Source organism: Streptomyces cyaneus, from assembly GCF_004028635.1.
GTDB lineage: Bacteria > Actinomycetota > Actinomycetes > Streptomycetales > Streptomycetaceae > Streptomyces > Streptomyces cyaneus.
In genome coordinates this window covers 229,595-285,568 of the sequence record NZ_RQJW01000005.1, presented here as the reverse complement: position 1 = coordinate 285,568, position 55,974 = coordinate 229,595, and the positions used below count along the sequence as shown (strand labels likewise).

Here is a 55,974-nt window from a genome sequence, read left to right as displayed (position 1 = left end):
GAGACGGAGCCAGTGGCGTATGAAGTCGAGGCACCAAAGTACGTGCGTCTCGCCCAGACGATTCAACAGGCACGCGACAACTGATCACTGAGCACAGCAGGGAGGGCCCGGGTCTCTGACCTGGGCCTTAGCCTTGGAGCGGGTGACGAGACTCGAACTCGCCCTGTCAGCTTGGGAAGCTCAGGTGTTCTGTGGCCGGTTGGTCTCCTGACCTGCCGCGGAGCGAGGGCGGCGCCTGCTGGGCTGTCGAGCGTGTCCCCGGTGTTCCCCGTGGCTCCCTGCACGATCTGGCATGGGTCTGGCACGGACCTGTCTAGCTTGAGCGACTGGCGGGTCAACCGACTGGAGTGTGTTGTCCTCCAGCCCGCCATACCTGACGTACCACACGAGCGACACCCACAACAAAAGTCTGAAGAAGCTCCTGTCCGACCATCCGCGTGCCTGGTGGTACGCGCACCGCACCTGACAGGCTGCTGATCCCCCTCACAGGAACCACCTAGGAGTGCGCTGTGGAGCGTCGACATCTTCTGGCCGTGCCGGCCGCTCTGGCCGCTCTGGCCTTCGCAGTCGGCTGCTCGTCCGCTGACGACGAGGCCAAGTCCTCAAGTCCCTCGCCCCCCTCGGCCTCGGCAACCTCCGACGGGGCCCACGAGGCTGTCGTGGCATACGTGAACGCCCTCAACTCGCGCAGCACCGCCGGTCTGATCGAAGTCGGGGGCGTGAAGGACGAGAAGGGGTCCAGGCACGAGGCCGAGCAGATCCTCGCGGACAGGGGTGGACGGGGATGGAAAATCAAGGACGTGCAAGTCGAGCACGACATGGGTCCGGACACCGGCTCGGCCCGCCTCATGGCCGAGGACAAGGCAGGCAAACACCTGCGGGACACCTTCACCGTGACGCGGGAGAAGGGCACCTGGCACGTTGTGGTCTTCACACAGCAACCCGCCGAGTCCGGCAAGGAATCCGCCGTGACTGACAAGCCGAGTTCCTGACCGGTCTGTTGGGACGGCCTGCACCTGGCACTCGGATTGCGGGCCGTCCCAGCCGTTCGGCTTCGCCGGTGACGACACCGAAGCGAATCCAGATGTCCTTCGACGGTCAGGGGCACGGCCTCATGGTGGACGGTCAGGATGTGACCGGAAGCGTCGTTGCAGCGCGTAGTGGCCGTTGCTGTCGAAGTGCACGCTGAGCCTTCAGGGGCTGGTGTGGGGCTTGAAGTCGTATGCGCAGGCTGGGAGTTCGGTGCCATTGCGGCGGGCGAGCGGCACGAAGAGCACTGGCCGGATCGCCCATGTGACGCGGATGCGGTCCTGAGTGATCGACATCAGTGACCGACCCCGTTGATGTCAGAAGTAGATGTCAAAGGCCCCGGACCATGATCGGTCCGGGGCCTTTTGGCTGGTGCCCCCGGCGGGATTCGAACCTGCGACACTCGCTTTAGGAGTTTTACCCGGGCGAGGCTGTGACCTGCGGAAACAATGGCGACAGGGCTCCTCGTCCGAGAAACACCCCTCCGTGGTTCTCACGTGTTCGCGGAGTTTCCCGGCCTCATGTGTGCTGAATCCGTTCCGCGGGAGCGCCTGTCCACCGACGCGCGGCGAACGAGGTCGCCGCGCCGTCTGGTGTGTTGTCGCTGCCCTCTCCCTTGCCGTTCGGGTTTGGCGGTCAGTACCTGGTCACGATGACCTCCGCCGGGGAGGGCAAGTTCATCATGCCGCTCCCGGTTTCACTGCTGCAGTCGGAGCCACGGCGCGGCCGGTTTGCGGGGAGATCATGCCGGCGCACAGGCCCCGGGCGGCCAACCCCTGGGCGATGCGCGGGATCGCCGCGAGGGAGTTGGCGGACCAGTCGTGCATGAGGATGACCTGGCCATGGGTGAGCCGGCCGGCCGCCGCCACGATCGCTTCGGTACTCGCGCCGTTCCAGTCCTGCGAGTCGACGTTCCAGATGATCTCGGTGAGGCCGTACTTGGCTGCGATGGCCCTCACTGTCGAATTGGTCTCGCCGTACGGTGGCCGGAACAGCTTCGGCGTGCCGCCGCCCGCGGCCGCGACGGCCTGCTGGGTCCGGGAGATTTCCGAGTCGATCGTCGCCTGGCTCTGCTGGGTCAGATGTGGGTGGGTGTAGCTGTGGTTGCCGACCCACATGCCGGCATTGACCTGCGCTTTGACCCTGGCCGGGTAGGCGGCGGCGTGCTGGCCCTGGTTGAACATGGTGGCCCGCAGCCCGTTCTGCGTGAGCGCGTTGAGCAGGGCCGGGGTGCTGTTGGACGGTCCGTCGTCGAAGGTGAGCCCGACGTACCCGTTGCAGGTGGCGGCCTGCGCCGGGGCGGCGGCGTCGACGGTGAGGGCGCCTGCTGCGAGTGTGACGACGGCGAGTAACGAGAGACTCGGTGTGGCCTTCATGACGAGCGGTCCTCCGGCCTGGGGGTTTGGGGGGATCGAGGGGATTGGGTGGGGGAGGGGGACCCCCACCGGGGGGACGGCACGTTCATCGGCGCAGTCGCCGCGCGACCGTACCCCGCAGCCGCCGCCCCCTCTCCGAACTGGTCTATCTCACCGTGATGTTGGAGCTCCCGCTGCTCTGGTATCCCTCGGTGGCGAGGATCATGTAGTACTTGAAGCTCCCGAGGGGCATTCCGGCGCGGGCCCAGGCGTCGAAGTGGTTGCCGGTGGTGATGGTGCCACCGGTGCGCTTCGACTGCCGGACGCTCCAGTACTGGTTGAACGTGCGGGTGCCTTCGACGGACGGGGCGTTGTAGCGAGTGGTCTGGTAGATGTCGTACGTGCCGCCGTCGCTGGTGACAGTGCCCTTGTACGTCCCGGTGGGCCGGTAGGTGCCCCAGTTGTCGACGACGTAGTACTCGACGAGCGGGTTCGACGTCCACCCGTAGAGCGTCAGGTAGCCGTTGCCGGACGGGTTGAAGCTGCCGGAGTAGGTCACGGTCCGGCGTGAGCCGTTGCTCCAGCCCTTGCCGGCGACGAAGTTCCCGGTGTTTCTCCACGAAGTGCTGTAGTTCCCGCCGGAGTTCAGGGTCATGGAGACCGTGCCCTGGCTGTCCGTCCAGAACGAGTAGTAGTACCCGTTGTCGGTTCCGGTCTGGTTCGTGCTGATGACCGTGGCCGCCTCGGCGGTGCCGGGCAGGGCCAACGTGGCCCCGGTGGCCAGCAGCAGGGTGCAGACGCTGCGGCGCGTCGGGTTTGCGGGTCCGTCGTTCATGAGCGTGCTTCCTCCTCGTCCTCGTAAGGCCGACGGGGGGCTGGCAACTTGTGCCGACGGGTGGTTCGTGCCAGCCCGCGTCGACAGCGGTCGAGCTCTGCCAACGGCGAACAGTTTTGGTATGGCCCTGCCAACTGTCAATAGTTTCGGCATTTATTTCGAAACATTCGCATGGCTCAATTACTCCTGCGGGTGGCATTTCCCCTGCTCATGGCCCCATTCGGTGAAGTGAAACAGAACTGATCGTCAAAGCCCGCAATAGCCAGATCAATTTGCAGGGTCGTCCCTTCGAATGTTTCGAAGGAATTCCGATCACGTGCGTCAGGTGCGCGTGGCCTTCATTCCGCCGAGACCATGGGTGTCAGCCAGTGACGGCCAAGGGCCGAGGCGGCCCGGACGGGTTGTGACACGAACACGAGGTCATGCCGGCGACCTGTGCCGCTGTGCCGGCGAGCCCGTGGAGTTGCGCTCGGTATGCGAACAAGTGACGCCCGCTTCAGGCGTGGGATCGAATCCTTGCCGGGTGGTACCTGGCTGTGCCGTGTGGAGCTGTTCTTCCTGATCAGCGCCACGCGGTACACGGGGAGGAACCAGCATGTGACGGCTCGTCCCGCACCGTCCGCTCACGCACCGCGCACGCGCGTGGGGCGTTCTCACCTGCGGCGGAGTGGGCGTCTCCGGGCGGGCCGTGGGGAGGGGGACCGGACGACAGGGGCCTGGCAGGGGCTGTCGGACCGGACGTCTGCGGAGCGCAATGGGCCCGGCGAGCTCGGTGAAGATCGGCTCCAATTCGGGGCGGGAACCTTCCGCTACGGCTGCGCTATACACCGATGACGGGCGTGAGTCGCGTCGTCGTGGTCACGCCTCCTTCAACGCCGTCTGGGCCGTCCGGGGATGAGGCGTCGGTGAGTGGGTGACAAGGTCCGATTCACCGGCCGCCGCCGACGCTCACCCTTGAGGGGGAGGAACCGGGAAAAGCAGGCAGCTACTGGTGGCGTGGGCGAGGAGACGGTCTTTCGTGTCGACCAACTGCGCCTGTGCGAGGGCGGTTTGGCGGCCCTTGTTGACAACCGTGCCGACGGCGCGCACGGTGCCCGTCTCCACTGTGATCCGCCGGAGGAACTTCACCGTCAGGTCGAGTGAGGTGTACGCCATGCCTTGCGGGAGGGTGGTCTGGACGGCGCATCCCGCCGCCGAGTCGAGGAGGGTGGCGAAGATGCCGCCGTGCACGCTGCCGATCGGGTTGTAGTGCTCCTCGCCCGGCGTCAGGGAGAAGACCGCCCTGCCGGGCTCCACCTCGTCCAGGCTGAAGTCGATGGCGTGGTTGATGGGCGGCCTCGGCAGTTGCCCCGCCTGCAACTCGCGCAGGAAGTCGATGCCGGCCATGCGTCCGGCGGCCTCCGCCAGGATCGCGGGATCTTCCCATTGATACGTACGTGTCCGTCCCACGACCGAGCGCCTTCCCGTCTGACTTTTGCAAGTGAAGCTAGCTTCCGTCTCACCTGACTGTCAATGACGAAGCCAGGCCCCTACGATGGCTGGATGGAGTGGCTTGAGGCGAGCACGGAGAACTGCCCCGTCCAGCGCACGCTCGACGTGGTCGGAGAGAAATGGACGTTGCTGATCTTGCGGGACGCCGTCAACGGAGTCCGCCGCTTCGACGACTTCCACCGTCACATCGGCTTGTCCGAGGCCGTCCTCAGCGACCGCCTCCGGAAGCTGATCGCGGCCGGCATCCTCAAGACCGTCCCCTACCAGGAGCCGGGCAGCCGCTCCCGCAACGAGTACCGCCTGACCCGCAAGGGCTGGGACCTGTGGCCCGTCCTGATGGCGCTGAGGCAGTGGGGTGAGGCGTACGCCCTCGGCCCCGAGGGGCCTGTACTGGACGTTCGCCACACCGACTGCGACGCTCCGGTCCGCGTCGTCGTCGAGTGCTCCGAGGGGCACTCCACCCTCACCCCTGGGCAAGTCACCGCCCGGCTGGGACCCGGTGCCCGGCTTGAGTCGTGAGCCATCGGCGTAGACCGCAGCCGGGGCTCGACGTCACCCTTGAACCTACCCTCCGATTCCGCGAGCCCTGCTCAAGGGCATGCCGGCGAGTACTCCCGCTCGTACAGCGTCCCTGGCGCCATTCGGCCTGGTGTCCGACTTGTCCGATGGAGCTGCTGCAGTCGCCGGGTAGCCGCTCGCCGAGTCAGGAGGTCCACCGCTCTTCGGTGGCCGTGGGTGCTTACGCCTGTCATCGCCGGGGCGCCCGCGACATGACACGCGCAAAGTGCCCATCCCTTGGTCGGCGGGCCGTGCCCCATGGAGCCCGGTGGGCGGGGTGACCCATCGCCAGCCGCTCCGGGAGCCGGCCCCGTTCACGGGGTGTGGTCGGCGCGGCGGAGGACCGGGCGCAGGGCCTCGATGACGCCGGGGTCGTCCACCGTGGAGGGGATGGGCTCGTCGTGGCCGTCGGCGATGCCGCGCATCGTCTTGCGCAGGATCTTCCCCGAGCGGGTCTTGGGCAGGGCGGCCACGACCGCGACGTCCTTGAGGGAGGCCACCGCGCCGATGCGTTCGCGTACGAGCCGGACGAGCTCGGCCTCGACCTCGCTCGGTTCGCGGTCGGTCCCCGCTTTCAGGACGACGAAGCCGCGCGGTACTTGTCCCTTCAGAGGGTCGGCGACGCCGATGACGGCGCACTCGGCGACGTCGGGATGGGCGGCCAGGGCCTCTTCCATGCTGCCGGTGGACAGTCGGTGGCCGGCGACGTTGATGACATCGTCGGTGCGGCCCATGACGAAGACGTAGCCGTCGTCGTCGATGTGGCCGCTGTCGCCGGTGAGGTAGTAGCCGTCGTAGGCGGAGAGGTAGGAGGCGACGTAGCGGTCGTCGTCGTTCCAGAGAGTGGGGAGTGCGCCGGGCGGCAGGGGCAGCTTCACGACGATCGCACCGTCGACGCCCGCGGGCACCGGATCGCCCGAAGGGTCGAGGACGCGGACCTCCCAGCCGGGCAGCGGGCGGGTGGGGGACCCGGGCTTAACGGGAGCGGCCTCGATGCCCACGGGGTTGGCGACGATGGGCCAGCCGGTCTCGGTCTGCCACCAGTGGTCGATCACCGGGATGCCCAGAAGATCACTCGCCCAGTGATAGGTCTCGGGGTCGAGGCGCTCGCCGGCGAGGAAGAGGTGGCGCAGGCCGGTCAGGTCGTAGTTGGAGGTGAGCGTTCCGAGCGGGTCCTCCTTGCGGATGGCCCGGAACGCGGTGGGCGCGGTGAACATGGTCTTGACCCGGTGCTCGGCGGCAACGCGCCAGAACTGGCCCGCGTCCGGTGTGCCCACCGGCTTGCCCTCGTACAGGACCGTCGTGGCGCCGACCAGCAGGGGTGCGTAGACGATGTACGAGTGCCCGACGACCCAGCCGACGTCCGAGCCGGTGAACATCGTCTCGCCCGGGCCCACGTCGTAGACGGCGCCCATCGACCAGTGGAGGGCGACCGCGTAGCCGCCGCAGTCACGCACGACTCCCTTGGGTTTTCCGGTCGTTCCGGACGTGTAGAGGATGTAGAGGGGGTCCGTGGCAGGGACGGGAACGCAGTCGGCCGGCGGCGCGGTGGCAACCAGGTCGCCCCAGTCGAGATCGTCGGGCCCCAACTCGGCGGGCTCCTGTGGGCGTTGCAGGATCACGCTCTTCTGCGGCTTGTGGGTCGCGAGTTCGATGGCCTGGTCGAGCAAGGGCTTGTACGCGATGACACGCTTGCCCTCGATGCCGCAGGAGGCGGAGACGACCACCTTGGGGGCCGCGTCATCGATACGGAGGGCGAGTTCGCGCGGGGCGAACCCGCCGAAGACGACCGAGTGGATCGCGCCGATACGCGCGCAGGCCAGCATCGCGATCACGGCCTCCGGGACCATCGGCATGTAGATGACCACACGGTCGCCGTGCCCCACGCCGAGCTGCGCGAGTGCTCCGGCGAAGGCCGCCACCTCGTCCCTCAGCTGTGTGTAGGTGTAGGTGCGCCGGGTGTCGGTCACGGGTGAGTCGTAGATGAGCGCCGGCTGTTGGCCGTGTCCGGCGTCGACGTGCCGGTCCAGCGCGTTGAAGCAGATGTTGAGCCGCCCGTCGGGAAACCAGCGGTAGAAGGGTGCGCCCGAGGAGTCCAGGGCGCGATGCGGGGTGACATCCCAGTCGATGGCCTCCGCCGCCTTCAGCCAGAAGCTTTCCGGGTCTTCGGTACTGGCGCGGAAGACATCCTCGTACGTTCCCATCGCGCACTCCTTCGTAGCATCGAGGGACAGACGTGTGGTGGCGGGCAGGACGGTGCCGGACACAAGTACCGCATGCCGGCCGACATGGTCGAGCAGCATGCCGGTGGCCCGGTCACCGGCATCGCTCGGCCTCGATCCTGTCTCGGCCTTCGATGCGGCCTTGATCACCGGTGGACTGCCTCTGATCTGTGCGGAATGGACGCACGGCGCCGGGATGTGGGAGTTCCTGCGGGCGGCGCTCAGCGATCCCGTGTCGGCCTTGCTGGTGTCGGCGGAGCGCTCGCTCGGCGCAGAGTTTCCCCAGCAGGTCCAGGCCCGCACCGTCCTCTCGGCGATCGGCAGCGGTGAGCGGACGTTCTCCAGTATCGCCCGAGCCGCCGGTGGGATTGGGGCGACCCCGCTCCAGCGGTCGTTGGCACCGCGCCGCGCTCACGCCTGATCCCGTGCCCGTGATCGCCATCTCGTGCAGCGGGACCGACTGCGCGGGGCTCGACGCTGCGTACGGCCCGGCGGAACTCCTCGCGGCGTGGTCCTCCTGAGCACGCCGGGACACGAGTGGGTGCCAGGTGTCTATGGCCTGTCGTCCCGCCGAGCCTCCGGCCCACCGCTACGGTGACGTCCTCCCGCTCACGCAAACCGGCCCCGGACGAGGAGTCCGAGGCCGAGTAGGAGCCCTCCCTGGGTGAGAAACCCCAGATCAGAGCGGTAACGCGTTGTGCCCCCGGCAGGATTCGAACCTGCGACACCCGCTTTAGGAGATTTTTCTGGTCAGGGCTGTGATCTGCGGAAACGTCGGTTGCAGGGTGTCTCGTCTGGGAAAACACCCCTCTGTGGTTCTCACGTGTTCACGCGGTTTCCCGGCCTCATGTGTGCTGAATCCGTTCTGCCCGCCACCGTCTGACGGGGCACCGGCCGCTGGTCAACCGCTGATATGGGGCACCGGCCTCTTGCCTCAAGGCAGCGGTCAGGGGAGCCGTCAGGGTTCCCCGGCATGTGCCTCGTCGGCAAGAAGGCCCAGCAGGATGATGTCGAGCGCCCCGGCGAGGCGCTCGTGCAGGTCGAAGGGGGCCGGTTCCTCGCGGATCCAGCGCAGGATCGTCGAGAAGTAGCAGGCGGCCAGCAGTTGGCCGGCCTGGTCGCAGTCGACGCCCGCCCTGATCTCCCCGCGTTGCCGCCCCTGCTCGACGATCCTGGCGAGTTCGATTTCCAGGGACGGGTCCTGCAGGAGGTGCCCGTACCGCGCTGAGGCGTCCATCAGGACGGTGGTCTCCGCGCGGGAGGCGACGTTGAGGTCGCCCATCTCCTTCAGGTAGCGGCGCAGCCGGTTGCCGACCGGCAGGTCCTCGGCGTGCTCCGCGCCGAGGATCTCGGCGACGCGGGCGCGGCGGCGGACTCCCCATTCCTCGAGGAAGCCGACCTTCTGCGCGAAGTGGTTGAAGACGGTGGCCCGGGCGACATCGGCGGCCTCGGCGATCTGCTCCATGGTGGTCGCCTCGTATCCCTGGGCGACGAAGAGACCGACCGCCGTCTCGTACAGCTGGTCGTGCAGCTTCCGGCGCCTGCGCTCCTGGCGCCCGACGGCCGCGCCGCCCTCGGAGGCGGATGCCGCGTCCCGGATCTTCATGGCCCCCAGTACAACACAGGGCCGCACGGCTCTTGACCCCTCCCCGGCATCTATCTAGATTCCTCTCCATTGTTGGACTCCAGTCCAGCAATGGAGGAAAGTCTCGCGATGTAGATCGCGGGACGCTGACAAGGAGGCAACGTGGCTTCCGTGACAACCCCGACGGGCTGTGTCGAGCTCGGACACGGCTGTTACGCCTGGATCGCGGGCGATGCCGGATGGGGCATGAGCAACGCCGGGCTGATCACCGGCCGGGGCGCGTCGCTGCTCGTCGACACCCTCTACGACCTGCGGCTGACCAAGACCATGCTCGACGCGCTGACGCCCCTGACCGCCCCGGCGCCGATCTCCACCGTGGTCAACACCCACGGCAACGGCGACCACTGGTTCGGCAACCAGCTCGTGTCCCACGCCGAGATCATCGCGGCCCGTGGGTCCGTGGCGGACATGCGGCAGGTGGGCCCTGCCGAGATGCGGGCGTTGACCGGCATGGACAGCCCGGCCGGACACTTCGCCCGCCGGATCTTCGGCCGCTTCGACCACACCGGCATCGAACCCGTTCTCCCGAACCGGGTCTTCGACGGCGAGACCGTCCTCGACATCGGCGGGACGGAGGTCCGCCTCATCGACGTGGGGCCCGCGCACAGCGCCGGCGACACGATCGTCCATGTGCCGCAGGCCCGCACCGTCTACACCGGCGACATCGTCTTCGCCGGAGCGGCGCCGGTCGTCTGGCACGGTCCCTTCGCCCGCTGGCTCGCCGCCTGCGACCTGCTGCTGGGCCTCGACGCCGACATCGTCGTACCCGGCCACGGCCCCGTCACCACCAAGCAGGCCATCCGCGAGATCCGCGAGTACCTGGAATACGTCCACGAGCAGGCCACCGCCCGCTTCACCGCCGGCATGCCCGCCATGGACGCGGCACGCGACATCCGCCTGGGCCGCTTCGCCGACCTGGACGAGAGCGAACGCCTCGCCGTCAACGTGCACACCGTGTACCGGGAGCTCGACCCCTCACTGCCCCCGCTCGACGGCCCCGGGCTCTTCGGCTGCATGGCCGAGCTCTGCCCCAGCCTCTGAAGTCTCTGACGCCGCTCCCCGCACCAACGGCTCTCCCCACCGTCCCCTCGGGCCGCACGACCCGCCAACCCCCTCCCCAAGGAGGAGACATGGTCTCCACCCCTGCCTACGACCCACCCGCCACCTCGTCCGAGACCGCACCGGCCGCCACCGCCCGGCACACCGGCACGATCATCGCCGGCTGTCTGGCCGTCTGCCTCGCCCAGATCGGCCTGGTGCTGCCCGCCGCGATCAACGGCGAGATGCAGCGCACACTCCAGACGTCCGGCGCGGAACTCACCTGGATCAGTGACGCCTTCCTGGTACCCGCCGCTGTCCTCGCCCTGACCTTCGGCGTCGTCGGCGACCGCTACGGCCGTAAGAAACTCGTCGTCGGCGCGGCGCTGCTGGCCGCCGTCGGCTACCTGGTGTCCGCCACCTCCGACACCCCGGCCCAGCTGATCACCGGCCAGGCGATCTCCGGCATCGGGGCCGCCGCGCTCTTCCCCGCCTCCCTGACGATGATCACCGCGATCACGACCAGCCCGGCCGCACGCGCCAGGGGCCTGGCCTCCTGGACCACAGCGCTGTCGCTCGGCGCCTTCATCGCCCCACTCATGTCCGGCGGCATCGTCGAACACGCGCCCTTCCAGTGGGCGTTCGGCGTGACCGGCGTGCTCGCCGTGATCACCGCCGTGGCGGCCTGGCTCCTGGCCGCCGAGTCCAGCGCCCCGGAGGGCCGCTCGCTGGACTGGCCGGGGCAGATCACCATCGCCGTGGCCATGCTCGCCCTGCTCTACGGCATCATCCAGGGTCCCTCGGACGGCTGGGGCTCGGCCCCCATCGTCGCGTCCTTCGTCACCTTCGCCGTCTTCATCGCCGCGTTCATCGTGGTGGAGAACCGCAGCACGGCCCCGATGCTGCGACTGAGCCTCTTCCGTATCCCGGCGTTCGCCGCGTCGGCCGCGATGGCCGTGATCGGCATGCTGGGCTTCCTCGGCGGCGCGTACGACCTGAGCATCCGCCTCGGTGTCATCCAGCACCAGGGCCCCTTCGAGGCCGCGATACCGGTCATGATCATCCAGGCGTGCACGCCGTTCATCTGGCCCCTGCTGGTCCGTCTGCTACACCGCATCGGACCTGGCCCCATGCTCGTCACCGGCTTCCTGGCGATGGCCGCGGGCCAGCTGTGGCTGCGGGCGCTGCCGATCCACGAGACCGCTCTGCTGCCCATGCTGGGTCCGCTGATCCTGAACGGCGTCGGCTTCGGCCTGGTCGTCGCCGCGATCACCGCCGCCGCCGTCAACGTCGTACCGCAGAACCTGACCGGCATGGCAGCGGCCACCACCAGCCTGGTCCGCGACCTCGGCCAGACCCTCGGCCCGGCCGTCGTCGGCGCCGTCGCCCTCGGCATGGCCGCCGGCCAGCTGACCGGGAGCCTCGCGGATGCCGGACTGACCCCCAAGGAGCACGGCACCGCCTCCGCCGTGCTGCACGAGGGCGGCCCGCTGGCCCTGCACACCGTCGACCTCGGGCCACTCAGCGCCAAGCTCGCTCCCTACACCACGGACGCCTTGGCCCACGGCTACAACAACGGACTGATCCTCACCGCCGCCGCCTGCGTGACCGCCGCCGTGATCGCCGCCGTCTTCGTCGGCTTCCGACGCGGCGGCACCGCGCCGGCCGAGGCGGAGGGGAGCGCGTCGTGAAGTTCGCAAGCTTCGTCCACGACGGGAAACGGCAGTCTGGAGTCGTCGCCGACGACCAGCTCCACCCCTTCGAACGCCCCGTCGACCTGCTGGACCTGATCGTGGAGGGCGAGGAGGCCCTGCGCGGGGCGGGAGAACGCGCCCTGACCGCCTCCCTGCCCGTGCCCCTGACCGACGCGCGCCTGCTGCCTCCGCTACAGCCGCCCACCGTTCGCGACTACATGACCTTCGAGAGCCATGTCGAGGGAGTCGCACGGGGATACGGCGACACCGTCCCCGAGGAGTGGTACGCCGCACCGGCGTTCTACTTCACCAACCCGTACGCGATGATCGGCGCCCACGACGACGTGCCGGTACCGCCGGCCTGCGAGCGCTTCGACTTCGAACTCGAAGTCGCCGCCGTCATCGGCAAGGCGGGCCGGGATCTGACGCCCGAGCAGGCACGCGACCACATCCTCGGCTACACGATCCTCAACGACTGGTCCGCCCGCGACCTCCAGGGCCGTGAAATGAGGGTCAAACTCGGCCCGGCCAAGGGCAAGGACACCTCCACCACCCTCGGCCCCTGGCTCGTAACCGCCGACGAATTGGAACCCCACCGCAACGCCGACGGCTTCCTCGACCTCGCCCTCACCGTCGCCGTCAACGGCGAGACGGTCGGGCGGGACCGACTGGCGAACATGGCCTGGACGTTCGAGGAGATGGCGGCGTACGCCTCCCGCGGCACCTGGATCCGCCCCGGCGACGTCCTGGGCTCCGGAACCTGCGGCAACGGCGGCTGCCTGGCCGAACTCTGGGGCCGGGGCGGCGTCCTCGAACCCCCGCCCCTCGTGCCTGGTGACACCGTCACCATGACGGTCGAGGGCATCGGCACCATCACCAACACCGTCGTCGAGGGCGTCGCTCCCGTGCCGCTGTCCTCGGCCCGCCGCAGGAGCTGACCACCGTGCGATGAGCGCCGTCCGCCAGCCGCCTGAGAGGCGACTGCCGTCAAACACCGCCGTCAAAACGGCCCGGACCATGATCGGTCCGGGCCGTTTGTGCTGGTGCCCCCGGCAGGATTCGAACCTGCGACACCCGCTTTAGGAGAGCGGTGCTCTATCCCCTGAGCTACGAAGGCAGAAGGTGCCCTGACAGCGTAGCGGATCCATCCCTCGGCGCTCGCCCCGGTTGTCGGTGATCGGCGACGCGCGTCGTCGATCTTCTTCGATCTGTTCCGGGGCGCGCTTGACCTCAAGTTAACTTGAGATTTTACGTTGCTTGCGCGGGCCCACCCGGGGCCGCATCGCGGACTCTCCCGACCACCCGGAATCGAGGCACTTCCATGTCCCAGTCCCCGCGCACCCTCACTCCCCACCCCCCACTCAAGATCGGCGTCCTCATCGGCAGCGTCCGCCCCGGCCGTTTCGCTGACAAGGTCTCCCAGTGGTTCGTCTCCGAGGTCGGTCGGCGTGACGACATGGAGACGCACGTCATCGATCTGTCCGAACCGGCTCTCGCCGACGAACTCAAGCTCACCCTGGAGCGGTCCGCCGCCCCGGACGACGCCCCGACGCTGGCGCAGCGCATCGGCGGGCTCGATGGGTTCGTCGTCGTCACGCCCGAGTACAACCATGGGTACCCCGCCGCGCTGAAGCTGGCCATCGACTACGTCTACCGGGAGTGGCGGGCCAAGCCGGTGGGGTTCGTCTCGTACGGCGGTATGGCCGGAGGGCAGCGGGCGGTGGAGCAGCTGCGGCAGGTCTTCGCCGAATTGCACGCCGTGACCCTGCGCGACACCGTCAGCTTCCACATGGCCTGGGAGAAGTTCGACGACGAGGGCCGCCCGCACGACCAGGACGGCACCGCCAAGGCCGCCGCCGTGCTGCTGGACCAGCTCGCTTGGTGGGGGCTGACTCTGCGCGAGGGTCGTGCCGTCAGGCCGTACGACGGCTGAACCCCTCAACGGGCTCAGGACACCGCGACCCGAGCGAACCGCCCCGCCACCCGCAGATCCCCCTCCACCCGCCCGGCCGTCTCCAGCAGCTCCGGCAGCACCTCCCGTACGCACTCCTCCACCGACCGCCGTGCCGCATGCATCGCCACGTTCACCGCGGCGACCACCCGGCCCGTCCGGTCGCGTACCGGCACCGCCACCGATCGCAGGCCCACCTCCAACTCCTCGTCGACCAGGGCGTATCCGCGTGTCCGGACCTCCTCCAGCACCGTCGCGAGAGCCGAGGGGTCCGTGATCGTGTGAGGGGTCAGCGGGAGCAGCTCGCCCAGCGAGGCGGCCAACTGTCCTGCCCCCGCCGGGGCATCCGCCAGCAGCACCCTGCCCAGCGACGTCGCATACGCCGGCAGCCGCGTGCCGATCGTGATGTTGACGCTCATCACGCGGCTGGTGGCGGCCCGGGCCGTGTACTGGATCTCCTCGCCCGACGGCGTCAGCACCGCCAGTGACGCCGACTCGTGGACCCGGTCGGCGAGTTCGGCCAGGTGCGGGGTCGCGATCTCGGACAGGGACGTGCGGGACAGGGGCGGGTAGCCCAGCGACAGCACGCGCGGGGTCAGGGCGAAGGTCCGCTCGCCCGACTGGCGTACCAGGCCCAGATGCTCGTACGTGATCAGCGCCCTGCGTGCCGTTGCCCGCGCCAGCCCTGTCGCTCGGGCCACGTCCGTCAGCGTCAGCTCGGCCCTGCCCTCGCCGAAGGCGGTCAGTACGGTCAGCCCGCGCGCCAGCGACTCGACGAACTCCCTGCCCAGCTCCTGCTTGGAGGCGCCCGTCCAGATCGCAAGGCCCGCCGTCGCCGCCCCGGGCTGCGGCTGCGGCTGCGGTGCCTCGCGCAGCTCGCGCTCCATCTTCGCCACCGCCGCCCGCAGGCGGGGCAGGAGCGTGTCGCGCAGGTCCGGGGCGGTGTGGCGGCTCGTGTGGCTGACCACGTTCGCCACGCAGGCGATACGGCCGCCCGCGCGGGGATCCCGTACCGGTACGGACACGGCCACTAGCCCCGGCTCGATCAACTGGTCGTCCAGCGCCCAGCCGTCCTTGCGTGCGTGCTGCGCCCGGCGCTCGAAGTCCTCGTCGGGCGAGGCGTGTTCCCGGGGCGGTACGGCGGGAAAGTCCCGGTCCTGCGGGTCCGCCGCCCGGCGCTCGCGCCAGGCCTGCCACTCCGCGTGTGTCCACTCCGTCGCGAACAGCGGGCCCGGCGCGGTGCGTTCGGCCGGGAGCAGGTCGCCGATGCGGAAGCTGAGGGACATCGCTCGGCGGCGGGTCGCCTGGTGGATGAAGCGGATGCCGTCGCGGTCGCCGACCGCCAGCGACACCGACTCGTCCAACTCGTCGGCGAGCGCGTCCGCGTGGGAGGAGAGGAGGGCGGGCAGGCCCAGGGCCGCCAGGTAGGCGTTCCCCAGTTCCATCACGCGGGGCGCCAGGACGACGTCGCGGCCGTCGAGACGGACGTACCCCATGCGCGCGAGCGTCGACGCGATGCGGTCCACCGTGGAACGGGCCAGCCCCGTCGCCCGCTCCAGCCCGCTCGCGCTCAACGTCCCGCCGGCCTCCGTCAGCCGCCGCAGCACCGCGACGCCACGGATCAACGGCGTCACCGCCTCCGCCGGTACTGCACGGGCGGCGTCCATGGTCGTCTTCGCGGGCATCGGCTCTCCGGTACGGCGGTCGCAGCAGGCTCTCACCGTAATGCGACCCACGCGCGCGTACGGCGACGTGGACGCACGCGCGCGTACGGCGACGTGGACGCACGCGCGCGTACGGATCGCCGGGCACGCCGCACGTACGGATCGTCGGGTACGCCACCCCCACCCCGCCTCGCCACCCCCTACCCCCTAGCCACCCCTATCCCCACAACCACCCCCACCCCTACTCCCGAGACACCCGCACCCGATACTCACCCCCCACATCCGCCCCCACCACCGCAATCCGCACCCCCCGCTTCGTATCCCGGAATTCCTCCCCCGGCACGAACGTCGCGTCCGACAGCTCGGCGTGGACGTTCGGGCTGCGGGTGCAGCCGCCGCTGTCCTCGTGGGAGTCGTGGACCTTCACCGGGCCCATCCCGGTGTCCACGTCCGCGTCGACCTTGTAGATCAGGACGCCGGGGCGGCACACGGTCTCGTCGTTGCCCTCGCGGGTGCGCAGTTCGACGGCGTAGCCGCTGCGGCGGTCCAGCGGCACGAACACCAGCTTGGGGCCGCCCTCGCCGGCCAGCGGGGTCAGGGCGTACTCGGACGGGTCGGGGCCGGTCGCGCACCGGACCTGCGACGCGTCCAGCCAGCCCAGCTTCCACTTGTGCCAGCCGAGCAGGTCGTTGTTGGCCCCCCAGTCCTCGCTCATGATGTCCCAGTGGCCGACCGCGCCCCCGCCCTCGGCGGTGTACAGGTCGGGCAGGCCGAAGACGTGGCCGTTCTCGTGGGGGAGGACCCGGTAGCCGGTGCGGTGGTAGGTGCCGGAGCCGTCGTCCTGGCGGGAGTAGACGAAGGAGGCGTTGGCCACCGAGACGCCGTCGGCCACCGGGGCCTCCATGTTGCCGGCGAAGGACACCGACAGGACCGTGTCCAGGGCCGACGGGCCGGCGTTCGGCGTCACCAGCACGTTCAGGAAGTCGTACGACCGGAAGTCCACCTTGGGATCGGCCGCGGCCACGATGTCCTGGACCAGCTGCCGGTACCCGGGGTCGAAGGGCGCGCCGCGCTCTATGCCGTACGCCCGGAAGGACTTCGGCATGCGCAGCCAGCCGGAGATCGGGGTCCGGGCCTGGTAGTCGAGGCGGCCGTAGGAGCTGGTGCGGAACCACTCCTGGGTCTTCGGGAAGAACTCCGCGAAACGGTCGAGCGCGTTGCCGGGTCCGGGCGCGTCGGGGAAGTCGACCATCAGGGTGAGGGCGCGGACGGTGCCGGTGGAGCGGGCGTAGCCGCGCGCTGTCGGTACGCCCTCCGACATCTGGACCGTCGGACGGCCGCTGATCATGCAGGGACCGAGAGGAGAGGAGCGGGCCAGCGAGATCGGGCCCGCTCCGGTTGCCGTCGGGGTGCCCGCCGTGAGGTGCCCGGTGCCTGCCGAGGTGCCGACCGCCAGGGTCAGAGCGGTCACGGAGGCGAGGGCGGCCACACGGCGGGGGCGTATCCGACGGCTCGGCTGCATGCATGGGCCCTTCAGTCCATGGCAGCCCGCCGGACGCGCACTGCACCCTCTCGATCACCCTGTGTCGAGGGGTGCGCGGGCGCGCGCTGGAGGAGACCGAACGTGGGTTCTTAGGAAGCGTGATTGTGACTCAGGTCACAAGGAATCTTTTTCGGTGCGGGAAATAACCGGGGATCCCTTCCCCGTTTAGCCATGTGTCCGAGCGAAACGGGGACACCTTCCCCGGATCGCCCTTCACCGCAACTCAGGAGTACGCCGTGCAGACCGCAACCCCCGTAGCGCGCAAGGCGACCCGGCCGCGCGCCGACGCCCTGCGCAACCGGGAGCGGATCGTCACCGCCGCCCGGGAGATGTTCGTCGAGTTCGGCCCCGACGTGCCGCTGGACGAGATCGCCCGCCGGGCCGGCGTCGGCAATGCCACGGTGTACCGCAACTTCCCCGACCGCGACTCGCTGGTCCGCGAGGTCGTCTGCTCCGTCATGGACCGTACGGCGGAGGCGGCCGAAGCCGCGCTCGCGGCGACCGGGGATGCCTTCGAAGCCCTGGAGCGCTTCGTGCACACCGCTGCCGACGAGCGGATCAGCGCGCTGTGCCCGATGGTCCAGAGCACGTTCGACACGAACCACCCGGATCTGGAGGCGGCGCGCGAGCGGATCGAGCAGCTCACCGAGGAGATCATGGACCGCGCCAAGGCAGCCGGCCAGCTCCGCTCCGACGTGGGTGTCGGGGACGTCATGCTCATCGCGTCCCAGCTCAGCCGGCCCCCGGCCGGGACCGGGTGCGACCTCGCCGACCGCTATGTCCACCGCCATCTGCAGCTGTTCCTGGACGGGCTGCGGGCCCCGGCCCGCTCCGTCCTGCCGGGCACGGCGATGACCATGGAGGACCTGCGCCAGGCCTGACCGATTAGTTCAGAGCGCAACAACTGTCACTACACCGGCCGTCACAACACCGGTCGTCACTGGACCGGTCGTGACTACACCGGATCTCACCGGCCGTCACAGCCGACGAGCCGTCCCCTTTAGACACGCTTTTTCCATCACGAAGTCCCGAAGTGGGTACCCCCATGTCTGAAACAGCCGCAAAGGCTCCCGGCACACCGGCGACGTCCGGTGACGCCAACCGCTGGAAAGCGCTCGTATTCATCGCGCTCGCCCAGCTGATGGTCGTCCTCGACGCGACCATCGTGAACATCGCCCTGCCGTCCGCCCAGGTGGACCTCGGCATCTCCGACGGCAACCGCCAGTGGGTCGTCACGGCCTACGCGCTGGCCTTCGGCGGTCTGCTCCTGTTCGGTGGCCGGATCGCCGACCTGTGGGGCCGTAAGAACGCCTTCGTCGTCGGTCTGATCGGTTTCGCCGCGGCCTCCGCGCTCGGTGGCGCCGCCACCAACGAGGCGATGATGTTCGGCGCCCGCGCCCTCCAGGGTGTCTTCGGCGCCCTGCTCGCGCCCGCCGCACTCTCCCTGCTCGCCGTGATGTTCACGGACGCCAAGGAGCGTGCCAAGGCGTTCGGCATCTACGGTGCGATCGCCGGAGGCGGTGGCGCCGTCGGCTTCATCCTCGGCGGCGTGCTGACCGAGTACATGGACTGGCGCTGGACGTTCTTCGTCAACATCCCGTTCGCGATCGTCGCCGCGCTCGGCGCGTACTTCGTCATCCGTGAGCCGGAGGGCGGCCGCAACCGCAACCCGCTCGACATCCCCGGCGTCCTGCTGTCCACCTTGGGCCTGGTCGCGCTGGTCTACGGCTTCACACGCGCCGAGTCCAACGGCTGGGGCGACTCCGTGACCGTGGGCATGTTCGTCGCGTCGGCAGTCCTGCTGCTCGCGTTCGTCGTCACCGAGGCCAAGGTCAAGGCCCCGCTGCTGCCCCTGCGCGTGGTCACCGACCGCAACCGCGGCGGCGTCTACCTCTCGCTCGGCATCGCGATCATCGCCATGTTCGGCACGTTCCTCTTCCTGACCTACTACCTGCAGATCGTGAAGGGCTACTCGCCGATCAAGACCGGCTTCGCCTTCATGCCGATGATCGTCGGCATGATGGTCGGCTCCACGCAGATCGGCACCCGCCTGATGACCCGGGTTCCGGCCCGGGCGCTGATGGGCCCCGGCTTCCTGGTCGCCGCGGTCGGCATGCTGCTGATGACCCAGCTGGAGATCGGTTCGTCGTACGCCTCGATCATCCTGCCGGCGATGCTGCTGCTCGGCCTCGGCATGGGTACGGCGTTCATGCCCGCCATGTCGCTGGCCACCCTGGGCGTCGAGCCCCGGGACGCCGGTGTCGCCTCCGCGATGGTCAACACCTCGCAGCAGGTGGGCGGCGCGATCGGTACGGCCCTGCTGAACACGATCGCCGCCTCGGCCACGACCTCCTACATCGCCGACCACATCGGCTCGGCGAGCTCCCGGTCCCAGCAGCAGCTGGTCCAGCTGGAGGGCATGGTGCACGGCTACACCAACGCGATCTGGTTCGCCGTCGGCATGCTGGCGCTCGCCGCGGTCATCGTCGTGACCCTCGTCAACGCCGGCCGCCCGGACGGTACGACGGTGGCGTCCTCCGAGGAGGGCGCCGAGGACGAGGTGCGGGTGCCGGTCGTCGCGCACTGAGGCCGACGACGACCGTACGGCCGTACTCCTTCGGGAACCTGGCGTACGTACGGGGATGGGGACGCTCCGTACGTACGACCTCCAGGACCTGCCCCGGCTCTCTGAACGCTTCTTGAACGAACGGTTCAGCGGAGCCAGGGCAGGTCCGCACCCGCTTCGCTGGGCTGCAGGCCCTCGGCGACGATCCGCATGATCTCGCCGAGGGCCTTCTGCTGTTCGGTGGTGAGCCGGTCGAACATCGCCTGGCGCACGGCCTCCACATGGCCCGGTGCGGTCTCCCGCAGCACCTCCATGCCCGCGTCGGTCAGGACCGCGAACTGGCCCCGCTTGTCGTCGGGGCACTCCTCGCGCCGCACCCAGCCGTTCTTCTCCAGCCGGGCGATGGCGTGCGAGAGACGGGAGCGGGTGATCTTCGCGTACATGGCCAGCTCGGTCATCCGCAGCCGGCGGCGCGGGGACTCGGCGAGCTTGACCAGCAGGCCGTAGTAGACGTGCGGCATGCCCGCGTCCCGCTGGAGCTGGCGGTCCAGGTGGTCCTCGAGCAGGGTGGCCGCGTCGATGTAGGCGCGCCATACGCGCTGCTCGTCGGCGGTGAGCCAGCGCGGTTCCGCCGAGGACGCGGATGCCGGCGAGGGTGGTGCGGAAGTCGATGCCGTATTCATGTACTCCACTGTACGAGAGCTCTCCTTGAAATTTTAACTACCTGGGCGTACCGTCTTCCGAGTAGGGAAGCTTTAGATTTGAAGCAAATAGCGCTTCAGGTCTCCGGAGGGAGTCGCCGCCATGTCCGCCGCCACGCAGGAGCGCATGCCCGCTCTCTATCTCAGCCACGGCGCCCCGCCCCTCGCGGACGACCCGATCTGGCCGGGTGAGCTCGCCGCCTGGTCCGCCGGACTGCCGCGTCCCAAGGCGATCCTCATGGTCTCCGCCCACTGGGAGGAGGCTCCGCTCGCCATCGGTGCCACCGAGACCGTTCCTCTCGTCTACGACTTCTGGGGATTCCCCGAGCACTACTACAAGGTGACGTACGCGGCACCCGGCGCGCCCGAACTCGCCGAGTCCGTACGGAAACTGCTGCGCGCCCCCGGCATCCCCGTGCAGGACATCCCCGACCGCGGCCTCGACCACGGCGCCTACGTCCCGCTCGTCGAGATGTACCCCGAGGCCGACATCCCCGTCCTCCAGGTCTCCATGCCGACCCTCGACCCGGTGAAGCTGATGGAGATCGGCCGCAAACTGGCGCCGCTGCGCGACGAGGGCGTGCTGATCGTCGGCTCCGGCTTCTTCACCCACAACCTCGCCGCCCTGCGGCAGGGCGGCATCCCCGCCTGGTCCGTGGAGTTCGACGACTGGGGCCGCCGGGCGCTGGAGGGCGGCGACTGGGACGCCCTGCTGGACTTCCTCCACAAGGCCCCGGCCGGCCGCTACGCCCACCCGCGCACCGAGCACTTCGCCCCGCTGTTCGTGACGATGGGCGCGGCGGACGCGGCCGGCGAGCCGTCGGCGCAGAAGTCGGTGATCGACGGGTTCTGGATGGGGTTGGCGAAGCGGTCGGTGCAGTTCGGCTGACGGCCTACAGGGCCGGCCGACGCTACAGCTCCTTTTCGTACCAGGCCACGTCCCAGTACCGGCCGAACTTGCGGCCCACCTCGCGATACGTGCCGACGTACCGGAAGCCGAACCGCTCGTGCAGTCGCGTCGACGCCTCGTTCGGCAGGGCGATCCCGGCGTAGGCGCGATGCAGGTCCTCGCCCTCCAGGGCCTCGAACAGGGCCTTGTAGAGGAGGGTGCCGACGCCGCGCCGGCCGGCGTCCGGCGCGAGGTAGACGGTCACCTCGACGGAGGTCGCGTAGGCGGGCTTCGCCCGGAAGCCGCTGGATGTGGCGTAGCCCAGAATCCGCTGTGAGTTGCCCCCGGAGCCGGTCTCCACGGCAACCATCAGTCGATGCGGGCCGTCTTCAGGGTGGGAGAGCAGCCAAGGGCGGCGCTCTTCCGGCGTGAAGACCGTGGTATCGAATGTGATGGGCGTCTCACGTACATAGTGGTTGTAGATGTCGGTGAGGGCTTCGAGGTCACTCTCGACTCCCGGTCTGACCTGCACCTCTGTACGTGCCGACGGCATCGTGCCTCCCCATGTGGTCGGACAGGGTACTGCAAGATCAGAAAAATAGAGGGGCGGGTTGGGAATTCTGTCCTGATTCCAGTCGTTGTTTCCATCGAACGGCGGGCACTCGAGGAGAGTCCCAAGCGTTCAAGAACCACCCGCCAGTCCACATCGCAAGGGAGCACGCATGGCAACCCGTGCCGTCGCCCGTCGTCAGTCCGCCACCGGCGGGACCGCCGACGCGGCAAGCAGCGTTCGCGCCCATGGCGGCGAGATCGCGGACCGCGACCTGGTCGGCATGTACCTCGATGAGATAGCGCGTACGCCGCTGCTCGACGCAGCCAAAGAGGTCGAGCTGTCGCAGATCATCGAGGCGGGTGTGTTCGCAAGGCAGGTCCTCGACGGCTACGAGGAGGCCAAGGCGGACGCCACCCGCGAGGAGCTTCAGGCCCTGGTCGCCGAGAGCGAGCGGGCCAAGGACATCTTCATCCGCTCCAACCTCCGCCTGGTCGTCGCCGTGGCCCGCCGCTACCCGCGCAGCGGCCTGCCCCTCCTCGACCTGATCCAGGAGGGCAACGCCGGCCTGGTGCGCGCGGTGGAGAAGTTCGACTACCGCAAGGGCTTCAAGTTCTCGACGTACGCGACCTGGTGGATCCGTCAGGCCATCACGCGCTCGATAGCCGACCAGTCCCGCACCATCCGCCTCCCCGTCCATCTGGTCGAGGAGCTGGGCCGCATCCGCCGCGTCCAGCGCGAGTTCAACCGTGAGCACGGCCGCGACCCGGAGCCCGCGGAGATCGCCGCCGAGCTCGGCTCGAACCCGGACCGCGTGATCGACGTCCTGGACTGGGCCCGCGACCCGGTCTCGCTGAACATGGCGGTGGACGACGAGGGCGAGACCCAGTTCGGCGACCTCCTCGAGGACACCTCCGCGGTCTCCCCCGAGCAGTCCGTCCTGACCCTCCTGCGCAGCGAGGAACTGGACGACCTGATCGGCCGCCTCGACCAGCGCACGGCCTCCATCATCAAGATGCGGTACGGCATCGAGGACGGCCGCGAGCGCACCCTGACCGAGGTGGGCAAGGAGCACGGCCTGACACGCGAACGCATCCGCCAGATCGAGAAGCACGCCCTGCTGGAGTTGAAGAAGCTGGCCCGCAGCACCGGCTTCGACGCGGCCGCGTAGCCCCTGCGGCCGCGGCGGCGGGGGCGTACGACCCGTGCGGGCGCGTACGCCGGGTGGCCAAAGACCGCGCAAACATGGCGATGTAACGCCGCTTCAAGGCGCGGGGCACCGGGAACAAGACTTCCGGGTAAGGGAGTTCGGCTCCTGAGGCGACGGCCTTCAGGCCCCCCGGACAAGGACCACGGCGCTCCAGCAGCCGACCACGACCACACCGAGTACCGACAGACCAAGTCCCGACGCACTCCCCCCGGCGCCGGGACTCTCCCCGAGCCGGGCTTCGGCGCCTATCCCCCCTGGGTGCCGGGGCCCGGCTCGTTCTTCGGTCACCGGGCATGGAGACGGGTGGGCCACCCCGTACCTGAACCACGGGGTGGCCCACCCGAATGGCAGATTGTGCCACACAGGCATAGCCTGCCGAACGTGAGCAGCCCCACCCCCGCCACCTCCCTGTCCCTCACGGAGCGACGCAAGGCGGCGACCCGCATGGAGATCGCCCGCGCCGCTGCCGCCCTCTTCGTGAAGCAGGGTCTACGGGCCACCCGAGCCGAGGACATCGCCCAGGCCGCCGGCATAGCGCCGCGCACCTTCTACCGCTACTTCGCCACCAAGGAGGAGGCGGTGGCCCCCCTCTACGCGGTCGGCGCCGACCGCTGGGCAGAAGCAGTCCGCACGGCCCCACCCGAACTGCCCGTACCCCAAGCCCTGGAACACGCAGCCCACCACACCCTGACCCCGGACGCCGGAGTCTCCGCACCCTCCTGGGAGTGGGCCCGCACACTGGTCCGCCTCGCCGACTCGAGCCCCGCCCTGCGCAAGGTGTGGGCGGAGGTGTGCCACGAAGCGGAGACAAGGCTGGCGGAAGTACTGGCAAGCAGGAGCCACGACAACGTTGCCGAGCCCACCCCCGCCCTCCGCTTCGCCGCAGCCGTGGCAGCCGCCGCCGTACGCGTGGCCGTAGAAACCTGGGCAGCGGGAGACGCCCCCGCACAGGGCCCGCAGGGCCCGGCGGCCCTGGCGATGCACAACTTGGCGGCACTGAGGGACTTCCCATGGGAGGACATCACGGTCGGCCCGCGCCCGGCGTGAACTAGCGGGAATCGCGCGCACCCCCACGGGCCCGCGCCCGCCCACGGCGGGAAGGGGGCGTGCCGGGGGGTGTCCGCCCGCAGTGGCCGGCGTCAACACGCAGTACCTCTTGACTTAAGGGGACCGCCGGTCCGAGGACGGACACCCCCCGGCGCGGCCCCGACCCACCCACCGACCTGTGGGCGCTACGCGCACCCCCACCGAACAGCAACGGGCCGCCGCAGGCATCCCCGCCCAACCGCCGGAGGCCGCCGCAGGCATCCCCGCTCAACCGCCGGAGGCCGCCGCCCGACTCAACCGCCCCCCCAACCCCCGCACACACCGCACCAGTTCCTCCGGCGACTCCACCACGAACTCGCAGTCCACCATCGCCAACCGCACCGCCATCCACTCCACCGAGTCCCCCACCGTCCCCCGCAACCGACACCGCCGCCCACCCTCGACCGCCTCCGGCGCCCCCATCCACCCAGGCAACCGAGCCGCGACGAACTCCGCAGGCGCCTCGAACGTCACCGAGAAGTCGTACGTCTCCTGCCGCCGCCACATCGACTGCCGCAGATACTCCGCCGCACTCCCCGTCGGCAACTCCCGCGGAGCGAACCGCGCCCCCGTCGCGAACGGCTCGCTCACCCGGTCCACCCGGAACGTCCGCCAGTCCCCCCGATCGAGGTCGTACGCGACGAGGTACCAGCGCCGCCCCGTGGACACCAACCGATACGGCTCGGTCAAGCGACGCGACTCCGTCCCGTCCCCCGCCCGGTAGGCGAACCGCAGCCGCTCCCGCCCCGCCACACTCGACGCCATCACGGTCAGCGTCTCGGGCGCGATACTCGCCCCGTCCCCGCTGGTCAGCGGCGTAGTCGCGGCCTGGAGCGTGGTCACCCGGTGCCGCAGCCGGGCAGGCAGCACCTGCTCCAGCTTCGCCAGCGCCCGCACGGACGCCTCCTCCACCCCCTCGACGGCATGCCCGGCCCCGGCCCGCAGCCCGACCGCGATGGCCACGGCCTCCTCGTCGTCCAGCACGAGCGGCGGCATCGCCTTGCCCGCCACGAGCCGATAACCACCGTCGGCCCCCTTGGTCGCCTGCACGGGATACCCCAGCTCCCGCAGCCGGTCGATGTCCCGCCGCACGGTGCGCCGGGACACCCCGAGCCGGTCCGCGAGCTCGCCGCCGGGCCACTCGCGGGGTGTCTGGAGGAGGGAGAGGAGCGTCAGGAGCCGTGCCGGAGTATCCGTCGTCATGAATCCGAGGATGCCGCAGAAGTAGGACACGATCTGACCTATTGAAGGAATAGCTTCAGGCCATGACCTCAACCGAGACAGAACCCGCATCCGTGACGGACCTCAGTACACCGCCCGCAAAGCCCGCCGCAGGCGACCGCCGCCGCTGGTTCGCCCTCGCGATCGTGATGACCGCGGCCTTCATGGATCTCGTCGACGTCACGATCGTCAACGTCGCGATCCCGTCGATCCAGCGGGAGGCCGGTGCCACCTTCGGCCAGATCCAGTGGATCACCGCCGGCTACGCCCTCGCCTTCGCCGCCGGCCTGATCACCGGCGGCCGTCTCGGTGACATCCACGGCCGCAAGCGGCTGTTCCTCGTCGGCATCGGCGGCTTCACCCTCGCCTCGGCGCTGTGCGGCTTCGCCGCGAACCCGGAGATGCTGGTCGCCTCCCGCATCCTGCAGGGCGCGATGGCGGCGCTGATGGTCCCGCAGGTCCTGTCGATCGTGCACGCCACGTTCCCCGCGCACGAACGCGGCAAGGTCTTCGGCCTGTTCGGCGCGGTCGTCGGACTCGGCGCGGTCACCGGCCCCCTGCTCGGCGCACTCCTCACGGAGTGGAACCTCTTCGGCCTCGAATGGCGCCCGATCTTCCTGATCAACCTCCCGGTCGGCGTCGCGGGCCTGATCCTGGGCAGCCGCTTCATCACCGAGTCCAAGGCGCCGAAGGCACTGAAGCTCGACCTCGTCGGCGTCGCCCTCGTCACCCTCGGCCTGCTGATGCTGCTCTACCCGCTGACCCGCGGTCGCGAGCTGGGCTGGCCGCTGTGGGGGTATGTGTCGATGGCCGGCGCGCTCGTCGTCCTCGCGGCGCTGGTGGCGTACGAGAGGTGGAAGACCGCCCGTGACGGCTCCCCGCTCGTCGAGCTGTCGCTGTTCAAGGTGAAGAGCTTCGCGGCCGGCATCGCCGTACAGACCGTCTTCGGTGTCGCGCTCGGCATCTTCTTCCTGGTCTGGACGCTGTACATGCAGTTCGGCCTGGGCTGGAGCCCGCTGAAGGCCGGCCTGACCGGGGTCCCGTTCTCGCTCGCCGTCTCTACGGCGGCCGGCCTGTCCGTGCAGAAGTTGGTCCCGCGCTTCGGCCGCAAGGTGCTCCAGGCGGGCGCGCTGGTGATGGCGATCGGCGTGCTGCTCTACATCTGGGAGTCCGGCCGCTACGGCCTGTCCATCGCTCCCTGGCAGATGGCGCTGCCCCTGGTCGTCATGGGCGTCGGCATGGGCCTGATCGTGGCCCCGCTGACGGACGCGATCCTGTCGGACGTGCCGCGCGAGCACGCAGGTTCGGCGTCGGGCCTCATCAGCACCGTCCAGCAGATGGGCAACGCACTCGGTCTGGGCCTGGTCTCGGTGGTCTTCTTCGGGGTCGTCGACGACCGGCTGGCCGAGGCCAGGGAGCGCACGGCGGCCGGCCTGGCCTTCGCGGACGGCTTTCAGCACGCGCTCGGGTGGGTGGCCGCGGTGATGGGCGTCATCTTCCTGCTGATGTTCGCGCTGCCGAAGCGCCCGGCGCAGCACATCGAGGGGGCGGCCGAGGAGCCGTCGCCGACACCGGAGAAGGAGAAGGAGCCCGCGCTGGTGGGCTGAGCGGGGGAGGGGCCCGGCACTTCGGTGCCGGGCCCTTCGTCGTGTCCGTGTCTCGCCGCACCCGTGTCTCCCCCTCCCCAGCCCGCGTCCGTGTCTCCCCAGCCCGTGTCTGTATCTCCCCAGCTCGAAAGCCCGACCATGCCCGATTGAGCCCGAACCTGTTTACTTTCTGGAAATCCGGGCGTAGTCTCCCGGCGAAACCACAAGTTCGGGCACAGTTCGGAGGCGAACGGACATGTACGCACCGGAGCGGCAGCAGGAGATCCTTCGGCTCGCCCGTGACGGCGGCCGAGTGGACGTCCTGTCGCTGGCCGAGGAGTTCCAGGTGACGGCGGAGACGATCCGCCGGGATCTGAAGGCCCTCGACCGCGCCGGGCTCGTGCGCCGGGTGCACGGTGGTGCGATCCCGGCCGGCCGCCTGGACTTCGAGCCGGACCTCGCCGAGCGCGAGTCGACGGCCGCCGACGAGAAGGACCGCGTCGCGAAGGCGGCCCTCGCGGAGCTGCCCACCGAGGGCACGATGATCCTCGACGCCGGTTCGACGGTGGCGCGCCTCGCCGCCGCGCTGCCGCTGGAGGCGTCCCTCACCGTCGTCACGCACAGCCTGCCCATCGCGGCCCGCCTCGCGGACCACCCCGGCATCCAGCTCCACCTCGTCGGGGGGCGCGTACGGCACCGTACGCGCGCCGCTGTGGACGCCTGGGCGCTGCGGGCGTACGGCGAGATCCGGGCGGACGTCCTCTTCGTCGCGGCCAACGGTTTCTCCGCCGAGCACGGTCTGACCACTCCCGACCTCGCCGAGGCCGCGGTCAAGCGCGCCGCCGTGGCCGCGGCCCGCCGTGTGGTGCTGCTCGCCGACTCCTCCAAGCACGGCCAGGAGCACTTCGCCCGCTTCGGTGACCTGAGCGATGTGGACCTGCTGATCACCGACAGCGGGCTCAGCCCCGAAGACGCCACCGCGATCGAGCGCGGCGGCACGGAAGTAGTGCGCGCATGATCCTCACCGTCACCCCGAACCCGTCCCTGGACCGCACCTACGAGGTTCCGTCCCTCGACCGCGGCGAGGTCATACGCGCCACCGGCGAGCGCATGGACCCGGGCGGCAAGGGCGTGAACGTCTCGCGCGCGGTCGCGGCCGCCGGGCAGCGCACGGTCGCGGTACTGCCCCTGGGCGGTGCGCCCGGCGCGCTCGTCGCCGACCTGCTCGACGCGCAGGGCATCGAGGTGGCGCCGGTCCCGGTCGCCGGGGCCACCCGCTCGAACATCGCGCTCGCGGAGTCGGACGGAGTACTGACGAAGATCAACGCGCCCGGCCCCGAACTGACTGCGGCCGAGCAGGAGTTGCTCCTGGAGACGGTCCGCGAGCAGTCGCGCGACGCCGACTGGATCGCCTGCTGCGGCAGCCTGCCGCGCGGCCTTGCTCCGTCCTGGTACGCCGATGTGGTCGCCCGGGCGCACGCGGGCGGCGCGCGGATCGCGCTGGACACCTCCGGGCGCGCCCTCCTCGAAGCCCTGCGTGCGCGGCCCGACGTGGTGAAGCCGAACGCCGAGGAGCTCGCGGAGGCCGTCGGGCGCCCCCTGTCTACCGTGGGTGACGCGGTGAAGGCGGCCGAGGAGTTGCGTGAGATGGGCGCGCGCGCCGTGCTCGCGAGCCTGGGCGCCGACGGGCAGTTGCTCGTGGACGACGCGGGCGCCTGGTTCGCCAGTGCGCGCGTCGATGTCGTACGCAGCAATGTCGGCGCCGGCGACTCCTCGCTGGCCGGCTTCCTGATCGCCGGCGGCAGCGGCCCGGAGGCCCTCGCCTCGGCGGTCGCCCATGGCGCGGCGGCCGTGCAGCTCCCAGGCAGCGTGATGCCGTCCCCGGGTGACCTGGACATGGCGGCGGTGACGGTCACGGCCGAGGTGCCGGTGGATCGCGTACTGAAGGAGCCGGTGTCATGACGAATGTCGTGGTTGTCACACTTCTTGCCGATTCGGTCCGTGAACGGCGAAGCTCGGCGTTACTCACGCCCGCCGACGGACGGCAGGGCCTCCTGAGCCGCTCTGTCGCCCGGGGGAGGCGGGTGTTCCCCGACCCCGCCTCCCCCACCTCCAAACCCCCCTCCACCCCCGCCGCCCCCCACCGCATTCACGCCGCCCCCCCACGGCACCCCCGTCCCCTTCACCGCCCACCAGACTCCCCGGGCGATACGCGTGCGAAGGAGCCCGCGATGAGCGACATGATCACCGCGGACCTGGTCGATCTCGACCTGTCCGCCGACACCAAGGAAGCGGCGGCGCGTGCCCTCGCCGAGCGCATGGTGGCCCTGGGCCGGGTGACCGACCTGGAGGGCTTCCTCGCCGACGTGGCCGCGCGCGAAGCACAGATGCCGACCGGCCTCGACGGCGGCATCGGCATCCCGCACTGCCGTAGCGAGCACGTCACCGAGCCGACGCTCGCCTTCGGGCGCAGCGCCGCCGGCATCGACTTCGGCGCGGCGGACGGTCCGGCCGACCTGATCTTCCTGATCGCCGCCCCGGCCGGCGCGGACGACGCCCATCTGACGATCCTGTCGTCGCTGGCCCGCCAGCTGATGAACACAGAGTTCACGGACGCGCTGCGGTCGGCGGGCGACGCGGCATCGGCGGCGGCACTGATCCGGGGCGAGGAGCCCCCGGCGGCCGAGGCCCCCGACGCGCCTGACGGCGCCGTTCCTACAGACTCCGTGGCGTCGTCGGTGGCGGCCTCCGCCGACGCCGCCACGGGCACCACCACCCCTGCCGAGGGCACCCCCGCCGAGACGTCCGGCGACCGCCCCTTCCGTATCGTCGCCGTCACCTCCTGCCCGACCGGCATCGCCCACACGTACATGGCGGCCGAGTCCCTGGAGAACGCGGGCCGCGAGGCGGGCGTCGAGCTCGTCGTCGAGACGCAGGGCTCGGCCGGCTTCACCCGGCTCGACCCGGCCGTCATCGCGGCGGCGGACGGCGTGATCTTCGCCCACGACGTGTCCGTACGGGAGAAGGACCGGTTCGCCGGCAAGCCGACCGTCGACGTCGGCGTGAAGGCGGGCATCAACCGCCCCGCCGAGCTCATCGCCGAGGTGCGCGCCAAGGCCGAGCGCGGTGAGGTCACCGCGGCCGCCCGGCCCGGCGGCGGTACCCCCGTCGAGCGCGCCGGCGAGCCCGGCGAGGGCTACGGCACCAAGCTGCGCAAGTGGCTGATGTCCGGCGTGAGTTACATGGTCCCGTTCGTCGCGGCCGGCGGTCTGCTGATCGCCCTCGGCTTCGCGATCGGCGGCTACCAGATCAACGAGGCCAAGTCGGTCACCGAGCACTTCGACTGGGGCCAGCTCGACAGCTGGGGCGCGCTGATGTTCCAGATCGGCGCCGCGGCCTTCGGCTTCCTCGTCCCGGTGCTCGCCGGATACATCGCCTACGGCATGGCCGACCGGCCAGGACTCGTGCCCGGCTTCGTCGGCGGCGCGATCTCCGTCACCATCGGCGCGGGCTTCCTCGGCGGTCTCGTCGCCGGTCTGATCGCCGGCGGTGTGGTCCTCGGCATCCAGCGCATCAACATCCCGCCGGTGCTGCGCGGCATCATGCCGGTGGTGGTGATCCCGCTGGTCTCCTCGGCGGTCGTCGGCTTCCTGATGTTCGTGGTGATCGGCAAGCCGATCTCCGAGGCGCAGAAGGGCCTGACCGACTGGCTGAACAGCCTCTCCGGCACCAACGCCATCCTGCTCGGCGTCCTGCTCGGCCTGATGATGTGCTTCGACCTCGGCGGCCCGGTCAACAAGGTGGCCTACACCTTCGCGACGGCCGGAATCTCGGTCGCGGCCCCCAGCGACTCCGCCATGAAGATCATGGCCGCCGTGATGGCCGCGGGTATGGTCCCGCCGCTGGGCATGGCCCTCGCGACCTTCCTCCGCAAGAAGCTGTTCACCCCGGCCGAGCGCGAGAACGGCAAGGCCGCCGTGGTCCTGGGCGCCTCCTTCATCTCCGAGGGCGCGATCCCCTTCGCCGCGGCCGACCCGCTTCGCGTCATCCCCGCCTCCATGGCGGGCGGCGCGGTCACCGGCGCGCTGACCATGGCGTTCGGCTCGACCCTGCGCGCCCCGCACGGCGGCATCTGGGTCACCTTCCTGATCGGCAAGCCGTTCCTGTACCTGCTGGCCATCGCGGTCGGTACGGCGATCACGGCCGGCCTGGTCATCCTCCTGAAGGGCATGCGCAAGACGGCCCCGGAGGGCACGGCGGCCGCCGAGTCCCCGGCCGCGGCGACCGCGGAGGCGAAGCAGCCGGTGGCGGCGTAAGCCCTCCGCCGGGCAAGCCTCCCGCTTGTCCCTTTGATGCGCTGTGAGTTGTTCACGGCACCTGCGAGATACGTCACGGTCCGGGCCCAAAGGCCCGGACCGTGGTGTCTACTGGGGCGCATGCCTGAGCACGTCTCGTTCCTCCAGCTGCTGGGGCCGGTCGTCCTCGCCCTGGCGGCCGTGCTCTGGGTGATCGGCCTGGCCCGCGTCCTGCGCCGAGCCCGCCTCAAGTCGTCGCCGTGGCGCACGCGCCCGGCTCCCTCCGCGCTCCCGCACCAGCGGCAGACCGCCCCCGAGTTGGAGGCGGTGGAACTGACCCCGGCGGAACGGGACGCGTTCGCGGGACTGGTACGACAGCTCAGCAACGGCCGCTGAACGACGGGTTCGGCGTCACGACACCCGCGCCGCCCGCCGCTCCATCGCATCCCTTGCCGCGTCCTCGCTGACGTACACCTCGCACATGTGCCGCCCGTCCGGTGTCGCCGTGTGCTCGACCTCCCAGAGGGAGACCTCCCTGCCGTCGTGCAGCAGGAAGGCGTGCTCGTAGAGCGAGAAGCACAAGCCGGGGCGCCTCGCGCGGCCCGGGCGCCCGAACGCCTGCGTGATCTGGTGCGCGAACGCCGTGGTCAGCAGCGCGGCCGTCGCCGCGTCCGGCCGGTCGGCGTTCTCCGCCCGGCGCAGTAAGCGGCGCGCGTGGTCGGCCGAGTCGTCCGGCACATACGCGTGCCGGGGCCCGGGTATCGGGGACAGCTGCACCGTCACCGGCAGTTCGAAGTCCGGCGCGTCCGGCGGCAGCGGCAGCCGGGCGGTCGCTGCGCGCAGCTCCTCCTCGTCGACGTACACCTCGTGCTGCGGGGCGCGGCCCTGCGCGGTGTTGTGGACGAGCTCCCACAGTGTGAGCGCCGAGCCGTCGGCGAGCAGCCAGGTGTGCCGATACGTCTCGCGGTGCAGCCCCGCGCTGTGGTGCGCGGAGTGCAGCGAACTGTCATGAGCCAGCGCACAGTCGAGCAGCCGTATCGTCTCGTCGGGCAGCTCGAAGGAGTTCAGGGCGCGGCCGAGGAGTCGCGCGAGGTGCTCCTCCGGAGACTCCGGCGACTCGGGTGGTTCGTACGCTGCCGTCTCGTACGGAACGCTCAAGGCTTCTCCCGGCGTTGCTGCATGTCACCTTGTGGGTGCATACCGTAGCCCCTCGGGCGGACATCATGTCCGGGAACCGAGAAAACGTACGTCCGGTAAAACGCGCGGGCCGCGCGAGAAGTTCCCGCGCGGCCCGACGAACTGTCAAGAATCCCTGCTCGGACGGTACTTCAGTGGATCACGCGGCGCTGCCCGCGACCCACTCGCTCCACGCCATGTTCCAGCCGTTGAGCCCGTTGTCCGGCGTGACGGTCTTGTCGGGGGAGTTCTTGACGATCACCACGTCGCCGAGGATCGAGTTGTCGTAGAACCACTTGGCGGGGGTGTCTCCCTGCCCGCCCCGCATGTCCCGCAGGCCGACGCAGCCGTGGCTGGTGCCCTGGCTGCCGAAGGGCGGGTTGCCCTTGTTGTACCAGTAGTTGCCGTGCAGGAACGTCCCCGACTGCGTCAGCCGCATCGCGTTCGGCACGTCCTTGATGTCGTACGCGTCGGCGAGGTTGACCGTGCGGCTGTCCATGCGCAGCTTCTTGTACTTCTCGGAGATCACCATCTGCCCGTTGTAGGTGGAGAACTCCGAGCTGCCCGCCGAGATCGGAACGGACTTGACGGTCTTGCCGTCCCGCACGACCGTCATGGTCTGCGTGTTCACGTCGACGGTGGACACCTGCGAGCGGCCGATGGTGAAGCTGACCGTCTTCTTCTGCACCCCGCGGATGCCGTTCGCGCCCTCGACACCGTCCAGGTCGATCTTCATCGTGACCTTGGAGCCGGCCTTCCAGTACTCCTCGGGCCGGAAGTCGAGCCGCTGCGTCCCGAACCAGTGCCCGACGACCTTCTGGCCGCTGCTGGAGGTGACCTCGATGTGCGACTGCACGGCCTTCTTGTCGCTGATCGCCTTGTCGAAGTTGAACGACACCGGCATGCCGACACCGACCGTGGTGCCGTCGTCGGGTGTGTACCTCCCGATGAAACTGTTGGCCGAAGTGACCGTGGTGAAGTCGGAGTCGGCGGCGGCCGTACGCCCGTCCGCGTCCTTCGCGGTGGCCGATATCTGGTACTTCGTCCCCCGCTCCAGCTGCTCCTTCGGCTGCCAACTGCCTCCGTCGGCGGACAGGGACCCCGGCACGACCTGCCCGGTCTTCGCCACCGTCATCTTCACGTCGGTCAGCTTGCCGTCGCTGACCTTCACACCGGTCGTGTTGATCGACGCGCCTGTCGAGCCGTCCTTCGCCGAGATCACGATCTTCGCTGCGGAGGTGTTGGACGAGCCCTGCCCGCCCTTGGCGTCCTCGTGGTCGGCGTTGGCGCTCCCACCGCAGGCGGTGAGGGTCAGGGCGCCGATCATCAGGGCGGCACAGGCCCCCACTGCGCGCCGCGCTGCTATGTCCGGCGTTGTCACGAGCTGCTCCAGTTCTTACGATCTGCGGGATCCGTTCCGTTCCACGGTGCAAGAGGCCACCGTCACCGGACCGGGTTCCCGCCGTTCGCGGTGAATGCCATCACGTGACACAACCGCGACAATCGACCGCGCGGACCCGGTGCCACCCCCTCAGTGTTGCCCCCTGTCACCGGCGCTCCCGTACAACTCCCCGTACGACGGCCACACTCCACCCGGTCCGTCCACCGACTCGGCCGCGCGCACGGCCCGCACGATCGCCCGCGTCACCGCGTCCGCGCCCGCAGCGAGAAGCTCGTTCAGCGCGAGCGGGTGCCCGGCGTCGAGCGGCCGGTCCCCGGTGGCCAGCGCGAACACGGTGTCCCCGTCGTTGAGCAGATGCACCGGCCGCACGGCGCGCGCGATGCCGTCGTGCGCCGTACCGGCCAGCTTCTGCGCCTGCGCCTTCGACAGGTCGGCGTCGGTGGCGACCACCGCGAGCGTGGTGTTCAGCGGGGGCGGCGCGTTCTTCGCCGCGACCTCCGCGAGGCGCAGGCGCGCGGCCTCATGGACCTGCCCCTGCGGATAGTCCACACGCCCCTGGAACAACTCCCCGTACAGCACCCCCGTCTCCGGATCCACCGCCGCCCCCGCCGCGTTGGCCACCACCAGCGCCGCCACCGTGATCCCCGAGTCGAGGACGACGCTCGCCGTGCCGATCCCGCCCTTCACCGACCCGACCGTCGCCCCCGTACCCGCGCCCACGCACCCCTGCCGCACGGGCGACCCCGCCTCGCTCGCCGCGGCCGCCTCGACCGCAGCCCGCCCCGTGGCCGCGTCCGGCCTCGCTCGGAAGTCGCCGCCCCGGCCCAGATCGAAGACGCAGGCCGCGGGCACCACCGGCACGACATGCGCCGGATCCACCCCCACGCGCACCCCGCGCCCCCGCTCCTCCAGCCAGGCCATCACCCCGGACGCCGCGTCGAGCCCGTACGCGCTGCCGCCGGTCAGCACGATCGCCTCGACCTTCTGCACGAGGTTGCGCGGATCGAGGGCGTCGGTCTCCTTGGTGCCGGGGCCGCCGCCGCGCACGTCCACCGCTGCGACGGCCCCGCCCTCGGGAGCGAGGACGACCGTGGTGCCGGTGAGCCAACCGTCGCCGATGCGCGTCGCGTGCCCGACCCGCAGCCCGGCGACATCTGTCAGAGCGTCAACTGTCATGGGGCCAGTCTCGTCCAGCAACCGACGCGGCCCCGCGATGTCCGGCCATGTGGGGCCGGTCAGGCGACCGGCGCCCGCGCCGCCGTCCCGCCCGCTCCGGCAGACCTGCGCGCCGTCAGCGTCTCCCCGGTCGCCACCGCCCCCGCCGATATGAGGCCGGCCGCGAGCACCGCCCAGTCGCCCAGGAACGTGCAGCAGATCACCAGCAGGGCCGTGGTCGGCAGCACCAGCTGCTGGGTGATGCCGAACTTGAAGTGGCGCGAGTGCAGCGCCCAGACGGTGAGCAGATAGAGCGCCGTCGGCAGGGTCACCGCCGCCGACGCGGCCAGCGTCGAGATGTGCGCCTTGCCGACGACCTGCTCGACCGCCACCTCCAGGCCCGCGCCGATCGCGGCCGCCGAGGCGAAGACCAGGTAGTGACCGTAACCCCACAGGAACGCCTGCTTGTTGGAGCGCAGGTGCCCATGGATCGGCACCACGAAGTAGATCCACCACGCGGCGAAGATGATCAACAGCCCGCCCGCGGCGATCGGCAGCAGGTCGCCCAGCGCGTCGTTCTCGTCGATGCCGGCCTTCACGGCGACCGTGGCCGCGGCGATGGTCTCACCGAGCACGATGATCGTGAACAGCCCGTACCGCTCGGCGATATGGCGCGGATGCCAGGACGTGGGGTGGTCCTTCTCCGCGTACGGCGGCACACACAACTCGAGGATCGCCATGACCAGGAACAGCCAGGGCCTGGCGTCCTCGGGCAGCACCACCAGCCCCAGCCAGCCGACCAGACACAGCAGCACGCCGACGGTGTACCGCAGGGCCATCGTCCGCTCCGGGCCCTCACTCGACCTGGCCGCCCGCAGCCACTGCGCCGCCAGGGCGAGCCGCATGACCACATAGCCCAGCCACACCGCCAGGAACTCATGGTCCTCGAACGCCCGGGAGACCCCGGCCGCCAGGACCAGCACACCGGCCATCTGGATCAGGGTGACGACCCGGTAGAGCACGTCGTCGTTGTCGTAGGCCGAGGCGAACCAGGTGAAGTTCATCCAGGCCCACCAGATGGCGAAGAACACCATCGCGTAATTGAGGATCCCCTCGCCCGCGTGCCCCTCGGCGACCGCGTGCACCAGCTGCATGCCGGCTTGGGCGATGGCCACCACGAAGCACAGGTCGAAGAAGAGTTCCAGCGGGGTGGCGGCGCGGTGCGCCTCACCCCGGCCTCGGGCCGTGAGCCTGCGCAGCGGGTGGCGGGTTCCGGGCGGGCGGGGGGAGTCCGGCGCGGGAGTCGAACTGGACGTCATGGGGTCAAGCACAGCAGATGGGGCGGGGAATTTCTTGCGAAGGGATCACAAGCGCGCAAGCGCCGGGATCGCCGCCGGGAGGGTTGTCGCCGTGGAGGGCCGCCGCACGGGCCGTACCCTGGACGCATGAGTACCGCCCCCGCCCCCGAGCCGCGCGAGCCGAAGTCCGCGCTGATCTTCGACGATCCGCTGGACCAGCAGTCCTCGGACGACACGGACCGAGGATGGGGCGAGCGGCCGGGCGCCGCCGGTGACAGCGCGGCCGACCTGAAGCGCTTCCTCGACGAGAAGCCGCCCCACCACCTCTGAGCCGTTACTGCTCGTTGTGCCCTGAACCGCGCTGCGCCACCAATGCGTCGCGGATCTCCTTGAGCACCTCCAGCTCGGTCACCTCGACCACCTCGTGGGCACCCTCCTTCGCCTTCCTGCGGGCCTCCACCCGGGCCAGGTACTTGGCCATCGGCAGGACCATCAGGAAGTAGACGACGGCCGCGGTGATCACGAAGCTGAGGGTCGCGCCGAGGACCGAGCCCCACAGGATCGTGATTCCCTGCTCGCCCTCGCACGTCGAGCTCAGGCACGAGCTGTAGTGATCGAGGTTCTTGGTGCCGATCGCGCCGACCAGTGGGTTGATGATCCCCTTCACCACCGCGTTGACGATGTTGGTGAACGCGGCACCGATGACCACCGCCACGGCCAGATCGACGACGTTCCCGCGCATCAGGAAGGCCTTGAAGCCCTCCCAGACGCTCGGTTCCTTCTTCTCGCTCACTTCGGAGCCTCTCCTCGCGCGCACAGGTTGTGGAACAAACCGATCCGCAACCTACGTCAGGGCCCGGCCACCCTGTCCAGTTGGGCCCCCGGCTCAGCACCACGTCACCGCCAGCCGCGCCGTGGCGCTCGCGCCGGCTAGGCGCGCCGCGGTCGCACGCGGCACCGACAGCACTACCAGCGCCCCGCTCTCTCCGGCGGCGTCCAGCGGCTCCGGCACCTTCGTCACCCGTGCCCCGCGCGCGACCACCCGGGCGGCGTCGGCGCCCGTCGCCGTCTCCTGCGCGGCGATCACATCGACCCGGTCGCCGGGCCGCAGCAGCCGCACGGCGGCCCCGTCGGCGATCCGCACCGGCGCGGAGACCCGCTCCACTGCCCGGTGCTGGTGTACCGGTTCCGCCACCGGATGCCCGCGCGCCCGGTCGGCCTCCCGCGGGCCGGCCGCCACGAGTGCAGCCGCGGTCACGGCGAGCCCGACCGCCACGGCCCGCCTCCGGTGCCGTACGAGCCGGCGTAGTCGATACCGCCCACCACGCACCCGTACCGGAGCGAAGTGCGGCACCTCGCATGTGGCCGGAGCATCCGTGCCCGGCGGGAGCGGAGCAACGGGAGAGGAAGGGGGAGGGGGAACGGGAGAGGAAGGGGAAGGGGAAGGCGGGTAAAAGGGCGACGGAGCAACGGACATCGGGACCACCACCTGCGACGACGGAACGGCTTGCGTGCCCACGATGAGGCATCGCGCCGCCGCCCGCCGGAGCCCGTGGACTACCGACCGGTTGTGGAAAACTCCCCCACCCGAACGAGGAGTTCCGCCCTACTCGACCGAGGAGTGAGGAGTTCCGCCCCCCCGAACATCCGCCCCCTACGGCAGCTCGAACCCCGGATCCATCCCGCCCAGCGCGTTCGTGCACAGGCAGTCCCGCTCCTCGTTCGCCGGCAGCGCGGCCACCGCGTCGAAGAGCACGCCCCGCAGCCGGTCCACGTTCGCCGCGAACACCCGCAGCACCTCGTCGTGCGAGACGCCCTCGCCGGTCTCGGCGCCCGCGTCGAGGTCGGTGACCAGGGCCAACGCGCTGTAGCAGAGCTCGAGTTCACGGGCGAGCGCCGCCTCGGGGTGACCGGTCATGCCTACCACCGACCAGCCCTGCGCCTGGTGCCACAACGATTCGGCACGGGTCGAGAAGCGCGGCCCCTCTATGACCACCAGCGTGCCGCCGTCCACCGGCTCCCAGTCCTGCCCGCGAGCCGCCTTCAGCGCGGCCGCGCGTCCGGCGGGGCAGTAGGGGTCGGCCAAGGAGACGTGCACCACGTTCGGTACGGCGCCGTCGGGCAGCGGCAGCCCGTCGAAGTACGTGCCGACCCGGGACTTCGTGCGGTCGACCAGCTGGTCCGGCACGAGCAGGGTGCCCGGCCCGTACTCGGGACGCAGACCGCCCACCGCGCACGGGGCGAGGACCTGGCGCACGCCGAGCGAGCGCAGGGCCCAGAGGTTGGCTCGGTAGTTGATCCGGTGCGGCGGCAGATGGTGGCCGCGTCCGTGCCGGGGCAGGAAGGCGACCCGTCGGCCGGCGATCTCGCCGAGGAAGAGGGAGTCACTGGGCGGCCCGTACGGGGTGTCCACCTGTATCTCGGTCACGTCGTCGAGGAACGAGTAGAAGCCGGAGCCGCCGATCACGCCGAGTTCTGCGTTCGCCTTGTTCGCCATGCCCGCACCCTAACCGGACCCGGAGAAGCCGAGGACCCCGCCGCCGGATGACGACAGGGTCCCGTAAGAAGTGGGGTCCTACGCGCGCGTAGGAGGCGCTTACGCGGCGGAGCTGCTGCTGGAGGAGGTGCCGGCGCTCGACGACTTCGAGTCCGAGGACGACGTAGAAGACGTCGAGGAGGACGAAGAGGACGAGTCGGACGAGGAGGACGTCGACGGCTTCGACGACGCCGGCGAGCTGCTCGACGAGGAGCCGCGGCTGTCGTTGCGGTAGAAGCCGGAGCCCTTGAAGACGATGCCGACCGCGGAGAACACCTTCTTGAGGCGGCCCTGGCAGCTGGGGCACTCGGTCAGGGCGTCGTCCGTGAACTTCTGCACCGCCTCGAGGCCCTCGCCGCACTCGGTGCACTGGTACTGGTAGGTCGGCACTGTCTTCCTCCTGGCACTCTCACTCGATGAGTGCTAACGACGGTCAAGTGTGTCGTATTCCAGCCGTTCAGTCCACTGCCACCGGGACTCGGTGACCGACGCCACGTGCGACGGTACGGCCGCGGGGTCGCGCCGACAGCCGCGAGCGCAGCGCCACCAGGGTCGCCAGGGCGAGCAGCGTGCCGCCCATCGGCACCAGGAATCCGGCGCCGCCCCAGAAGCGGTCCTCCAGCTGTCCGGCGACCGTGACGGCGGCGGCCTGGCCGAGCGCGACCGCGCCCGTGAGCCAGGTGAAGGCCTCGGTGCGGGCGCCGGCCGGGACCAGGTCCTCGACCAGCGTGTACCCGGTGATCAGCGCGGGCGCGATGCACATGCCGACGAGCAGGCCGAGGCCGGCCAGGACGAGCACCGAGTGCGCGGCCCACAGCCCGGAGGCCGCCAGCGCGAGGGCGGCGTACCCGACGACGAGGCGGCGCTGCGGGGCCACCTTCCAGGCGATGGCGCCGCAGGCGATGCCGGAGAGCATGTTGCCCGCGGCGAAGGTGCCGTACAGGACCCCGTTCAGGCCGGGCTCGCCGATCGACTCCGTGAAGGCGGCCAGGGAGACCTGCATGCCGCCGAAGACCGAGCCGATGCCGAGGAAGGTCACGATCAGTACGCGCACGCCGGGGACGCGCAGCGCGGAAGCGTGCTCCACGCGTGCGTGCCCGTCGACGGTGACCGAGGGCTGGGTGCTCTTCTGCGCGGCGAACAGCAGACCGCCGAGCAGTGTGAGCGCGGCCTCCGTGACCAGGCCCGCGGCCGGGTCGACGGCGGTGCACAGCGCGGTGGCCAGCAGCGGGCCGACGACGAAGGTCAGCTCGTCCGTGACCGACTCGAAGGCGGCCGCGGTCGTCATCAGGGGCGAGCCCTGGAGCTTCACGCCCCAGCGGGCCCGCACCATGGGCCCGACCTGCGGCACCGAGGCGCCGGTCGGCACGGCCGCCACGAAGAGCGCCCACAAGGGGGCGTGGTTCAGGGCGAGCGCAGTCAGGGTCAGGCCCGACAGGGTGTGCACCAGCACGCCGGGGATCAGCACGGTGCGCTGTCCGTAGCGGTCGGCGAGACGGCCGCTGTAGGGCGCGAACAGCGCCATGGAGACGCCGGTGACGGCGGCGGCGGCGCCCGCCGCACCGTACGAACCGGTGGTGTGCTGGACGAGCAGCACGATGGAGATGGTCAGCATCGCGAACGGCTGACGCGCCGCGAAGCCGGGCAGCAGGAACGTCCAGGCGCCGCGGGTGCGCAGCAGCTGTCCGTATCCCGGGCGGGATGAGGCCGACGAGTCCTTCGACTCCTCCGACGGCTCGATGGTGACCGTGGATGCCACGGCCCGTGCCTTTCTGCCGCCTGGTAGCACGGCCCCGTCGGGTGGGGGGCGGCGCCGAGAGCTGTCCTGTCGCGCGGAACTGCGGTAGATACCGGCGCCCATCGAGGAAGGACGTCACGGCCGCCATACGGTCGCGCCAGCTCTGCGTCAGGCAGAGTTGGTTCGATCTGGGTTACGCCTGCATAGTACAGGGAGCGGGGCCCGTTGATCCTGTGAAAATGAGCACTACTCGGTGCTTCACCTGCGATACGGCGGCCCCGTTTTGGTCGCCCCATCGGGTCGCCCTATCGGGTCGCCCCGTTGGTCCCCAGCCACCCGGCCAGCTTGCCCCCGGCCCCCACGGCACGCAGCCGGCGCTCCGCGGCGTCCCGTACCGGATCCGTGGCGACCACGAGCAGCTCGTCCCCGAGCCGCAGCACCGTCGTCGGCAGCGGAACGAAAGATTTTCCGTCGCGGACGACGAGGGTGACGGCCGCTCCGGCGGGCAGCCGCAGCTCGTGGACCTCGACGCCGTGCATCTTCGAGCCGTCGGGGATCGCGACGGACAGCAGATGTCCGCGCAGCCGCTCCAGCGGCGCCGACTCGATGCCGAGGTCGGCGGCCTCGGGGCCCTGGCCGAGGTGCAGCTTGCGGGCGAGCCAGGGCAGCGTCGGACCCTGGACCAGGGTGTAGACGACGACCAGCACGAAGACGATGTTGAAGATGCGGCGGCTGTCCTCGACGCCGCCCACCATGGGGATCGTCGCCAGGATGATGGGCACGGCGCCGCGCAGCCCGGCCCAGGACATCAGTGCCTGCTCCCGCCAGGGGACGCGGAACGGCGTCAGGCACGCGACGACGCTCAGCGGGCGCGCCACCATCGTCAGCACCAGCCCGATGAGCAGCGCGGGCAGGATGTCGTCGCCCAGCTCGTGCGGGGTGACCAGCAGGCCGAGCAGGACGAACATGCCGATCTGGGCGATCCAGCCGAGCCCGTCGGCGAACCCGCGTGTGGCGGGCCAGTGCGGCAGTCGCGCGTTGCCCATCACCATCGAGGCCAGGTACACCGCCAGGAAGCCGCTGCCGTGTGCCGAGGCGCCCGCCGCGTAGGCGGTGACGGCGATGGCCATGACGGCGATCGGGTAGAGGCCGGAGGCGGGCAGCGCCACGTGCCTCAGGCCCCAGGCGCCCAGCCAGCCCACCGCGATGCCGATGGCGGCGCCGATGGCCAGCTCCAGGGTTATCTCGCCCAGCAGCGCGTACCAGTGCTCGATCGGACCGGACTGGGAGAAGGCGACGACCAGGATCACCACGGGGGCGTCGTTGAAGCCGGACTCGGCCTCCAAGGTGCCCGTCACGCGTGAGGGGAGGGGGATCTTCCGCAGGACGGAGAAGACCGCGGCGGCATCAGTGGAGGAGACGACCGCCCCGATGATCAGCGCCTGCCGCCACTCCAGCCCGACCAGGTAGTGCGCGGCCGTCGCCGTGACCCCGACGCTCACCGAGACCCCGACCAGCGCCAGCGCGGAGGCGGCCGGAAGCGCCGGCTTGATCTCCTTCCACTTCGTGCCCAGACCACCTTCGGCCAGGATCACGACCAGCGCCGCGTACCCGATGACCTGGGTCAGCTCGGCATCGTCGAAGCGGATGCCGCCGATGCCGTCCTGGCCCATGAGCACGCCGATGCCCAGGTACACGAGCAGGCTGGGGAGCCCGCTGCGCGAGGAGATCCGGACCGCTGCGACGGCGACGAGCAGGACGAGCGAGCAGACGAGCAGGAGCTGGTTGAGGTCGTGGACAGTCAGCGGCCGTTCCCTTCCCTGGCCCCCGCGCACGCGCGCGTGGGCTCACGTACATAGGACACGAAGTGGCGGTTCTCCGCACCCAACTACTTCGTTACCTTACCTAACTCTTGACGATTTCTTGACCTCGGCCGGGCATGATCGAACGTCCGTCCGTGCTGGTTCCCCAGTCCGCGTCAAGTGGGACCAGGCCCTGCGCCTATGGTTGCTCCAGCACTCCAGGACCGCCTGCCGCTCGCGTTAGGACAGCAAGGACAGCGATGCCCCCCAACACCACCGCCTCCACGGGTCAGCAGCCCGGCAAGTCCGGCAGGAAGAAGGGGCGCAGAGCCCGCCTGCTCGTTCTCGTGCTGGTGCTGGCCCTCATCGGAGGCGTCACCGGCGGGGCGTACTGGTCCATCAGTACCGTCCGTGCCTCCTTCCCGCAGACCAAGGGCTCCCTCACGCTCGCGGGCCTGTCCGGGCCCGTCGACGTGAAGCGCGACGACTACGGCATCCCGCAGATCTACGCCTCCTCCGACGAGGACCTGTTCATGGCGCAGGGCTACGTCCAGGCGCAGGACCGGTTCTACGAGATGGACGTGCGCCGTCACATGACGTCCGGGCGCCTGTCGGAGATGTTCGGCAAGAGTCAGGTCGACAACGACGAGTTCCTGCGCACTCTCGGCTGGGACCGGATCGCGCAGCAGGAGTACGACAAGACGCTGTCGGCCTCCACCAAGAAGTACCTCCAGGCCTACGCCAAGGGTGTCAACGCCTACCTGGACGGCAAGGACAACAAGGACATCTCCCTGGAGTACGCGGCCCTCGGGCTCACCAACGACTACAAGCCGCAGAAGTGGACCCCGGTCGACTCGATCTCCTGGCTGAAGGCGATGGCCTGGGACCTGCGCGGCAACATGCAGGACGAGATCGACCGCGCCCTGATGACCAGCCGCCTCGGTCCCAAGGAGATCGCGGACCTGTACCCGGACTATCCGTACAGCCGCAACAAGACGATCGTCCAGGCGGGCCAGTACGACGAGGTCACCAAGACGTTCCAGCAGAACGGCGCCACGTCCTCCGCGGGCTCGTCCACGAGCGGCACGGCGGGCACGGCCTCCACCTCGGGCAGCACCGGCCTGCAGAGCCAGCTGTCGGGCCTGCAGAACGTCCTGGACGACCTCCCGACGGCCGTCGGCGTGAACGGCAACGGCATCGGCTCGAACTCCTGGGTGGTCCGCGGGAAGTACACGATCACCGGCAAGCCGCTGCTGGCGAACGACCCGCACCTGTCGGCGTCGCTGCCGTCCGTCTGGTACCAGATGGGCCTGCACTGCCGCTCGGTCTCCAGCGCGTGCCAGTACGACGTCACCGGCTACACCTTCGCGGGCATGCCCGGCGTGGTCATCGGCCACAACCAGAACATCGCCTGGGGCATGACCAACTCCGGCGTCGACGTCACCGACCTCTACCTGGAGAAGCTCTCCGGCGACGGTTACCTGTACGACGGCAAGACGGTGCCCTTCATCGCGCGCGAGGAGACCATCAAGGTCGCCGGCGGCTCGCCCAAGAAGATCGTCGTCCGGGAGACCAAGGACGGGATGCCGCTGCTGTCCGACCGCAGCAGCGAGCTCGTGAAGGTCGGCAGGAAGGCCGCCGTCGACACCGCCGCCCCCGACCGCGGCGACGGCTACGGCATCGCGCTGCGCTGGACCGCGCTGAGCCCGGGCACCACCATGGACGCCGTGTTCGCCATGGACCGGGCGGCGAACTGGAGCGACTTCCGCGCCGCGGCCGCCCTGTTCGACGTGCCCTCGCAGAACCTGATCTACGCCGACACCAAGGACAACATCGGCTACACGCTGCCCGGAAAGATCCCCACGCGCGCGCAGGGCTACGACGGCTCCGTCCCGGCACCGGGCTGGGACTCCAAGTCCCGCTGGACCGGCTACATCGACGAGGACGAGCTGCCGTACGAGTACAACCCGTCCCGCGGCTACATCGTCACCGCCAATCAGGCCGTGGTCGACAAGGCCAAGTACCCCTACACGCTCACCACGGACTGGGGTTACGGCGCCCGCAGCCAGCGCATCACGGACCTGATCCAGTCGAAGATCGACGACGGCGGCAAGATCTCCACCGACGACATGCGCCAGATGCAGCTGGACAACAGCAGCGAGATCGCCAAGCTGCTGGTGCCCAAGCTGCTGAAGATCGACATCGCGGACAAGGACGTCCGCGAGGCGCAGGAGCTCCTGGAGGGCTGGGACTACACCCAGGACGCCGACTCGGCGGCGGCCGCCTACTTCAACTCGGTCTGGCGCAACATCCTCAAGCTCGCCTTCGGCAACAAGCTACCCAAGGAGCTGCGGGTCGAGGGCCAGTGCCTGTGGGTCGATCCCGTCAACACCACCGGGCCCGCGGACGAGACGAACAAGGTGCGCGAGTGCGGCGAGCGCGACACCGACCAGGCGCAGCCGGACGGCGGCGACCGCTGGTTCGAGGTCGTCCGCACACTCATGGACGACCAGAAGAGCGACTGGTGGTCCACGCCCAAGTCGCTCACCCGGCCGGGGGCGAGCGACAACCGCGACGATCTGTTCAAGCGCGCCATGATCGACGCCCGCTGGGAGCTGACCGCCAAGCTCGGCAAGGACATCGACACCTGGAGCTGGGGCCGGCTGCACCGCCTGTTCCTGAAGAACCAGACCATCGGCACGGACGGCCCCGGCTTCCTGCAGTACGTCCTCAACCGCGGCCCCTGGAAGCTCAGCGGCGGCGAGGCCACGGTCAACGCCTCGGGCTGGAACGCCGCCGGCGGCTACGGCGTCGTATGGGTGCCGTCGATGCGGATGGTGGTCAACCTCGGCGATCTCGACAAGTCGAAGTGGATCAACCTCACCGGCGCGTCCGGGCACGCCTACAGCGCCCACTACACCGACCAGACGGACAAGTGGGCCGACGGCGAACTGCTCGACTGGTCCTTCTCGGACGGCGCGGTCGACGAGAGCACGAGCGACACCCTGGTGCTCAAGCCGTGAGTCGCCGACGGTGAACGGCTGAGGTGAAACGCTGAACGGGCCCTCCACGCACGCGTGGAGGGCCCGTTCGCATGAGAAGTGCGTGAGGAGCGCGTGAGGAGCGTGGCTCAGGGCTCCCGGAAGCGGCGCGCGCCCGACGGCGTCACCACCGCGTGCACCGGCCGGTCGTGCGGCTCTTCGGGGACGTGCTCGACGACCTCGGAGTCGTACAGCAGCACAACGAGCGAGGGATGAGCCCCCGCGCCTTCCAGCCGGGCGAGGACGCGGTCGTAGGACCCCCCGCCGCGCCCCAGCCGCATCCCGCGCGCGTCGACCGCGAGGCCCGGCAGCAGCACGACGTCGGCGTCGGTCACGGCGTCCGGGCCGAGGCGCTCGCCGGCGGGCTCGAAGAGGGCCATCTTTCCGCCGTGTTGGACGCGGGCGAGGGACCCCTCTCCCGTGTACGCGCCCCAGTCGAGGTCGTTGTCGGGCAGCAGGGCGGGCAGCAGGACGCGCACGCCCCGCGCGCGCAGCGCGTCCAGCAGTGCGAGCGTGCCGGGTTCACTCCCCACGGAGACGTACGCCGCCACCGTGCGTGCATGCGCCAGCTCGGGCAGCTCCAGTGCCCGCCCGGCCAGCGCGGTCGCCGATGCTCGCAGGTCATCGGCCGTCAACCTGTTCCTCACCGAGACGAACTCTCGCCGCAACGTTCGCTTGTCAGTCTCGGCCGGACGCCCGCTGTGACTCACTGGTCGTTCCCGAACCCTTCCTTATGCGCTCATATGAGAGCCAATTAACCGGAGCCTCAGATTCCCTGCAAAGGCACCGGATATGGTGTCGGGCATGACTCAGTCACACCCTCGGATCAGCAAGGCTGTCATCCCCGCAGCGGGCCTAGGTACCCGCTTCCTGCCGGCCACCAAAGCCACTCCCAAGGAGATGCTGCCGGTCGTCGACAAGCCGGCGATCCAGTACGTGGTCGAAGAGGCCGTCTCCGCCGGCCTCGACGACGTCCTCATGATCACGGGCCGCAACAAGCGCCCCCTGGAGGACCACTTCGACCGCAACTACGAGCTGGAATCCGCCCTTCAGAAGAAGGGCGACGCCGACCGGCTCGCGAAGGTGCAGGAGTCCAGCGACCTCGCCACCATGCACTACGTGCGCCAGGGCGACCCCAGGGGCCTCGGCCACGCCGTGCTGTGCGCCGCCCCGCACGTCGGCCACGAGCCCTTCGCCGTCCTGCTCGGCGACGACCTGATCGACCCGCGCGACCCGCTGCTCAAGCGGATGGTCGAGGTGCAGGAGCAGCGCGGCGGCAGCGTCATCGCGCTCATGGAGGTCGCGCCCGAACAGATCCACCTCTACGGTTGTGCGGCCGTGGACCCCACCGAGGACGGTGACGTCGTCAAGGTCCACGACCTGGTCGAGAAGCCTGCCGCCGTGGACGCCCCGTCGAACTACGCGATCATCGGCCGTTACGTCCTCGACCCGCACATCTTCGACATACTGCGCAAGACCGAGCCGGGCCGCGGCGGCGAGATCCAGCTCACCGACGCCCTCCAGCAGCTCTCGCAGGACGAGAAGGTCGGCGGCCCGGTGCACGGCGTCGTCTTCAAGGGCCGCCGCTATGACACCGGTGACCGGGGCGACTATCTGCGTGCCATTGTCCGACTCGCATGCGAACGTGAAGACCTGGGCCCGGACTTCCGGACCTGGCTTCGCAGTTACGTAGCCGAGGAGATGTAGCGATTTGAGCACCGCCGCGACCCGCCCCGCCGGCCAGGACCACCTCTGGTCGGTGGACGAACACCTGGAGGACATCCTCGCGACCGTCCGCCCCCTCGAACCCATCGAGCTGCAACTCCTCGACGCCCAGGGCTGTGTCCTGGTCGAGGACGTCACGGTGCAGGTCTCCCTGCCGCCGTTCGACAACAGCTCCATGGACGGGTACGCGGTGCGGGTCGCGGATGTCGCGGGCGCGAGCGAGGAGTTCCCCGCCGTCCTGGAGGTCGTCGGGGACGTGGCGGCGGGCCAGGCCGAGCTGATTCACGTGGGCCCCGGCCAGGCCGCCCGCATCATGACCGGCGCCCCGCTGCCGCCCGGCGCCGAAACCGTCGTACCGGTGGAGTGGACCGACGGCGGCCTCGGCGAGGGCCCGGTCACCGGGATGCAGGCCCGCAGTCTGGCCCCCGAGGGCGCCCAGGGCGATGTGCACGTGTACCGCCCGGCGGAGGCACGCGCGCACGTACGCGCGAAGGGCAGCGACGTGAAGTCCGGCGACCGCGCCCTCGAAGCCGGCACCGTCCTCGGCCCACCGCAGATCGCCCTGCTCGCCGCGATCGGCCGCGGCACGGTCCGCGTGCGCCCACGCCCGCGCGTGGTCGTCATGTCCACCGGCAGCGAACTCGTCCAGCCCGACGAGGACCTGGGCAGTGGCCAGATCTACGACTCCAACAGCTTCGCCCTCACCGCGGCCGCCCGGGACGCCGGCGCCATCGCCTACCGCGTGGGCGCCGTCGCCGACGACGCCGAGACCCTGCGCTCCACCATCGAGGACCAGCTCGTCCGCGCCGACCTCATGGTCACCACCGGCGGGGTCAGCGTCGGGGCGTACGACGTCGTCAAGGAGGCGCTGTCCCACGTCGGCGACGAGGACGAGGCCGGAGCCGGTGTCGAGTTCCGCAAGCTCGCCATGCAGCCCGGCAAGCCCCAGGGCTTCGGCTCCATCGGCCCCGACCACACCCCGCTGCTCGCGCTCCCGGGCAACCCGGTGTCGTCGTACGTCTCCTTCGAACTGTTCGTGCGCCCCGCGATCCGCACCTTGATGGGCCTGGAGGACGTCCACCGGCCGAAGGCGACCGCCACCCTGACCGCGGACAAGGCGCTGACCTCGCCCAAGGGACGCAGACAGTTCCTGCGCGGGACGTACGCCGACGGCGCGGTGCGGCCGGTCGGCGGCGCCGGATCCCATCTGATCGCGGCCCTGGCGCACGCGGACGCGCTGATCGTGGTCCCCGAGGACGTGGAGAGCGTCGAGCCCGGCAGCGAGGTCGAGGTGGTCCTGCTCGGCTGAGAGGCCCTGGCCCGCGGTACCGTGTCGCGCACAGCAGGCCCGTGCGCCGCACCGCGACGGGCCCGGACCGGGAGCGCCACACGAGCATGAGCATGCAGGACCGACCCACGCAGGACCGACTCACGCACATCGACGACGCGGGCGCGGCCCGCATGGTCGACGTCTCGGAGAAGGACGTGACCGCCCGCACCGCCCGCGCCAGCGGCCGGGTCCTCGTCTCACCCCGCGTGATCGAGCTGCTGCGCGGTGAAGGCGTCCCCAAGGGCGATGCCCTCGCCACCGCGCGCATCGCGGGCATCATGGGCGCCAAGCGCACCCCGGACCTGATTCCGCTGTGCCACCCGTTGTCGGTGTCCGGTGTGAAACTGGATCTGTCGGTCGCGGACGACGCCGTGGAGATCCTGGCCACCGTGAAGACCACGGACCGCACGGGCGTCGAGATGGAGGCCCTCACCGCCGTCTCCGTCGCCGCGCTCACCGTGATCGACATGGTCAAGGCGGTCGACAAGGGAGCGGTCATCACGGACGTACGGGTCGAGGAGAAGACGGGCGGCAAGTCGGGCGACTGGAGTCGGGCATGACGTATCGCGCTCTGGTCGTCACCGCCTCCAACCGGGCTGCCGCGGGGATCTACGAGGACAAGGGCGGCCCGCTGATCGCCGAGGGCCTGAAGGGCTTCGGCTTCGACGTCGAGGGACCGCAGGTCGTGCCCGACGGAGACCCGGTCGGCGCCGCCCTGCGCGCCGGTGTGGACGCCGGGTACGACGTCATCGTGACCACGGGCGGCACGGGCATCTCGCCGACCGACCGCACGCCCGAGGCGACCCGCGCTGTCCTCGACTTCGAGGTGCCGGGCATTCCCGAGGCAATCAGGGCGTTCGGACGGGAGAAGGTACCCACGGCGGCGCTGTCCCGAGGGCTCGCCGGAGTCGCCGGGCGCACACTGATCGTCAATCTGCCCGGTTCCAGCGGCGGGGTGAAGGACGGCCTGGCCGTCCTGGAGCCCCTTCTGATCCACGCCGTCGACCAGATCCGCGGCGGCGACCACCCCAGACCCAGCAGTGGGGGTGCGAGCTGAACAGCCCATCCTGGCCCGTCGTGCTGGGGGACGGAGATGTCGTCCTCCGGCCGATAAAGCTGCGCGACCAACGGGCCTGGCGCGAGGTCAACCGGCGCAACCGGGACTGGCTGCGCCCCTGGGAGGCGACCATTCCGCCGCCCACCCCCAGCGGGCCGATCGCGCACCGGCCGACCTACCGCCAGATGGTCCGGCATCTGCGGTCCGAGGCGAACTCGGGCCGGATGCTCCCGTTCGTCATCGAGTACCAGGGGCGGCTGGTCGGGCAGTTGACGGTCGCCGGTATCACCTGGGGCTCGATGTGTTCGGGGCACGTCGGGTACTGGGTGGACGAGGCGGTGGCGGGCCGCGGGGTGATGCCGACCGCCGTGGCGCTCGTCGTGGACCACTGTTTCCGCACCGTCGGTCTGCACCGCATCGAGGTCTGCATTCGCCCCGAGAACCGCCCGAGCCGCCGGGTCGTGGAGAAACTCGGATTCCGCGAGGAGGGGCTGCGTCCGCGATATCTCCACATCGACGGAGCCTGGCGGGACCATCTCGTCTTCGCGCTCACGGCGGAAGAGGTGCCGGAAGGGTTGCTGAGCCGCTGGCACCGGGCAGTCTCGCAGCAGACACCGCACACGAACCCGCAGAACACCCAGGGCAATCCCGCGTAGCCGGGAAGGGAGCCCCGGAAATTGAATAAGTGTTCGAAATTGATCGCAGGATGACCGGCTCGGGGCATTAAATTCCCGCCCTCGGTGGGCTGCTGATCGCATCGGTCACAAAAAAAGTTCGAAATATCAGCCAGATCGTGCGACACACCGGCTCAATTGGCAGATGGCCTCACGCAAACCCCTCTACCGTGTGAGGCGTGAGCAGCAGCGGCCTCATCTACGCAGTCATTGTCGGGGCCTGGGCCGCCTACTTGGTGCCGATGTGGCTCCGTAGGCAGGACGAGCTGAACGAGGCCCGTCCGACGGAACGCTTCAGCACAGCCATCCGGTTGCTGTCCGGACGGGCGGGGATGGAGCGCCGGTACGCCAAGGACCTGCGCGCGCGCTCCACCGACGAGGGGGAGCCCAGCGCCGATGACCCGGGCGACGTCACCGAGTCGGTGGACGTCCGGGCCTTCGCCATGCCTCCGACCCGTCCGCAGACCCAGGCGACGGTTCAGGCTCAGGCACCGGGGCGCCCGGAGCCGGCGCGTGAATCCCCCCGCGAGCCAGCGGCCAAGTCGGCACCGGAGCGCGTCGGCGCACCCGCACCGGAACGCGCAGGCGCACCGGAACGAGTAGGCGCACCCGCGCCCGAATCGGGCTCCGGCCCGGCGGACAGCGCGCGCAAACGCGTGCCCGCGGCCCGGCGTCCCCCTTCGGACGAGGCGGCCGCGGCACGGGCGCGGCGCTTGAAGGTGCTGGCGCGCCGTAGGCGCACCACCGTCGTACTCTTCCTCGCCTTCACCCTCGGCGCGATCGTCGCCGCGGTCGGCGGGCTCGCCTTCCTGTGGGCGCCGGGCGTACCCGCCGTGATGCTCAGCGGGTACATCGCGTATCTGCGCTCCCAGGAGCGCCGTCGCTTCGCGTACCAGATGGACCGGCGCAGCGCCGAGGCCGCCGCGCAGCGGCTGCGCGAGCATGCGCGCCAGTCCCGGCGGCGCGGCACCACCGACACCGGGGCCGGGATCGACGAGCCCGACGAGAGGCCCGAACCAGGCACGGACACCGGGATGTCCGCGCTCGCCGCGGACCGGCGTGCGCTCGTCGAGCAGACCGATCACGCCGAGTGGGTCGATCAGCAGCGCGAGCGGCAGCGGCGGCCGGGGCACGGGGACAGCTGGGAGCCGGTTCCGGTGCCCTTGCCGACGTATGTGACCGCGCCGGTCGCTCCGCGGGCCACCCCCGACGTGGATCTCGGCGCGCCGGACGCGTGGAGCTCGGCACGGTCGAGCTCCGTCGGGCGGGACCGGGATGCGGGGGCCGAGGCAGGCTCTGCTTCCGGCGGTGCGCCTCGGGACGGTTCCGCGCGGGGCGCCGAGTCGGACGAGGCGGCTCCCGACGAGGAGAAGGCCGAGGGGGGCGGTCGTAGCGACGCCCGCCGGGCCGCTTCCGCCCGCCGGGCGCGCGAGCGGGGCCGTACGCCACTGTTCGACCAGTACGAGGACGGTGACCGCCCCCGCGCGGCCAACGAGTAGCCGCCCGGCCGGGGCGGGAACGGATTTCCAAGCAGGCCGATCGGGGTGCTAAAGTTTCACTCGTTGCAAGGGCCTGTGGCGCAGTCCGGTAGCGCACCTCGTTCGCATCGAGGGGGCCAGGGGTTCAAATCCCCTCAGGTCCACCGCAACAACTTTCCAAGGGAACTTGGGAGTTGAAAGATCCCGTCCGATCGGTTGATCGGGCGGGATCTTTGTTATGTCCGAGGGGGAGCGTGGAGAAGGCCGCCGCACGGTTACGGGCGACGCGCACGGCGACGCCGCTGCGGAACGCGGCCTTCCGGCGGTTCGTGACCGCCAGTCTGATCTCCGCCACCGGATCCGCGATGGCGCCCCTCGCGCTCGCCTACTCCGTGATCGAGCAGGGTGGAGGAGCCGGGGCGCTCGGTGTGGTGCTGGCCACGAACACCGTTCCGACGATCGCCTTCCTCCTCATGGGCGGGGTGCTCGCGGACCGTGTGTCCCGCAGCCGACTGCTCTTCCTCGGCAATCTGCTCGCGGCCGCCGCCCAGGGGGCCCTGGCGGCCGTCGTCGCCACCGGGCATGCCACGACCGTCTCCATCGCGGTCTGCGGCTTCGTCTCCGGGACGGCGGTGGCCTTCACCGTGCCCGCCGCTCAGGGGGCCGTGGCCCAGATCGTGCCCGCGGAGCAGTTGCAGCAGGCCAACGCCCTGCTCAGGCTGCCGAGTAACGCGGTCAAGGTGCTCGGTCCGGCGATCGGCGGGGTCGTTGTCGCGGCCGGCGGCCCGGCCTGGGCGCTGGCCTGGGACGCGCTCACCTTCGCCGTCGCCGCCCTTCTGCTGCTCGGGCTGCGCCTGGACGCACCGGTCACCGTCACCAGCGTGCTGAGCGATCTGCGGGAGGGGTGGGCCGGCTTCTGGTCGCGGACCTGGTTGTGGACGTACACGGTCGCGGGGACCGTCCTTGTCGCCGCGTGGCTGGCGGGGTTCCAACTGCTGGGGCCGGTCGTCGCGGCGGAGCGGTACGCCGGGGCGCGTGACTGGGGCCTTGTGCAGGGGGCGTTCGCGGCGGGGCTGCTGGCCGGGACGGTGGTGTGTCTGCGCTGGCGGCCGTACCGGCTGCTCGCGGTGGCCGTCGCGGCCTGTCTGCCCATGGCCGGCCCCCTGCTAGTCATGGGCTGGGGACTGCCGCTGCCCTGGCTGCTGTTGACCGCCCTGCTCGCGGGCATCGGGCTGGACGTGGCGATCGTCGCGTGGACGACCGCTTTCCAGCAGCATGTGCCGCAGGGCGAGTTGGGGCGCATGAGCGCGTTCAACAGTGTCGGGGAGCGGCTTGCGATTCCGCTCGGCTATCTGCTGACCGCCCTCGCGGCCGGCACCTGGGACAACCGGACGGTGCTGGTGGCGTGTGCCGGGCTCGTCGTCGCCTCCGCCGTCCTCAACCTCTGCGTGCGGGACGTCTACCGCATCAACGCCCCACGGAGCTGACCGCTCACAGCGCCTTGGCGTAACACAGGCTCAGCTCATGGAAGCGGTAGTAGCCGAACTTCTCGCACGGCTCGTACCCGCTGGACGTGTACAGCGCCACCGCCTCCGGCTGCTTGGCGCCGGTCTCCAGCACCATGCGGATGCGGCCCGCCGCCCGCGCGTCCTCCTCCAGCGCGGCCAGGACACGTCTTGCCAGGCCCCGCCCGCGCATCTGCTCGACGACGTACATCCGCTTGAGCTCGGCGTCCCCGTCCGCGTTGCCCTCGCCGTTCTCGTCCTGGGAACGCCAGCCGCCGGAGGCGACAGGGGCGCCGAGCTCGTCGTAGGCGATCAGGTAGAGGCCGTTCGGCGGCTCGAAGTCCGCCGGGGCGAGGAGCGTGGCGTCGCCGCCGTCGCCGTAGCGGACGCCGTACTCGGCCTGCACCTGGTCGTTGAGCTTGACGGCGTCGGGGTGGTCGAAGGAGACGCGACGTATATGCATGCTGGTTACCGTATATCAATTCAAGATCAAGAGGTTCCAGAATCGGACAACGTCCAGTGTGCCGGTATGGTGCCGGGGTGCTCACTGTGACCTCTGTGAATGTGAACGGGCTGCGGGCCGCCGCGAAGAAGGGCTTCGTGGAGTGGCTCGCCGGTACCGAAGCCGATGTGCTGTGCCTGCAGGAGGTGCGCGCGGAGCCGCAGCAGCTGCCGGAGCAGGTGCGTACGCCCGACGGATGGCATGTCGTGCACGCCCCCGCCGCCGCCAAGGGGCGCGCCGGTGTCTCCCTCTACACCCGCCGTGAGCCCGACCGCATCCAGGTCGGCTTCGGGTCGAGTGAGTTCGACGACAGCGGCCGCTATGTCGAGGCCGACCTGCCCGGTGTGACGGTCGCCTCCCTCTACCTCCCCTCCGGCGAGGTCGGCACCGAGCGGCAGGACGAGAAGGTCCGCTTCATGGGCGAGTTCCTCGCCTATCTGAAGGACCTGCGCGAGCGTGCCGCCGCCGACGGCCGCGAGGTCCTCGTCTGCGGCGACTGGAACATCGCCCACCAGCAGGCCGACCTGAAGAACTGGCGCGGCAACACCAAGAACTCCGGCTTCCTGCCGGAGGAGCGCGAGTGGCTGGGCGAGGTGTTCGCCCCCACCGCGGGCGGCTACGTCGACGTCGTGCGGTCGCTGCACCCGGATGTCGAGGGGCCGTACTCCTGGTGGTCGTACCGTGGGCGTGCCTTCGACAACGACACCGGCTGGCGCATCGACTACCAGGTCGCGACGCCTGGGCTCGCCGCCAAGGCGCTCAAGGGGTACGTCGAGCGGGCGGCGACGCATGGCGAGCGGTGGTCGGATCATGCGCCGGTGACGGTTGTCTACGACCGTTGAGCCCGCCGCGATGTGTCGTCGGTTGTCTGCGGCGCCATCGTGGCTGGTCGCGCAGTTCCCCGCGCCCCTTCAGGGCGCTACCGCTCGCCCTGCTTCCGCAGCTGTCGGTCCAAGGCCAAGGACAGCTCCGCCTCCACCACGCTCCTGGCGAGGGGGCGCAGGCGTTGGAGGTCGTTCGCGTGGGCGTAGCGCAGTACCAGGTCGGCGAACATCTCCGCGATGTCGTCGACGTGTTCGCGGACGCGCTTGCCCGCCGCCAGCACCTCCGCGAGAGGGATGCCCTCGCGGACCAGGGCCGAGGAGACGTCCAGCAGGCTGCGGCTGACGTGGACGATCTCGTCGCCGTCGGTGCCGAGGTAGCCGAGGTCCAGGGCGAGGGCGAGGTTCTCCGGGGTGACCTGGCCTTCGAAGCGGGAGGCGAGTTCCTCGGGGGTGAGGCGGACCGGCTCCTCCTCGGTGGGGGCGGCGACGCCCAGGAGGTCGGCGACGTCGCGGCCGTGGTCGAGGGCCTCGGCGAGTTCCGCGATGCCGGTGAGGGTGTGGCCGCGCTCCAGGAGGGCGGCGATCGTGCGCAGGCGGGCCAGGTGGTGGTCGTCGTACCAGGCGATGCGGCCCTCGCGGCGGGGCGGCGGGATCAGCTTGCGTTCGCGGTAGAAGCGCAGGGTGCGCACCGTGATGCCGGCCACGCGGGCCAGCTCCTCCATCCGGTATTCACGCTTCTCGGTCACCTGGGAACCTTAAGTCGTACCGGCGGTAACTTTCCTCGCCGGTTTTCCTCGACCGACCCCTACCGGTCAGTACAGACCTCCTCTACTCTCCCCATTGCGCCAGTGTTCACTGGCATGGTTCCGGTTCCGGGGTGAAGTTCCCGGTGAAGCATGGAGGCACAGGCATGGCCGAACGCGAGCATGTGCGGGTCGCGGTGGTCGGGTCCGGGTTCGGCGGGCTGGGGGCCGCCGTACGGCTGCGGCGCGAGGGCGTCACCGACTTCGTCGTCCTGGAGCGGGCCGACAGCGTCGGCGGGACCTGGCGGGACAACAGCTATCCGGGATGCGCGTGCGACGTGCCGTCCCATCTGTACTCCTTCTCTTTCGCACCCCACCCCGACTGGCCGCGCACCTTCTCCGGACAGCAGCACATCCGCGCCTACCTGGAGCACGTCACGGACGTCTTCCGGCTTCGCCCCCACATCCGCTTCGACTCGGAGGTGAAGCGGATGACCTGGAACGGCGAGCGGCTGTGCTGGGACATCGAGACCAGTGGGGGGAATCTGTCCGCGGACTTCGTCGTCTCCGCCACCGGACCGCTGTCCGACCCGAAGATCCCGGACATCCCGGGCCTGGACTCCTTCCCCGGGAAGGTCTTCCACTCCGCCCGCTGGGACCACGACTACGACCTGCGCGGCAAGCGCGTCGCCATGGTCGGCACCGGCGCCTCCGCCATCCAGATCGTGCCGGCCGTCCAGCCCGAGGTCGAGCGGCTCACGCTCTTCCAGCGCACCCCGCCCTGGGTCATGCCCCGCGTCGACCGCGCCATCAGCGGCGCCGAGCGCTCCCTGCACCGGGCCCTGCCCTTCACCGCGCA

General features: G+C 70.2%; 51 protein-coding genes, 2 tRNA genes and 1 pseudogene (1 of these 54 running past the window's edge). 29 read left to right on the top strand and 25 right to left on the bottom strand.

Annotated features, from left to right (window positions below; genetic code table 11):
* The first annotated feature begins 659 nt into the window (after nt 1-659).
* Entirely contained in the window at nt 660-992 is a 333-nt protein-coding gene (locus EHO50_RS19820; RefSeq protein ID WP_128431524.1) for a hypothetical protein, read from the top strand.
* A gap of 201 nt (nt 993-1,193) precedes the next feature.
* Here EHO50_RS19820 and EHO50_RS45645 read toward each other — a convergent pair whose 3' ends face one another.
* The 4 genes from EHO50_RS45645 to EHO50_RS19805 all read right to left on the bottom strand — a co-directional run bounded on the left by EHO50_RS45645 (nt 1,194) and on the right by EHO50_RS19805 (nt 4,668).
* Nucleotides 1,194-1,325, bottom strand: coding sequence for a hypothetical protein (locus EHO50_RS45645; protein WP_342786955.1), 132 nt, complete (start codon nt 1,323-1,325; stop codon nt 1,194-1,196).
* A gap of 384 nt (nt 1,326-1,709) precedes the next feature.
* The gene (locus tag EHO50_RS19815; protein WP_128431523.1) at nt 1,710-2,405 is read right to left on the bottom strand and encodes a polysaccharide deacetylase family protein; all 696 of its coding nucleotides are present in this window, start codon (nt 2,403-2,405) and stop codon (nt 1,710-1,712) included.
* Between the two features lie 145 nt (nt 2,406-2,550).
* On the bottom strand, nt 2,551-3,219 hold the full coding sequence (locus EHO50_RS19810) for a glycoside hydrolase family 11 protein (protein ID WP_128431522.1): 669 nt from the start codon (nt 3,217-3,219) through the stop codon (nt 2,551-2,553).
* Nucleotides 3,220-4,167: 948 nt separating this feature from the next.
* The gene (locus tag EHO50_RS19805) at nt 4,168-4,668 is read right to left on the bottom strand and encodes a PaaI family thioesterase (protein ID WP_128431521.1); all 501 of its coding nucleotides are present in this window, start codon (nt 4,666-4,668) and stop codon (nt 4,168-4,170) included.
* 93 nt (nt 4,669-4,761) lie between these two features.
* Between EHO50_RS19805 and EHO50_RS19800 the strand changes: the two genes are divergently transcribed.
* Nucleotides 4,762-5,229: a winged helix-turn-helix transcriptional regulator gene (locus tag EHO50_RS19800; protein ID WP_128431520.1), complete on the top strand. Its 468-nt coding sequence runs from the start codon at nt 4,762-4,764 to the stop codon at nt 5,227-5,229.
* Between the two features lie 353 nt (nt 5,230-5,582).
* On the opposite strand, the gene EHO50_RS19795 is transcribed toward EHO50_RS19800, so the two are convergent.
* The gene (locus tag EHO50_RS19795) at nt 5,583-7,472 is read right to left on the bottom strand and encodes an AMP-binding protein (protein ID WP_128431519.1); all 1,890 of its coding nucleotides are present in this window, start codon (nt 7,470-7,472) and stop codon (nt 5,583-5,585) included.
* Between the two features lie 124 nt (nt 7,473-7,596).
* On the opposite strand from EHO50_RS19795, the pseudogene EHO50_RS19790 reads away from it, so the two are divergent.
* Nucleotides 7,597-7,887, top strand: a pseudogene (locus EHO50_RS19790) (ATP-binding protein); the annotation flags it as partial.
* Nucleotides 7,888-8,448: 561 nt separating this feature from the next.
* Here the strand turns inward: EHO50_RS19790 and EHO50_RS19785 are convergent.
* Nucleotides 8,449-9,096, bottom strand: coding sequence for a TetR/AcrR family transcriptional regulator (locus tag EHO50_RS19785; RefSeq protein WP_128431518.1), 648 nt, complete (start codon nt 9,094-9,096; stop codon nt 8,449-8,451).
* A gap of 141 nt (nt 9,097-9,237) precedes the next feature.
* Here EHO50_RS19785 and EHO50_RS19780 point away from each other — a divergent pair, with 141 nt between their 5' ends.
* The 3 genes from EHO50_RS19780 to EHO50_RS19770 all read left to right on the top strand — a co-directional run bounded on the left by EHO50_RS19780 (nt 9,238) and on the right by EHO50_RS19770 (nt 12,805).
* Nucleotides 9,238-10,176, top strand: a complete 939-nt coding sequence (locus tag EHO50_RS19780) for an MBL fold metallo-hydrolase (protein WP_128431517.1) — start codon at nt 9,238-9,240, stop codon at nt 10,174-10,176.
* 89 nt (nt 10,177-10,265) lie between these two features.
* Nucleotides 10,266-11,864, top strand: coding sequence for an MFS transporter (locus EHO50_RS19775; RefSeq protein WP_128431516.1), 1,599 nt, complete (start codon nt 10,266-10,268; stop codon nt 11,862-11,864).
* On the top strand, nt 11,861-12,805 hold the full coding sequence (locus tag EHO50_RS19770) for a fumarylacetoacetate hydrolase family protein (RefSeq protein WP_128431515.1): 945 nt from the start codon (nt 11,861-11,863) through the stop codon (nt 12,803-12,805). Before EHO50_RS19775 ends, EHO50_RS19770 begins: the two co-directional genes overlap by 4 nt.
* Nucleotides 12,806-12,908: 103 nt before the next feature.
* On the opposite strand, the gene EHO50_RS19765 is transcribed toward EHO50_RS19770, so the two are convergent.
* Nucleotides 12,909-12,984 (bottom strand) — tRNA-Arg (locus EHO50_RS19765).
* A gap of 204 nt (nt 12,985-13,188) precedes the next feature.
* On the opposite strand from EHO50_RS19765, the gene EHO50_RS19760 reads away from it, so the two are divergent.
* A complete protein-coding gene (locus tag EHO50_RS19760; RefSeq protein ID WP_128431514.1) occupies nt 13,189-13,800 on the top strand; it encodes an NADPH-dependent FMN reductase in 612 nt (203 codons plus the stop codon).
* A gap of 14 nt (nt 13,801-13,814) precedes the next feature.
* Here the strand turns inward: EHO50_RS19760 and EHO50_RS19755 are convergent, their stop codons facing one another.
* Both EHO50_RS19755 and EHO50_RS19750 read right to left on the bottom strand, forming a co-directional pair.
* Entirely contained in the window at nt 13,815-15,503 is a 1,689-nt protein-coding gene (locus tag EHO50_RS19755; protein ID WP_128431513.1) for an IclR family transcriptional regulator domain-containing protein, read from the bottom strand.
* Nucleotides 15,504-15,723: 220 nt separating this feature from the next.
* Complete coding sequence (locus tag EHO50_RS19750; protein WP_128431512.1) at nt 15,724-17,004, bottom strand: M6 family metalloprotease domain-containing protein; 1,281 nt, start codon at nt 17,002-17,004, stop codon at nt 15,724-15,726.
* A gap of 257 nt (nt 17,005-17,261) precedes the next feature.
* On the opposite strand from EHO50_RS19750, the gene EHO50_RS19745 reads away from it, so the two are divergent.
* The gene (locus tag EHO50_RS19745; RefSeq protein WP_128431511.1) at nt 17,262-17,906 is read left to right on the top strand and encodes a TetR/AcrR family transcriptional regulator; all 645 of its coding nucleotides are present in this window, start codon (nt 17,262-17,264) and stop codon (nt 17,904-17,906) included.
* A gap of 164 nt (nt 17,907-18,070) precedes the next feature.
* Nucleotides 18,071-19,612: an MFS transporter gene (locus EHO50_RS19740; RefSeq protein WP_128431510.1), complete on the top strand. Its 1,542-nt coding sequence runs from the start codon at nt 18,071-18,073 to the stop codon at nt 19,610-19,612.
* Nucleotides 19,613-19,737: 125 nt separating this feature from the next.
* Here the strand turns inward: EHO50_RS19740 and EHO50_RS19735 are convergent, their stop codons facing one another.
* Nucleotides 19,738-20,274, bottom strand: coding sequence for a MarR family winged helix-turn-helix transcriptional regulator (locus EHO50_RS19735; RefSeq protein ID WP_128431509.1), 537 nt, complete (start codon nt 20,272-20,274; stop codon nt 19,738-19,740).
* A gap of 121 nt (nt 20,275-20,395) precedes the next feature.
* Between EHO50_RS19735 and EHO50_RS19730 the strand changes: the two genes are divergently transcribed.
* The gene (locus tag EHO50_RS19730) at nt 20,396-21,181 is read left to right on the top strand and encodes a dioxygenase family protein (RefSeq protein ID WP_128431508.1); all 786 of its coding nucleotides are present in this window, start codon (nt 20,396-20,398) and stop codon (nt 21,179-21,181) included.
* Between the two features lie 22 nt (nt 21,182-21,203).
* Here the strand turns inward: EHO50_RS19730 and EHO50_RS19725 are convergent, their stop codons facing one another.
* Nucleotides 21,204-21,734, bottom strand: a complete 531-nt coding sequence (locus EHO50_RS19725; RefSeq protein WP_128431507.1) for a GNAT family N-acetyltransferase — start codon at nt 21,732-21,734, stop codon at nt 21,204-21,206.
* 169 nt (nt 21,735-21,903) lie between these two features.
* On the opposite strand from EHO50_RS19725, the gene EHO50_RS19720 reads away from it, so the two are divergent.
* On the top strand, nt 21,904-22,902 hold the full coding sequence (locus tag EHO50_RS19720) for a sigma-70 family RNA polymerase sigma factor (RefSeq protein WP_128431506.1): 999 nt from the start codon (nt 21,904-21,906) through the stop codon (nt 22,900-22,902).
* 483 nt (nt 22,903-23,385) lie between these two features.
* Entirely contained in the window at nt 23,386-23,988 is a 603-nt protein-coding gene (locus EHO50_RS19715) for a TetR/AcrR family transcriptional regulator (RefSeq protein WP_128432478.1), read from the top strand.
* Nucleotides 23,989-24,255: 267 nt separating this feature from the next.
* Here EHO50_RS19715 and EHO50_RS19710 read toward each other — a convergent pair whose 3' ends face one another.
* Nucleotides 24,256-25,230 carry a helix-turn-helix transcriptional regulator gene (locus EHO50_RS19710; protein WP_128431505.1) on the bottom strand — a complete coding sequence of 325 codons (975 nt, stop codon included), beginning with the start codon at nt 25,228-25,230 and terminating at the stop codon, nt 24,256-24,258.
* A gap of 62 nt (nt 25,231-25,292) precedes the next feature.
* Here EHO50_RS19710 and EHO50_RS19705 point away from each other — a divergent pair, with 62 nt between their 5' ends.
* The 5 genes from EHO50_RS19705 to EHO50_RS19685 all read left to right on the top strand — a co-directional run bounded on the left by EHO50_RS19705 (nt 25,293) and on the right by EHO50_RS19685 (nt 31,525).
* A complete protein-coding gene (locus tag EHO50_RS19705) occupies nt 25,293-26,855 on the top strand; it encodes an MFS transporter (protein ID WP_128431504.1) in 1,563 nt (520 codons plus the stop codon).
* Between the two features lie 235 nt (nt 26,856-27,090).
* Nucleotides 27,091-27,852 (top strand): DeoR/GlpR family DNA-binding transcription regulator, encoded by a 762-nt coding sequence (locus tag EHO50_RS19700; protein WP_128431503.1) that lies wholly within the window; start codon nt 27,091-27,093, stop codon nt 27,850-27,852.
* Nucleotides 27,849-28,796 (top strand): 1-phosphofructokinase, encoded by a 948-nt coding sequence (gene pfkB, locus EHO50_RS19695; RefSeq protein ID WP_128431502.1) that lies wholly within the window; start codon nt 27,849-27,851, stop codon nt 28,794-28,796. The genes EHO50_RS19700 and pfkB overlap by 4 nt, the downstream gene beginning before the upstream one ends.
* Before the next feature lie 269 nt (nt 28,797-29,065).
* Nucleotides 29,066-31,150 carry a PTS fructose transporter subunit IIABC gene (locus EHO50_RS19690; protein ID WP_128431501.1) on the top strand — a complete coding sequence of 695 codons (2,085 nt, stop codon included), beginning with the start codon at nt 29,066-29,068 and terminating at the stop codon, nt 31,148-31,150.
* Between the two features lie 120 nt (nt 31,151-31,270).
* A complete protein-coding gene (locus tag EHO50_RS19685) occupies nt 31,271-31,525 on the top strand; it encodes a hypothetical protein (RefSeq protein ID WP_128431500.1) in 255 nt (84 codons plus the stop codon).
* A 15-nt stretch (nt 31,526-31,540) separates the two neighbouring features.
* Here EHO50_RS19685 and EHO50_RS19680 read toward each other — a convergent pair whose 3' ends face one another.
* The 4 genes from EHO50_RS19680 to EHO50_RS19665 form a co-directional block, all read right to left on the bottom strand.
* Nucleotides 31,541-32,287 carry a DUF6227 family protein gene (locus tag EHO50_RS19680; RefSeq protein ID WP_128431499.1) on the bottom strand — a complete coding sequence of 249 codons (747 nt, stop codon included), beginning with the start codon at nt 32,285-32,287 and terminating at the stop codon, nt 31,541-31,543.
* Between the two features lie 178 nt (nt 32,288-32,465).
* Entirely contained in the window at nt 32,466-33,686 is a 1,221-nt protein-coding gene (locus EHO50_RS19675) for a L,D-transpeptidase (RefSeq protein ID WP_128431498.1), read from the bottom strand.
* A 150-nt stretch (nt 33,687-33,836) separates the two neighbouring features.
* Nucleotides 33,837-34,883, bottom strand: coding sequence for a P1 family peptidase (locus EHO50_RS19670; protein WP_128431497.1), 1,047 nt, complete (start codon nt 34,881-34,883; stop codon nt 33,837-33,839).
* Between the two features lie 59 nt (nt 34,884-34,942).
* Nucleotides 34,943-36,181: a low temperature requirement protein A gene (locus tag EHO50_RS19665; protein ID WP_128431496.1), complete on the bottom strand. Its 1,239-nt coding sequence runs from the start codon at nt 36,179-36,181 to the stop codon at nt 34,943-34,945.
* 126 nt (nt 36,182-36,307) lie between these two features.
* Between EHO50_RS19665 and EHO50_RS19660 the strand changes: the two genes are divergently transcribed.
* Entirely contained in the window at nt 36,308-36,490 is a 183-nt protein-coding gene (locus EHO50_RS19660) for a hypothetical protein (protein ID WP_128431495.1), read from the top strand.
* A 4-nt stretch (nt 36,491-36,494) separates the two neighbouring features.
* Here EHO50_RS19660 and mscL read toward each other — a convergent pair whose 3' ends face one another.
* From mscL to EHO50_RS19630, 6 genes are all read right to left on the bottom strand, one after another.
* A complete protein-coding gene (gene mscL, locus EHO50_RS19655; RefSeq protein WP_128431494.1) occupies nt 36,495-36,953 on the bottom strand; it encodes a large conductance mechanosensitive channel protein MscL in 459 nt (152 codons plus the stop codon).
* A gap of 93 nt (nt 36,954-37,046) precedes the next feature.
* On the bottom strand, nt 37,047-37,637 hold the full coding sequence (locus EHO50_RS19650) for a hypothetical protein (protein ID WP_164904887.1): 591 nt from the start codon (nt 37,635-37,637) through the stop codon (nt 37,047-37,049).
* A 177-nt stretch (nt 37,638-37,814) separates the two neighbouring features.
* Nucleotides 37,815-38,657 carry an S-methyl-5'-thioadenosine phosphorylase gene (locus tag EHO50_RS19645; RefSeq protein WP_128431492.1) on the bottom strand — a complete coding sequence of 281 codons (843 nt, stop codon included), beginning with the start codon at nt 38,655-38,657 and terminating at the stop codon, nt 37,815-37,817.
* Between the two features lie 99 nt (nt 38,658-38,756).
* Nucleotides 38,757-39,086 carry an FmdB family zinc ribbon protein gene (locus tag EHO50_RS19640; protein ID WP_128431491.1) on the bottom strand — a complete coding sequence of 110 codons (330 nt, stop codon included), beginning with the start codon at nt 39,084-39,086 and terminating at the stop codon, nt 38,757-38,759.
* 67 nt (nt 39,087-39,153) lie between these two features.
* Nucleotides 39,154-40,455 (bottom strand): MFS transporter, encoded by a 1,302-nt coding sequence (locus EHO50_RS19635; protein ID WP_128431490.1) that lies wholly within the window; start codon nt 40,453-40,455, stop codon nt 39,154-39,156.
* 284 nt (nt 40,456-40,739) lie between these two features.
* The gene (locus EHO50_RS19630) at nt 40,740-42,269 is read right to left on the bottom strand and encodes a potassium/proton antiporter (protein ID WP_128431489.1); all 1,530 of its coding nucleotides are present in this window, start codon (nt 42,267-42,269) and stop codon (nt 40,740-40,742) included.
* 227 nt (nt 42,270-42,496) lie between these two features.
* On the opposite strand from EHO50_RS19630, the gene EHO50_RS19625 reads away from it, so the two are divergent.
* Nucleotides 42,497-45,259, top strand: coding sequence for a penicillin acylase family protein (locus EHO50_RS19625; protein WP_128431488.1), 2,763 nt, complete (start codon nt 42,497-42,499; stop codon nt 45,257-45,259).
* A 107-nt stretch (nt 45,260-45,366) separates the two neighbouring features.
* On the opposite strand, the gene EHO50_RS19620 is transcribed toward EHO50_RS19625, so the two are convergent.
* The gene (locus EHO50_RS19620; RefSeq protein WP_128431487.1) at nt 45,367-45,987 is read right to left on the bottom strand and encodes a 5-formyltetrahydrofolate cyclo-ligase; all 621 of its coding nucleotides are present in this window, start codon (nt 45,985-45,987) and stop codon (nt 45,367-45,369) included.
* 94 nt (nt 45,988-46,081) lie between these two features.
* Here EHO50_RS19620 and galU point away from each other — a divergent pair, with 94 nt between their 5' ends.
* The 8 genes from galU (at nt 46,082) to EHO50_RS19580 (ending at nt 53,028) form a co-directional block, all read left to right on the top strand.
* Nucleotides 46,082-46,984: a UTP--glucose-1-phosphate uridylyltransferase GalU gene (gene galU, locus EHO50_RS19615; RefSeq protein ID WP_128431486.1), complete on the top strand. Its 903-nt coding sequence runs from the start codon at nt 46,082-46,084 to the stop codon at nt 46,982-46,984.
* A 4-nt stretch (nt 46,985-46,988) separates the two neighbouring features.
* Complete coding sequence (glp, locus tag EHO50_RS19610) at nt 46,989-48,311, top strand: molybdotransferase-like divisome protein Glp (RefSeq protein ID WP_128431485.1); 1,323 nt, start codon at nt 46,989-46,991, stop codon at nt 48,309-48,311.
* 86 nt (nt 48,312-48,397) lie between these two features.
* On the top strand, nt 48,398-48,892 hold the full coding sequence (moaC, locus tag EHO50_RS19605; RefSeq protein ID WP_128431484.1) for a cyclic pyranopterin monophosphate synthase MoaC: 495 nt from the start codon (nt 48,398-48,400) through the stop codon (nt 48,890-48,892).
* Nucleotides 48,889-49,389, top strand: coding sequence for a MogA/MoaB family molybdenum cofactor biosynthesis protein (locus tag EHO50_RS19600; RefSeq protein WP_128431483.1), 501 nt, complete (start codon nt 48,889-48,891; stop codon nt 49,387-49,389). The genes moaC and EHO50_RS19600 overlap by 4 nt, the downstream gene beginning before the upstream one ends.
* 20 nt (nt 49,390-49,409) lie before the next feature.
* Nucleotides 49,410-50,045 (top strand): GNAT family N-acetyltransferase, encoded by a 636-nt coding sequence (locus tag EHO50_RS19595; RefSeq protein ID WP_128431482.1) that lies wholly within the window; start codon nt 49,410-49,412, stop codon nt 50,043-50,045.
* 197 nt (nt 50,046-50,242) lie between these two features.
* Entirely contained in the window at nt 50,243-51,562 is a 1,320-nt protein-coding gene (locus tag EHO50_RS19590) for a gephyrin-like molybdotransferase receptor GlpR (protein WP_128431481.1), read from the top strand.
* Nucleotides 51,563-51,631: 69 nt separating this feature from the next.
* Nucleotides 51,632-51,705 (top strand) — tRNA-Ala (locus EHO50_RS19585).
* A 90-nt stretch (nt 51,706-51,795) separates the two neighbouring features.
* Complete coding sequence (locus EHO50_RS19580) at nt 51,796-53,028, top strand: MFS transporter (protein WP_246101243.1); 1,233 nt, start codon at nt 51,796-51,798, stop codon at nt 53,026-53,028.
* A 4-nt stretch (nt 53,029-53,032) separates the two neighbouring features.
* On the opposite strand, the gene EHO50_RS19575 is transcribed toward EHO50_RS19580, so the two are convergent.
* Entirely contained in the window at nt 53,033-53,509 is a 477-nt protein-coding gene (locus tag EHO50_RS19575) for a GNAT family N-acetyltransferase (RefSeq protein ID WP_128431480.1), read from the bottom strand.
* Between the two features lie 77 nt (nt 53,510-53,586).
* On the opposite strand from EHO50_RS19575, the gene EHO50_RS19570 reads away from it, so the two are divergent.
* Complete coding sequence (locus tag EHO50_RS19570) at nt 53,587-54,390, top strand: exodeoxyribonuclease III (protein WP_164904886.1); 804 nt, start codon at nt 53,587-53,589, stop codon at nt 54,388-54,390.
* Between the two features lie 77 nt (nt 54,391-54,467).
* On the opposite strand, the gene EHO50_RS19565 is transcribed toward EHO50_RS19570, so the two are convergent.
* The gene (locus EHO50_RS19565) at nt 54,468-55,094 is read right to left on the bottom strand and encodes a MerR family transcriptional regulator (protein WP_164904903.1); all 627 of its coding nucleotides are present in this window, start codon (nt 55,092-55,094) and stop codon (nt 54,468-54,470) included.
* 188 nt (nt 55,095-55,282) lie between these two features.
* Here EHO50_RS19565 and EHO50_RS19560 point away from each other — a divergent pair, with 188 nt between their 5' ends.
* A protein-coding gene (locus EHO50_RS19560; protein ID WP_128431477.1) for a flavin-containing monooxygenase crosses the window boundary here: on the top strand, nt 55,283-55,974 show its beginning. 814 nt of this gene lie beyond the right edge of the window; the window shows 692 of its 1,506 coding nt (coding positions 1-692); the start codon lies at nt 55,283-55,285; its stop codon lies off the right edge, out of view.

Excerpts from the sequence above, each read along its gene's own strand:
- EHO50_RS45645 (WP_342786955.1), bottom strand. The coding sequence starts at position 1,325 with ATGTCGATCACTCAGGACCGCATCCGCGTCACATGGGCGATCCGGCCA.
- EHO50_RS19815 (WP_128431523.1), bottom strand. The coding sequence starts at position 2,405 with ATGAAGGCCACACCGAGTCTCTCGTTACTCGCCGTCGTCACACTCGCA.
- EHO50_RS19810 (WP_128431522.1), bottom strand. The coding sequence starts at position 3,219 with ATGAACGACGGACCCGCAAACCCGACGCGCCGCAGCGTCTGCACCCTG.
- EHO50_RS19800 (WP_128431520.1), top strand. The coding sequence starts at position 4,762 with ATGGAGTGGCTTGAGGCGAGCACGGAGAACTGCCCCGTCCAGCGCACG.
- EHO50_RS19795 (WP_128431519.1), bottom strand. The coding sequence starts at position 7,472 with ATGGGAACGTACGAGGATGTCTTCCGCGCCAGTACCGAAGACCCGGAA.
- EHO50_RS19785 (WP_128431518.1), bottom strand. The coding sequence starts at position 9,096 with ATGAAGATCCGGGACGCGGCATCCGCCTCCGAGGGCGGCGCGGCCGTC.
- EHO50_RS19775 (WP_128431516.1), top strand. The coding sequence starts at position 10,266 with ATGGTCTCCACCCCTGCCTACGACCCACCCGCCACCTCGTCCGAGACC.
- EHO50_RS19760 (WP_128431514.1), top strand. The coding sequence starts at position 13,189 with ATGTCCCAGTCCCCGCGCACCCTCACTCCCCACCCCCCACTCAAGATC.
- EHO50_RS19755 (WP_128431513.1), bottom strand. The coding sequence starts at position 15,503 with ATGCCCGCGAAGACGACCATGGACGCCGCCCGTGCAGTACCGGCGGAG.
- EHO50_RS19750 (WP_128431512.1), bottom strand. The coding sequence starts at position 17,004 with ATGCAGCCGAGCCGTCGGATACGCCCCCGCCGTGTGGCCGCCCTCGCC.
- EHO50_RS19740 (WP_128431510.1), top strand. The coding sequence starts at position 18,071 with ATGTCTGAAACAGCCGCAAAGGCTCCCGGCACACCGGCGACGTCCGGT.
- EHO50_RS19735 (WP_128431509.1), bottom strand. The coding sequence starts at position 20,274 with ATGAATACGGCATCGACTTCCGCACCACCCTCGCCGGCATCCGCGTCC.
- EHO50_RS19730 (WP_128431508.1), top strand. The coding sequence starts at position 20,396 with ATGTCCGCCGCCACGCAGGAGCGCATGCCCGCTCTCTATCTCAGCCAC.
- EHO50_RS19725 (WP_128431507.1), bottom strand. The coding sequence starts at position 21,734 with ATGCCGTCGGCACGTACAGAGGTGCAGGTCAGACCGGGAGTCGAGAGT.
- EHO50_RS19720 (WP_128431506.1), top strand. The coding sequence starts at position 21,904 with ATGGCAACCCGTGCCGTCGCCCGTCGTCAGTCCGCCACCGGCGGGACC.
- EHO50_RS19715 (WP_128432478.1), top strand. The coding sequence starts at position 23,386 with ATGGAGATCGCCCGCGCCGCTGCCGCCCTCTTCGTGAAGCAGGGTCTA.
- EHO50_RS19710 (WP_128431505.1), bottom strand. The coding sequence starts at position 25,230 with ATGACGACGGATACTCCGGCACGGCTCCTGACGCTCCTCTCCCTCCTC.
- EHO50_RS19705 (WP_128431504.1), top strand. The coding sequence starts at position 25,293 with ATGACCTCAACCGAGACAGAACCCGCATCCGTGACGGACCTCAGTACA.
- EHO50_RS19700 (WP_128431503.1), top strand. The coding sequence starts at position 27,091 with ATGTACGCACCGGAGCGGCAGCAGGAGATCCTTCGGCTCGCCCGTGAC.
- pfkB (WP_128431502.1), top strand. The coding sequence starts at position 27,849 with ATGATCCTCACCGTCACCCCGAACCCGTCCCTGGACCGCACCTACGAG.
- EHO50_RS19690 (WP_128431501.1), top strand. The coding sequence starts at position 29,066 with ATGAGCGACATGATCACCGCGGACCTGGTCGATCTCGACCTGTCCGCC.
- EHO50_RS19685 (WP_128431500.1), top strand. The coding sequence starts at position 31,271 with ATGCCTGAGCACGTCTCGTTCCTCCAGCTGCTGGGGCCGGTCGTCCTC.
- EHO50_RS19670 (WP_128431497.1), bottom strand. The coding sequence starts at position 34,883 with ATGACAGTTGACGCTCTGACAGATGTCGCCGGGCTGCGGGTCGGGCAC.
- EHO50_RS19665 (WP_128431496.1), bottom strand. The coding sequence starts at position 36,181 with ATGACGTCCAGTTCGACTCCCGCGCCGGACTCCCCCCGCCCGCCCGGA.
- EHO50_RS19660 (WP_128431495.1), top strand. The coding sequence starts at position 36,308 with ATGAGTACCGCCCCCGCCCCCGAGCCGCGCGAGCCGAAGTCCGCGCTG.
- EHO50_RS19650 (WP_164904887.1), bottom strand. The coding sequence starts at position 37,637 with ATGTCCGTTGCTCCGTCGCCCTTTTACCCGCCTTCCCCTTCCCCTTCC.
- EHO50_RS19645 (WP_128431492.1), bottom strand. The coding sequence starts at position 38,657 with ATGGCGAACAAGGCGAACGCAGAACTCGGCGTGATCGGCGGCTCCGGC.
- EHO50_RS19625 (WP_128431488.1), top strand. The coding sequence starts at position 42,497 with ATGCCCCCCAACACCACCGCCTCCACGGGTCAGCAGCCCGGCAAGTCC.
- galU (WP_128431486.1), top strand. The coding sequence starts at position 46,082 with ATGACTCAGTCACACCCTCGGATCAGCAAGGCTGTCATCCCCGCAGCG.
- moaC (WP_128431484.1), top strand. The coding sequence starts at position 48,398 with ATGAGCATGCAGGACCGACCCACGCAGGACCGACTCACGCACATCGAC.
- EHO50_RS19600 (WP_128431483.1), top strand. The coding sequence starts at position 48,889 with ATGACGTATCGCGCTCTGGTCGTCACCGCCTCCAACCGGGCTGCCGCG.
- EHO50_RS19575 (WP_128431480.1), bottom strand. The coding sequence starts at position 53,509 with ATGCATATACGTCGCGTCTCCTTCGACCACCCCGACGCCGTCAAGCTC.
- EHO50_RS19565 (WP_164904903.1), bottom strand. The coding sequence starts at position 55,094 with ATGGAGGAGCTGGCCCGCGTGGCCGGCATCACGGTGCGCACCCTGCGC.